Annotated in this window: 30 protein-coding genes and 1 pseudogene; 14 read left to right on the forward strand and 17 right to left on the reverse strand. The window is 68.9% G+C overall.

The genetic code is table 11. The features are described 5' to 3' along the window. The 6 genes and pseudogenes from AOK17_RS07520 to AOK17_RS07545 all read right to left on the reverse strand — a co-directional run. Positions 1–2,556: type I polyketide synthase (locus AOK17_RS07520; protein ID WP_157881281.1), on the reverse strand; the 2,556-nt coding region annotated here is incomplete at its 3' end. Positions 2,557–2,565: 9 nt separating this feature from the next. Continuing rightward, positions 2,566–8,118: pseudogene (locus AOK17_RS07525) on the reverse strand (type I polyketide synthase); the annotation flags it as partial. A gap of 34 nt (positions 8,119–8,152) precedes the next feature. Then, positions 8,153–11,311, reverse strand: a complete 3,159-nt coding sequence (locus tag AOK17_RS07530; protein ID WP_079052851.1) for a type I polyketide synthase — start codon at positions 11,309–11,311, stop codon at positions 8,153–8,155. Further along, entirely contained in the window at positions 11,203–11,940 is a 738-nt protein-coding gene (locus tag AOK17_RS07535) for a thioesterase II family protein (RefSeq protein WP_055611545.1), read from the reverse strand. Before AOK17_RS07535 ends, AOK17_RS07530 begins: the two co-directional genes overlap by 109 nt. Beyond that, on the reverse strand, positions 11,937–13,187 hold the full coding sequence (locus AOK17_RS07540) for a cytochrome P450 (protein WP_055611546.1): 1,251 nt from the start codon (positions 13,185–13,187) through the stop codon (positions 11,937–11,939). The genes AOK17_RS07535 and AOK17_RS07540 overlap by 4 nt, the downstream gene beginning before the upstream one ends. Then, positions 13,184–13,405 carry a phosphopantetheine-binding protein gene (locus tag AOK17_RS07545; RefSeq protein WP_245697040.1) on the reverse strand — a complete coding sequence of 74 codons (222 nt, stop codon included), beginning with the start codon at positions 13,403–13,405 and terminating at the stop codon, positions 13,184–13,186. The genes AOK17_RS07540 and AOK17_RS07545 overlap by 4 nt, the downstream gene beginning before the upstream one ends. Positions 13,406–14,022: 617 nt before the next feature. On the opposite strand from AOK17_RS07545, the gene AOK17_RS07550 reads away from it, so the two are divergent. The 6 genes from AOK17_RS07550 to AOK17_RS07580 all read left to right on the forward strand — a co-directional run bounded on the left by AOK17_RS07550 (position 14,023) and on the right by AOK17_RS07580 (position 20,966). Beyond that, entirely contained in the window at positions 14,023–14,859 is an 837-nt protein-coding gene (locus AOK17_RS07550; RefSeq protein ID WP_157881282.1) for a putative nonproteinogenic amino acid hydroxylase, read from the forward strand. 1,139 nt (positions 14,860–15,998) lie between these two features. Beyond that, a complete protein-coding gene (locus AOK17_RS07560; protein ID WP_055611550.1) occupies positions 15,999–16,523 on the forward strand; it encodes a toxin-antitoxin system HicB family antitoxin in 525 nt (174 codons plus the stop codon). Between the two features lie 96 nt (positions 16,524–16,619). Next, positions 16,620–17,462 carry a DUF4097 family beta strand repeat-containing protein gene (locus AOK17_RS07565; RefSeq protein ID WP_055611551.1) on the forward strand — a complete coding sequence of 281 codons (843 nt, stop codon included), beginning with the start codon at positions 16,620–16,622 and terminating at the stop codon, positions 17,460–17,462. 75 nt (positions 17,463–17,537) lie between these two features. Further along, a complete protein-coding gene (locus AOK17_RS07570; RefSeq protein WP_206190702.1) occupies positions 17,538–18,539 on the forward strand; it encodes an ATP-binding cassette domain-containing protein in 1,002 nt (333 codons plus the stop codon). After that, positions 18,536–19,327: an ABC transporter permease gene (locus AOK17_RS07575; RefSeq protein ID WP_055611553.1), complete on the forward strand. Its 792-nt coding sequence runs from the start codon at positions 18,536–18,538 to the stop codon at positions 19,325–19,327. The genes AOK17_RS07570 and AOK17_RS07575 overlap by 4 nt, the downstream gene beginning before the upstream one ends. A 712-nt stretch (positions 19,328–20,039) precedes the next feature. Beyond that, complete coding sequence (locus AOK17_RS07580) at positions 20,040–20,966, forward strand: phytanoyl-CoA dioxygenase family protein (protein ID WP_055611554.1); 927 nt, start codon at positions 20,040–20,042, stop codon at positions 20,964–20,966. Between the two features lie 209 nt (positions 20,967–21,175). Here AOK17_RS07580 and AOK17_RS07585 read toward each other — a convergent pair whose 3' ends face one another. From AOK17_RS07585 to AOK17_RS07630, 11 genes are all read right to left on the reverse strand, one after another. Further along, complete coding sequence (locus tag AOK17_RS07585) at positions 21,176–22,408, reverse strand: cytochrome P450 family protein (RefSeq protein WP_055611555.1); 1,233 nt, start codon at positions 22,406–22,408, stop codon at positions 21,176–21,178. Positions 22,409–22,499: 91 nt separating this feature from the next. After that, positions 22,500–23,219 (reverse strand): thioesterase II family protein, encoded by a 720-nt coding sequence (locus tag AOK17_RS07590; protein ID WP_055611556.1) that lies wholly within the window; start codon positions 23,217–23,219, stop codon positions 22,500–22,502. A gap of 141 nt (positions 23,220–23,360) precedes the next feature. Next, the gene (locus AOK17_RS07595; RefSeq protein ID WP_055611557.1) at positions 23,361–28,325 is read right to left on the reverse strand and encodes a non-ribosomal peptide synthetase; all 4,965 of its coding nucleotides are present in this window, start codon (positions 28,323–28,325) and stop codon (positions 23,361–23,363) included. Further along, positions 28,322–36,154 carry a non-ribosomal peptide synthetase gene (locus AOK17_RS07600; RefSeq protein WP_055611558.1) on the reverse strand — a complete coding sequence of 2,611 codons (7,833 nt, stop codon included), beginning with the start codon at positions 36,152–36,154 and terminating at the stop codon, positions 28,322–28,324. Before AOK17_RS07600 ends, AOK17_RS07595 begins: the two co-directional genes overlap by 4 nt. A gap of 5 nt (positions 36,155–36,159) precedes the next feature. Continuing rightward, the gene (locus AOK17_RS07605) at positions 36,160–44,805 is read right to left on the reverse strand and encodes a non-ribosomal peptide synthetase (protein ID WP_055611559.1); all 8,646 of its coding nucleotides are present in this window, start codon (positions 44,803–44,805) and stop codon (positions 36,160–36,162) included. Between the two features lie 45 nt (positions 44,806–44,850). Then, positions 44,851–46,038 (reverse strand): NAD(P)/FAD-dependent oxidoreductase, encoded by a 1,188-nt coding sequence (locus AOK17_RS07610; RefSeq protein WP_055611560.1) that lies wholly within the window; start codon positions 46,036–46,038, stop codon positions 44,851–44,853. 12 nt (positions 46,039–46,050) lie between these two features. Next, positions 46,051–46,281 carry an acyl carrier protein gene (locus AOK17_RS07615; protein ID WP_079052854.1) on the reverse strand — a complete coding sequence of 77 codons (231 nt, stop codon included), beginning with the start codon at positions 46,279–46,281 and terminating at the stop codon, positions 46,051–46,053. Between the two features lie 34 nt (positions 46,282–46,315). Next, positions 46,316–47,902 carry an amino acid adenylation domain-containing protein gene (locus AOK17_RS07620; protein ID WP_055611562.1) on the reverse strand — a complete coding sequence of 529 codons (1,587 nt, stop codon included), beginning with the start codon at positions 47,900–47,902 and terminating at the stop codon, positions 46,316–46,318. Between the two features lie 90 nt (positions 47,903–47,992). Next, positions 47,993–48,124 (reverse strand): hypothetical protein, encoded by a 132-nt coding sequence (locus AOK17_RS53520; protein WP_281198585.1) that lies wholly within the window; start codon positions 48,122–48,124, stop codon positions 47,993–47,995. Further along, positions 48,121–48,588 carry an LmbU family transcriptional regulator gene (locus AOK17_RS07625; RefSeq protein ID WP_206190703.1) on the reverse strand — a complete coding sequence of 156 codons (468 nt, stop codon included), beginning with the start codon at positions 48,586–48,588 and terminating at the stop codon, positions 48,121–48,123. Before AOK17_RS07625 ends, AOK17_RS53520 begins: the two co-directional genes overlap by 4 nt. Positions 48,589–48,758: 170 nt before the next feature. Next, positions 48,759–48,974, reverse strand: a complete 216-nt coding sequence (locus tag AOK17_RS07630) for an MbtH family protein (RefSeq protein WP_055611563.1) — start codon at positions 48,972–48,974, stop codon at positions 48,759–48,761. 394 nt (positions 48,975–49,368) lie between these two features. Here AOK17_RS07630 and AOK17_RS07635 point away from each other — a divergent pair, with 394 nt between their 5' ends. From AOK17_RS07635 to ddaH, 8 genes are all read left to right on the forward strand, one after another. After that, positions 49,369–50,280, forward strand: coding sequence for a thiamine pyrophosphate-dependent dehydrogenase E1 component subunit alpha (locus tag AOK17_RS07635; protein ID WP_245697042.1), 912 nt, complete (start codon positions 49,369–49,371; stop codon positions 50,278–50,280). Then, entirely contained in the window at positions 50,280–51,260 is a 981-nt protein-coding gene (locus tag AOK17_RS07640) for an alpha-ketoacid dehydrogenase subunit beta (protein WP_055611564.1), read from the forward strand. The genes AOK17_RS07635 and AOK17_RS07640 overlap by 1 nt, the downstream gene beginning before the upstream one ends. After that, a complete protein-coding gene (locus AOK17_RS07645) occupies positions 51,257–51,505 on the forward strand; it encodes a lipoyl domain-containing protein (RefSeq protein WP_245697043.1) in 249 nt (82 codons plus the stop codon). Before AOK17_RS07640 ends, AOK17_RS07645 begins: the two co-directional genes overlap by 4 nt. A gap of 61 nt (positions 51,506–51,566) precedes the next feature. Next, positions 51,567–51,815: a phosphopantetheine-binding protein gene (locus tag AOK17_RS07650; protein ID WP_055611565.1), complete on the forward strand. Its 249-nt coding sequence runs from the start codon at positions 51,567–51,569 to the stop codon at positions 51,813–51,815. After that, on the forward strand, positions 51,812–52,750 hold the full coding sequence (locus AOK17_RS07655) for a ketoacyl-ACP synthase III (protein ID WP_055611566.1): 939 nt from the start codon (positions 51,812–51,814) through the stop codon (positions 52,748–52,750). The genes AOK17_RS07650 and AOK17_RS07655 overlap by 4 nt, the downstream gene beginning before the upstream one ends. Positions 52,751–52,832: 82 nt before the next feature. Next, positions 52,833–53,966 (forward strand): zinc-binding dehydrogenase, encoded by a 1,134-nt coding sequence (locus tag AOK17_RS07660; protein WP_055611567.1) that lies wholly within the window; start codon positions 52,833–52,835, stop codon positions 53,964–53,966. A 135-nt stretch (positions 53,967–54,101) separates the two neighbouring features. Then, complete coding sequence (locus AOK17_RS07665; protein ID WP_483855176.1) at positions 54,102–55,604, forward strand: FAD-dependent monooxygenase; 1,503 nt, start codon at positions 54,102–54,104, stop codon at positions 55,602–55,604. Positions 55,605–56,222: 618 nt separating this feature from the next. Then, on the forward strand, positions 56,223–57,068 hold the full coding sequence (gene ddaH, locus AOK17_RS07670; RefSeq protein ID WP_342671481.1) for a dimethylargininase: 846 nt from the start codon (positions 56,223–56,225) through the stop codon (positions 57,066–57,068). Positions 57,069–57,671: the final 603 nt, after the last annotated feature.

Below are 57,671 nucleotides of genomic sequence, written 5' to 3' on the forward strand. Positions count from 1 at the left end.
GCCTTCGCCGGCGAAGGCCTCCTTGGTGATGCTCGCAAGTGTCGAACCCGGGCCCACTTCGAGGAAGACGTCCACACCCGCCGTACGGGCGTGCTCCACGGCGTCGTGGAAGCGAACGGGCTCGCGGATGTGCCTCACCCAGTGCGCGACGGACGTCAACTCCTGGAGCGTGGCCTCGCGGCCGGTCCTGGCCGAGACCACCGGGATCTCCATACGGCCGGCGGGGAACTTGCCGATGGATACCACGAACTCGTCCAGGACCGGGTCCATGAGCGGGGAGTGGAACGCGTGGTCGACGTCGAGGAGTTTCGCCGACCTGCCGGCGGCGACGAGCCGTTCCCGGAGGTCGAGGACCTCGTCGCGGATGCCCGAGACGACGACCGACTCCGGGCCGTTGACGGCGGCGATACCGAGGCGTTCGTACGGGGCGAGCAGGGCGCTCACCGCCGCCTCCGAAGCTCGTACCGCCAGCATTCCGCCCCGCTCGGCGGTCTGCATGACCCTTCCGCGCGCAGCCACGAGCCGTGTCGCGCTGTCCAGGTCCAGAGCCCCGGACACATGAGCGGCGGCGATCTCGCCGATGGAGTGGCCGATCAGCCGGCCCGGCCGGCCGCAGAACGTCACCAGGAGCCGGTAGCGGCTGACCTCCAGCGCGAACAACGCCGGCTGTGCGATGTCGGTCCGGCCCGCCCCGGCCTCCGCGGGCGCGTCGGCGAGGAGCAAGGGCTTGAGCGCGTACGGGAGATGCGCGTCGAAATGTTCGCAGATCTCGTCCAGGGTGTGCGCGAAGACGGGGAAGGTGTCGTACAACTGCCCCGCGGTGCCGGCCCACTGTGTGCCCTGCCCGGGGAACATGAAGGCGGCACCGGCGACTTCCCCGGCGATCCCCCGTACGACCCCGACGGCTTCCGTGTCGTCGCTCAACGACGTGAGGCCGCGCAGCAATTCGTCCCGGTCATGTCCCAGCACCACCGCGCGGTGCTCGAACCGCGACCGGCTCGACACCAGCGACCAACCGACGTCGGCGACATCCGCCCGAGGATTCGCCACGGCGAAGTCGCGCAGCTTTTCCGCCTGCGCCCGCAGCGCACTCTCCGACCGCGCCGACACCACCCATGGCACCAGCCCGGTCGGTTGACCGGCGGGGTCGGGCGCCGGCTCTTCCTCGGGCGCCTCCTCCAGGATCAGGTGCGCGTTGGTGCCGCTGGCCCCGAAGGCGGACACGCCCGCCCGCCGGGGCCGCCCCGGAGTGCTCGGCCACTTCATGGACCCGGCCAGCAGCTCCACCGCCCCGGCCGACCAGTCCACATGCTTGGTCGGGCGGTCCACGTGCAGTGTCTTGGGCATCGTCCGGTGACGCATCGCCATGATCATCTTGATGATCCCGCCGACGCCCGCGGCCGCCTGCGCGTGGCCGATGTTCGACTTCAACGCCCCGAGCCACACCGGCCGATCGGGATCCCGGTCCTGCCCGTACGTGGCCAGCACCGCCTGCGCCTCGATCGGATCGCCAAGTGTCGTACCGGTCCCGTGGGCCTCCACCACGTCCACATCGCTCGCACGCACCCGGGCGTCGGCCAACGCCGCCCGGATCACCCGCTGCTGTGCCGGCCCGCTCGGCGTGGTCAAACCGTTGGACGCCCCGTCCTGGTTGATCGCCGATCCCCGGATCACCGCCCAGACACGACGCCCATGGCGCCGCGCGTCCGACAGTCGCTCCAGGACCAGGACCCCGACGCCTTCGGAGAACCCGGTGCCGTCCGCCGCGTCGGCGAACGCCTTGCATCTGCCGTCCGCCGAGAGGCCCCGCTGCCGCGACATCTCCCGGAACACCTGCGTCGTCCCCATGACGGTGACGCCCCCGGCCAGGGCGAGCGGGCATTCGCCCTGCCGCAGCGAGCGCACCGCCTGGTGTACCGCCACCAGCGACGACGAGCACGCGGTGTCCGTCGACACAGCTGGGCCCTCCAGACCCAGCGCGTACGCCACACGCCCGGACGCCATGCTCAGCAGGGAGCCGGTCTGCCCGTAGCCCGCGATGCTCTCCGGGGTGTGGAGGTGGTTCCCGTACCCGAAGTACGCCACACCGGCGAAGACGCCGGTGTCGCTGCCGCGCAGGGTCTGCGGGTCGATGCCGGCCCGCTCCAGGGACTCCCACGAGGTCTCGAGGAGCAACCGCTGCTGGGGGTCGGCGGCCAGCGCCTCGCGCGGGCTGATGCCGAAGAATTCGGCGTCGAAGTCGCCCGCGTCGTGCAGGAATCCGCCGGAGCGTGTGCAGCAGGTACCCGGCCGGTCCGGATCCGGGTCGTACAGGGTCTCCAGGTCCCAGTTGCGGTCGTCCGGGAAGTCCGACATCGCGTCCCCGCCCGCCGCCACCAGGTCCCACAACGCCTCGGGGGACTTCGCCCCGCCCGGGAAGCGACAGGCGACACCCACGATCGCGATGGGCTCGGCAGCGGCCTCCGTCAGCTCGTTCAGACGCCGGCGTGTTTCGATCAGCTCGATCGATGTCCGCTTGAGATAGTCGAGAACATCGGCGTTGCTGTCGTTTGTCATCGCTCTCCCCTAGCCGAGCTCTTTGTCCAGCAGCGAGAGAAGCTCGCCGGCTGATGCCGAACTGATCCGGTCGACGATGCCGACCGGTGATCCGTCGCCCGCCATCGAGCGGACTCGGCCCTGCAACTCGCCGAGCAGCGTGGCGATGGTGGTCCTGTCCTCCTCGGCGAGATCGGCGAAGGCATCCTCCAGCCGGGCGCCCAGTCCTTCGATCTCCTTGGTCAGACGGTCGGCCGGAGATTCCCGGTCGGCTGCGGGGCGGATGCCCGCGTTCAGGAACTGCGCGAGGGCACTCGGGTTCGGATGGTCGAACGCGAGCGTGGCGGGCAGTTTCAGGCCGGTGACCGCCGCCAGATTGTTCCGCAGCTCCAGTGCCATGAGCGAGTCGATCCCGAGATCCTTGAACGCCACCATGGGACCGACCCGCCCGTTGTCGGCGTGGCCGAGGACGATCGCGGTCTGCGTCCGAACGGCATTGAGCAGCACCGCTTCCGCGTCGGCCCGCGGCAGCGACCTGACCCGCTGTGCGATCCCTGCGTCGGTGACTTCCCGGCTCCCCGGTCCGGCAGGGGGCCCGACCAGACCGCGCAGGAGCGGCGAACCCACCTGGTCTGCCCCGGGCTCCCCCGGTGCCGGGAGGTTCAGACGCGCCGGCACCAGCACCGGCTCGTCCCGGGAGAGCGCCGCGTCGAAGAGCGCGAGCCCTTCGCTCGACGCCATCGGCTGCACGCCCTGCCGTTGCAGGCGCTCGATGTCCACCTCGCCGAGGCCGGCGCCCGTCTCCGTGCGTTCCGCCCAGTAGCCCCAGCACAACGAGCCGGCGGCCAGCCCCTCGGCCCGGCGGGCCTCGGCCAGCCCGTTGAGGAACGCGTTGGCCGCCGCGTAGTTGGCCTGCCCCGCCGTCCCGAGCACACTCGCGATCGAGGAGAACAGCACGAACACGGACAGGTCCAGGTGCTTGGTCAGCTCGTGCAGATGCCAGGCGCCGTGCGCCTTGGGCGCCAGCACCGTGTCCACTCGGTCCTCGGTCAGCGCCTCGACGACCCCGTCGTCGAGCGCGGCCGCACAGTGGATCACCGCCGTCAGCGGGTGCTCGTCGGGCACCCGGGCGATCAGTTCGGCGACGGACTCGCGGTTCGTGACATCTGAGGCGACGATCTCGACGTGTGCCCCCGCCACGGTCAGCTCCTCCCGCAGTCCTGCCGCCGCCGGAGCCGCCGGCCCTCGCCTGCTGGTCAGCACCAGCCGACGTACGCCGTGCCGCTCCACGAGGTGCCGGGCCAGCATCGCCCCCAGGCCGCTGGTACCTCCCGTGATCAGTACCGTCCCGGGGCCGAGAGCGGGAACGCGCTCCGCCCGGCCGGGAGACCCGTGGGCGGGCGCCAGTTGTGGGGTGGTCATGACGCCGGCGCGGATCTTGAGCTGGGGTTCCCCGGTTCCGGCCGCCGCCGGAACGCAGGCCCACGAACCGACCTGGTCGTCCGTGTCCACGAGCACGAACCGGTCCGGGTTCTCGGTCTGCGCGGTGCGCACGAATCCCCAGACCGCGGCTGCCGCCGGGTCGGTGCGGGGAGCCTGGTCGTCGTGGACCGCCTCCCGCGTCACGATGACCAGGCGTGAGTCGGAGAACCGGTCCTCGCGGAGCCAGTCCTGCGTCCACCGCAGCACCCGGTGGAGGTTCCGCTCGACGACGGCGGGTGTGTCGTCGTCGCCCGAGCGTGCCCGGTCGACACAGGCGATGACGACAGGGGGTATCGCCCGCCCGGAAGCTGCGAGTTCCTGGAGGTCGGCGAAGACCGCTCCGCCCCGCCCGAGGGATGCGGTGACCTCCGTGGGCGCTCCCACCACCGCGTACCGGCCCGCGTCTGCCCCGGACCGGACCGGGAGCGGGGCCCACTCCACCCGGAACAGCGAGCCCTGTCGGTCAGAACTGAGTTCAGTCAACTGCCCGACATCGGCGGGCCGCAGGACCAGCGAATCGACACCGCCGATCGGTGCTCCGTCCTGATCCGCGACGGCCACGGACAGCGCGTTCTCCCCCGCGGGCGCGAGCCGGACGCGCAAGGCGGTCGCCCCCGCGGAGTTCAGGCGGATCCCCCAGCAGCGGAACGGCAGCCATCCTTCGGGCCGGGAGTTGTCGACGAACTGCCCGAGGCCGATCGGGCGCAACGCGGCGTGGAGCAGCGCCGGGTGAATCCGGAACCGGCCCGGATCCGTGCCGTCGAGCGGGGGAAGCTCCGCCTCCGCGAAGAGGATGTCGTCGCGGCGCCACACGCCCTTCAGACCGCGGAGCAGGGGCCCGTCGCTGAACCCGAGGGCGGACAATCTGGCGTACTCGTCCTCGAAGGGCACGCCGACCGCGCCCGCCGGAGGCCACGAGACCAGGTCTTCCTCCCGACGGGTTCCTGTGGTGTCGGACCCGATGACTCCGACGGCGTTCCGCGTCCATTCGGGTTCGCCCTCACTCCGTGAGTGCACGCTGAGCACCCGCTTGTCGTCGATCACGACACGGATCTCGCGCTCGGCCGTTCGGGACAGCACCAGCGGTGTCTCCAGGATGAGTTCGTCGACGACGTCGCACCCCGCCCTGCGCGCCGCCCACACCGCCATCTCCACCAGCACCGCTCCCGGCACCAGCACGGCGCCGTGGACCACGTGCTCGGCGAGCCACGGGTGGCGCGCCGACGACAGGCGCCCGCTGCCCACCAGTCCACCGCGCCCCCCGTCGTCGGGCAGATCGATGACGGCATCGAGCAGCGGGTGGTCCGACGTGCTCCGGGTGGTGGTCTCGTCGGGTGTGTTCAGCCAGTAGCGCTGCCGCTGGAAGGCGTACGTCGGCAACTCGACCCATCTGCCGTCCCAGCCCGGGAACGCCGCGTCCCACGACACCTCGACCCCCGCCACGAAGGCCTCGGCCACCGACCGGTACAGCCGTGCCGGCCCGCCGTCGCCGCGGCGCAGCGAACCCACCACCACTCCGTCGACACCAGGGGTGTTGTCGAGCATGTCCTGGATGTTGATCGTGAGCAGCGGGTGCGGGCTGACCTCGACGAACGCGCCGTACCCCTGGCCGAGGAGGCAATTCATGGCGGCTTCGAACCGGACTGGTTCCCGCATGTTGCGGAACCAGTAGGCCGCGTCCAGTTCCGCGGTGTCGATCAGACCACCGGTCACCGTCGAGCAGAACGCCACCGGCGAGGGTGCCGGTGTGATCCGGCCCAGCTCGTCCCGGAGCCGGTCCTCGAACTGGTCCATCAGCGGCGAGTGTCCGGGAACGCTCGCGGGGATCCACCGCGCGCGAATGCCCTCGGCCTCACAGATCGCGACCAGTTCCCTGACCGCCGAGGCCTCGCCCGAGACCGTCGTCGAGTACGGTCCGTTGACCGCGGCGATCGCCGCCCGGGATCCCACCCGCTCCAGCAGCTCCCGTACCCGCTGTTCGGGCTGCACGATCCCGGCTATGCCGCCGTCCTGGGCGGTCGTGGCCAGCAGTCGGGACCGCAGGGCCACGATCCTGGCCGCGTCCGGCAGGGTCAGGGCACCCGCGACGCAGGCCGCGGCGATCTCACCCTGGGAGTGACCGATCACCGCGTCCGGTGTCACCCCCAGCGAACTCCACACCCGCGCCAGCGACACCATCACCGCGAACAGCACCGGCTGTACGACCTCGATCCGATCCAGGTCCCCCGCTTCCGGCCCGCCGCACACGGTGTCGGTCAACGACCAGTCCACCCAGGGCGCCAGCGCTTCCGCACACGCGCGCATCCGGTCTGCGAACAAGGGGCTCGACTCCCACAGCTCCCGCCCCATCCCGACCCACTGCGACCCCTGGCCCGGGAACACGAACACGGTCCTGCCCACCGGCTTCGCGACACCGGAGACCACGCCGGCGGGGTTCCTGTCTCCCTCGGCGACAGCGGTCAGGCGGGCGATCAGTTCGTTCCGGTCCGCACCGATCACCACCTGGCGGTGCTCGAACAGCGAGCGTGTCGCCACAAGCGAATGTCCCACGCCCGCGACCGGCAGGCCGGGATCCGCTGCCACGCCGTCCCGCAGCCGCAGCGCCTGCTCCCGCAACGCCTCCGCCGACCGCGCGGACAGCACCCACGGCACCGCCTCGTGGACACCGGTGAGCTCTTGACCGGGCACCCGCTCAAGAGTCTCGGACGCCTGTTCATCAATCTCGGGTGCCTGTTCGAGGATGAGGTGCGCGTTCGTGCCACTGACGCCGAAGGACGACACGCCCGCGCGCCGGGGACGTCCCGGCGTACTGGGCCACTCCCTGGCCTCGGTCAGCAGCTCCACCCCTCCCACCGACCAGTCGACGTGCGGGGTCGGGCGGTCCACATGCAGGGTCCTGGGCAGCACTCCGTGGTGCATCGCCATGATCATCTTGATCATCCCGCCGACGCCCGCGGCCGCCTGCGTGTGGCCGATGTTCGACTTGAGCGAGCCCAGCCACAGCGGGCCACGGGGGTCCCGGTCCGGTCCGTAGGTGGCCAGCAGCGCCTCCGCCTCGATGGGGTCACCCAGCTTCGTGCCGGTCCCGTGGGCCTCCACCGCGTCCACCTCGCCGGGCACCAGCCCGGCATCGGCCAGGGCCGCTCGGATGACCCGCCGCTGCGCCAGTTCGTTCGGCGCGGTCAACCCGTTGGACGCTCCGTCCTGGTTGATCGCCGAGCCCCGGATCACCGCCCGGATCCGACGCCCGTTGCGCAGCGCGTCCGACAACCGCTCCAGTACCAGCACACCCGCGCCCTCGCCCCAGCCGGTTCCGTCGGCCGCCTCCGCGAACGACTTGCACCGCCCGTCGGCCGACAGACCCCGCTGCCGGGCGACCTCGACGAACAGCCCCGGAGTCGGCAGCGCCGACACCCCACCGGCCAACGCCAACGCGCACTCCCCGGACCGCAGGGACCGCACCGCCTGGTGGACGGCGACCAACGACGACGAGCACGCGGTGTCCACCGACACCGCGGGACCTTCCAGACCCAGCACGTACGCCACCCGGCCCGAAGCCACGCTGGTGTACGTCCCCGCGATCGCGAAACCCTCCATCTCGGCGGCAGCCCCGCCGCCCATCCGCGGGCCGTAGTCGACCCCGTAGATCCCGGTGAACACCCCGGTCGCCGAGCCCCGCAACGCGGACGGGTCGATGCCCGCCCGCTCCAGCGCCTCCCAGGACGTCTCCAGCATCAACCGCTGCTGCGGATCCATCGCGAGCGCCTCGCGCGGGCTGATTCCGAAGAACGGCGCGTCGAACTCCGCCAGACCGGACAGGAACCCGCCCGACCGGGTGTACGTCTTCCCGCGCGCCTCGGGATCCGGGTCGTACAGCGCCTCCACGTCCCACCCACGGTCCTGCGGGAAGCCACCCATCGCGTCCACACCGTCGGACACCAGCCCCCACAGATCTTCGGGGGATGTCACCCCACCGGGGAAGCGGCACCCCACGCCCACGACCGCGACGGGCTCGCGAGCTGACTCCTCCAGCTCGCGCACCCGCTCGCGCAGCGTCTGCGCATCGCCGACGGCGCGTCGCAGGTAGGACCGGAGCTTGTCGACGTCCTCCACCAGGGCCTCTCCCAACAGTTGCTCAGACGTATCCGCGGTCGATCAGTTCGTACAGTTCGTCATCACTACGACTTTCCGGACGCTCCGGGTCGGGGGCATCGGGCACCGCCGGCTCGACGAGGGAGAAGATGTGGCGTCCGAGCGTCTGCGGAGTCGGGTAGGTGAACGCGACGGTGGCCGCGAGTCGCACACCGGCCGCAGTGGTGAGCCGGTTGCGGAGCCGCACGGCCATCGAGGAGTCGAAGCCCAGGTCCTTGAAGGTTTCGGTCGACCTGGCCGCGAGATCGGCGCCCGTCAGACCCGCGTGCTTCGCGCTCAGCACCGCTGCCGTCTCGGCGCACACGAGCTTGAGGGCCGACGACTCCGACCCGATCGCATGCGCGGTGGAGCCCGTGTTCGTTGTGCCGGTGTCGTCGGGTGCCGTCAGCCAGTACCGCTGCCGTTGGAACGCGTAGGTCGGCAGGTCGATCCGGCGTGGCCGGTGGACGGCGAACACCGCCTCCCAGTTCACCGGCACACCTCGCACGTGCAGTTCGGCCAACGATGCCAGGACCTTGCCCGCGCTCCCGTCGTCCTTGTGCAGGGTGCCCACCACCGGCGGCGAGGCGGCCAGCGCGTCGGCGGTCTCCTCCATCGCCACTTCGAGCACCGGATGCGGACCGACTTCCACGAACACGCCACCGTGTTCACGCATCAGGCGCTCGACGACCTCGCCGAAACGCACCATCGAGCGCAGGTTTTCGTACCAGTACGAGCCGTCGAGCCTCTGTGTGTCGAGCACCTCGCCGGTGACCGTGGAGTGGAACTCCACCGCCGTCGCCCTGGGCGAGACACCCGCGAGGTCCACCCGCAGACGTTCACGGATGCGTTCGACGTGCTGAGAGTGCGACGCGTAGTCCACCTTGACCCGCCGCACCCGGACCCCGTCGCCGGCGGCCATCTCGGCGAACTGGTCCAGCGCCTCGTCGTCGCCGGAGATCACCACCGACTCCGGACCGTTGACCGCGGCCGCCGAGAGCCGCCCGGACCACCGCCCCAACCGGTCCTGAACCCATGCAGAGGACGCGGACACCGCGCTCATCCCGCCGCCCAGACCGGCCAGTTCGGTCAAGGCCCGGCTGCGCAGGGCGACAATCCTCGCCGCGTCCTCGAGCGAGAGCGCGCCCGACACGCACGCCGCTGCGATCTCTCCCTGCGAATGCCCCACCACGGCCTCGGGGACCACGCCCAGTGAACTCCACACCCGCGCCAGCGACACCATGACCGCGAACAACACCGGCTGTACCACATCCACCCGGTCCAGTGACACGGCCGACTCCGCGCCGGTCAGCACGTCCACCAGTGACCAGTCCACCCACGGCGCCAGAGCCAGCGCGCACTCGTCGATCCCGCGCGCGAAGACCTCCGACTCCGCGTACAACTGCCTCCCCATACCGGCCCACTGCGAGCCCTGACCGGGGAACACGAAGACCACCGGACCCACCGGTCCTTCGGCCACTCCGCGGAACACCCGCGCCGCGTCCTCACCCGCCGCCAGCGCGCCCAGGCCGGCCAGCCGTTCCGCACGGTCACCACTCAGCAGTACCGCTCGGTGCTCGAAAGACGATCGCGTCGACACCAGGGAGTACCCCACGTCGGCCGCCGACAGCGACGCGTCCGCGGCCAGGCGATCCCGCAACCGCGCCGCCTGCTCCCGCAGTGCGGGCTCCGACCGCGCCGAGAGCACCCACGGCAGTACCGCGGGGGCCGAACCCTCGCCCGCAGCAGGGAGTTCCATCCGCTCCTCGGGCACCTCTTCAAGGATCACGTGCGCGTTCGTACCGCCCATCCCGAACGCCGACACCCCTGCCCGCCGTGGTCGGCCCGGCGCGCTCGGCCAGGGCCGCGCGGTGCCGATGACTTCGAAGTCCTCCCGGAAATCCGGGATGGCGGGGTTGGGAGACCGGAAGTTCAGACTCGGAACCAGATGAGCGCGGTCCAGGCAGAGCGCCGCCTTCACGAAGCCGACGATGCCGGCGGCCGGCTCGAGGTGCCCGACATTCGTCTTCACCGAGCCGATCACCAGGGGGCGGCTCCGGTCTGTCTCCCGGAACACCTCGCGCAGGCCGGATATCTCGGCCGGATCGCCGAGTCGTGTTCCGGTGCCGTGGGCCTCGACGTAGTCGACACCGTCGAACGGGACGGTCGCGCGTCGCAGAGCGGACAGCACGGTCGCCGCCTGAGCACCGGGGCTGGGATCCGGCATCCGGGAGGACGCGCCACCGCTGCCGACACCCCAGCCACGGACCACCGCGTAGATGTGGTCACCGTCGGCGACGGCGAGGTCGAACCGCTTCAGCAGGGCGAATCCGCCGCCTTCTCCCCGTACGAAACCACTGGCCCGTTCGTCGAAGGCGAAGCAACGGCCGTCGGGCGACAGGGCGCCCAGATTCGCCAGGCCGAGTCCCGCCTCCGGATCGACGATCAGGTTCACGCCGCCCACGAGCGCCATGTCGACCGCGCCGCCGCGTATCCGTTCGCACGCCAGCGCCAACGACACGAGGGAGGAGGACTGGCCCGAGTCCGCGCAGAAACTCATGCCTCGGACGTCGAACAGGCTGGAGATCCGGTTCGCGATCAACGCGCCACTCGAACCGAGCGCGGCGTAGTGGTCGTCCCGGTCACTGCCGGACAGCCTGCGCAGCACGTCGTACCCGGAGGACGCGGCGCCGACCAGGACGTCGATCTCGCGGCCCGCGAGCGCGGTCGCGGGGACACGGGCGTCCTCCACGGCTTCCCAGGCGAGTTCCAGACCCAGCCGCTGCACGGGGTCCATTGCGGCCGCCTCCGCCGAACCCGTACCAAAGAACCGCGCGTCGAATCCGTCGATGGAATCGAAGAACGAACCCGAGTTCACGGTGGTCGTGTCCGGGTGGGAAGTGGGGTCCGAGTCGACTGCCCGATGCTCGGGGAACCTTCCTACGGTCGACTTCCCGTCGAGCAGCAAGCGCCAGAATTCCCTCAGGTTGTGCACGCCAGGGAAACGGCACGACATACCGATGACTGCTACGTGTACTTGCGGCTGCACTGCGTTCACCGCCAACAGGTCAACAACTTCCGCAATTTGTCGGGTGCGTTCGCGAACTCGTGGTGCCCGCCGTCGACCACCCGGAAGTCGACCGAGTCCGAGTACTGACGCCATCCCTGGAGCTGCTCGAGGCTCACCTCCGGGTCGTCCCGCCAGTGCACGACAACGATGGGGCACCGCATCGCGACCGGCTCGGCCCGCCGGTAGGCACGCGCGGCGGCCTGATCGCTGAGCAGCACGGACAGGCCCACGTCGACCATGTCCGGCCGCGGCTCGATCCCCCGGTTGCGGACGAACGACTCCACCTCGGCGCGCAGTTCGGGTTCGGTCATGGTGAGCATCCGGTCGCGCAAAGCGTCGTGCGGTGCCGGCTGGCCCGACACGAAGAAGCAGTCCGGCCCGGGCAGCCCGAGTTCGGCGAGCCGGACCACGGTCTCGACCGCGGGCAGCGCGCCCGCACAGTGCCCGAAGAACGCGAACGGCCGGTCGAGCAGCGGCACAAGTGAGTCGGCCAAGCCGGCGGCGAGGTTCTCGTAGGTGCCGTAGTGGGGATGGGCCAGCCGGTTCTCGCGGCCGGGGAACTGCACCGGGCAGACCTCGATGTCGTCGATCGCGGCCGGCCAGGCGCTGAAGGCCGAAGCCCCGGACCCGGAGAAGGGGAAGCCAAAGATGCGGGCGGGGTGCTCGGTGGACGGCGGCCGGACGAACCACGGCGACGCGGCGGTGGCGGAGCCAGGTGTCATGACGTCTTTCGATTCTGCGCGACGATGGGGAGGTGGGTCATCCCGGCGATGAAGTACGACCGCAGGTGCTGCGGTTCGCCGGCGAGGTCGATCGATCCGAACCGCTTGAGCAGTTCCTCGAAGAAGATGCGCAGGGTCAGCCGGGCCAGCGGTGCCCCGATGCAGAAGTGGGGCCCGAACCCGAAGGCGACCTGGCGCTTCGCGCCGCTCCGCGTGATGTCGAACTCGTGCGGATCGGGGAACTGGGACTCGTCCCGGTTGGCCGACCCGATCCACGCGACGACCGCCCCGCGGGCCGGGATCGTGCCCCCGCCGATCCGAACGTCGTCCACCGCGTACCGCATGAAGTTGCACGCGGCGGATGACCAGCGCAGCCCTTCCTCGACCAGGTTCGGGACCAGCGACGGATCGGCCTGTGCCTTGGCGAACTGCTCGGGCTGCTCGATGAGGGCGTGCACCGTGCCGACGACGGTGTGCGGCGTCGTCACGTTGGCGCCCAGGAGAATGCTGTAGCCGTCGAGAGCGATCTCCTCGTCGGTCAGCGGCGCGTCTCCCACGCGGACGCTCATGAGGTGGTCGAGCAGGCTCCCGTCCTCACCTCCGGCCGCCCGCCGCCCTTTGACCCACTCGGTGACGTAGGTGACGAGCTCGTGGTGGGAGATGGCCAGCGTGGCGGCCTCGCTCCCGTGCTGGAAGTGCGGGTCGGAGGGGGCCGTCACCATCGCGGTCAGCTGCACGAGTTCGTCCCAGTCCCGCTCCGGGATCCCCAGGATCGGGCCCGTGACGATCGCCGGGAGAAGCAGCGCCTGCTCGGCCAGGTCGAAGATATCGCCATCGCTCGCCGGTTCGAGGAAGCGCACGATCGCCTGCCGGATCCGGTCCTCCCAGGACGCCACCGCCCGCGCGGTGAGCCTGGAGCCGATCGCCCTGCGGACCTGGGTGTGCCGCGGCGGATCGGTGGACGTCAGCAGCTTGCCCGCCGCGACGTCGTCCACACCGAGGTGGGTGACCACCGTGCCACGCTCCGAGGTGAACCCGCGATGGTCGCCGAGCACACGGCAGACGTCGTCGTAGCGAGTCACCGACCAGAACTCCCTGCCGTCCGGCAGGACTTGATGGTGCAGGGGCGCTTTCCTCCTCATCACGTCCCAGATCGCGTGCGGATCGCCCGAGGTGTAGAGATTCAGGTCGAACAGGTCAACTCGGCCGAGATCGATGTCGCTCCCGGTACCCGGTGTCAACCTCACGTCCGTGCCCTCCCCTGGGCGATCAACTCGGCGACCCGGGCTGGGGTCTGCGCCAAGTAGAAGTCGCGTACGGACAGCGCTACGCCGTAGTCCCGGGACACTCGGTCGATGATCTTGATCCCGATAAGGGAATTTCCGCCGAGCGCGAAGAAGTCGTCATCTGCTTCGACCTCGCAACCGTCGAGGTATTCGCTCCACAGCGCCGAGATCTCATGCACGAGTGACGCCCGCGCACTCGAAGGTGCGGCTTGTGGTTCTGACGCCTCATCCTGCCCATCTCGCCGGTGGACCCGTGGCCCCAATTCCATTGCCAGCCTTTCCTTCTCCGCCGAACGGGACGAGTGTCTCGTGATTCTCTTCTGCCCACATCGTGCCGGTGGTGGCCGGTGCTCGGAAGTGAAGTGTTCGTCGACAAGCCGTGGCCGGCTACTGATGTCCACGATGCCGTCCCAGAATTGATCACCTGTCTCGGCACGTGCACCCGGGACCACCGCGACGCCAAGGTAAATAGCCGTGGAAACCCCGCGCAAGGGATAGCCGTGCGAACCACTTGCCGGGCACCGGTTGTCCCGCCGACAGGACAGTAGACGGCGATGACCGAGGAGGACATGCACGGCCCGCTGAGCCTTCGCCGAAGATCGTAGATCGAAAATACGCAATGCGGATGGTGGATGACTGTTCTCTCTGGCTGCTACCCACAATGTGCGGCTAGCCTGCGACACTCCTGAACAATCTGAGGTCTCTCTCGGCCTCAGGAAAAGTCACTTGACGACCAGGAGGGAAGCTCAGCAGTTCCCGTCCGCGTCAAACCAATCACGTACTGAAGGGGATTTCGTTGCTTAAGTCGCAACGGCTTGCGGTGCTGCCCATCGACTCATACGATCTGGATTCCGAGTTGTCCGTCGTGGACCGCCACGAGTACGGGGGCGAGTATGACGCCCTCACCTTCGGGTCGTGGACGTGCCATGTGCTGGCCAACGGCAGCGGCGCCGAATCCGACATCGCCTTCCGCCCCCACAGTGGCCGTCTGACCCTCACCGAACTGGGCAGACAGTTGCCGGGCATCATGTCCCTGGTGACCGAGCACTTCTCCCTGGGCCGGTTGCAGTGGGTGCGCATCTTCAGCCTCCGTGACGGAATCATGGCCCCGCACGTGGACTTCCTCGAATTCTCCGAGCCAGGCACCAGGTTGCAGATTCCGTTGCGCACCTCTGAGGAATCCCTCCATTCCGAGAATGACATCGTCTATCACCTCCGTCGAGGTGAGGTGTGGAAGATACACACCACTGACCCTCATTCCGCATGCAGTTCCGCCAGCACTGCCCGGCTCTCCCTCTGCCTCGACTTCTCGGACGCCGAGGAGCCCGTTGCCATCCGCAACGACGTTCCCGCGACCGAGCCGATCCGCATCATCGAACGGCCTGAAGCGACACCGGCGGAGCTCGAAGAACTCATTGGCTCCGGCCGGAAGTTGACCCCAGCGACCATGCGGTCGGACTTCCGTCAATTCGCCACGCTCCATTTCGAGCGCAACGCGCATGCCGCCATGGTGTTCGACTGGTACGAAGAGGCCGCGCGGCGCACCGGGGACGTCGGCATGGTCGCGAAGGCCCAGGCCTTCCGCCGGTACTGCATCGAGAAGCGGACCGACGGCGAGGCGTTCGACTGGTGAGGAACCGATGTCGGCGCCGGCGAGCAGTCCGATCGCGATCTGCTGCTCGACCCGCTGCCGCTTGGTGAAGCCCGGTTCGCGGAACCCGTCTGCGGTGTCTGTCTCGAGGGAGAGCGTCGAGACGCCGTGGCGCACCAGTAAAGCGAGACCGGGCCGGCCCTGACGTGCGCATGCGGCAGGCCGGCGCTCGCTTCGAGGCCCGGCTCACCGCAGGTGGGCGCGTGGCGGGGTGTTGGTGACAGGGTCGGCCTGGCATTCTTCCGCAGATTCACCCCATCTTTGCGTAGCCTGACCAACCACCAGCAGGGATCGTCCCTGGCTGTAAATGCGAAGCGACCCCGTCGTCCGCGGCAAGTGGGTGCCGCATCGGGGTCGGCCAGACCGCCGCCCCGGCTCGGGGGGGCATGTCCGCCGTCCGCAGCCATCGATGGCGAGATCTGCGATGCATTGGGGTGCCGTGGGGCACCTCGACAACCAACACCTGGAATGGACTCCGGGCCTTCCGCTGGATGCCGGTCGAGACCTTCGCCCCTGCGGAGGAGATTCCCGGCGCACACATCGAAGACCTGGTCCTCGCCACGCGCCACTGCGCGGGGAAGGTGATGGGTACACGGCCCAAGGTCCGCCGTGACGGCGCCGCGCGGGTGGACTTCGCGCTGGAGACGATCCGCTGGGACGCCGGTGCCACCCCGGCCTGCCGAGGCTGCTCAAAGGCCGTACCCGGAGGCCGGTGTTCACCGCTCCCCGTCGTCCAGGTGCCGGCAAACACTCGCGCCCCGGGACGTGTGCCCGAACTCCCACCTGAACCGGCTGTGGCACGGTCAGGCCCGGCGCACTCGATGGGCACGCAGCCCTCGCCCGACTGAAGACTGCCGTCACTGAGGCCGTGGCGCGGCGTGATGTCGACGATCGAGCGGGCACCCATGACATCGCAGGCGCCGAGTGGCATCGCTTGGTGCCACTCAGCGCTATTTTGCGCAAATACACGCTCCCATAGAGCACATGGACAGGCATGGCACCACAATGACTCAGGCTCAACTCTTCACGTTTCCGCAGATCAGCGAAGCTTCTCTGACCCTCACCGACACACGGCGCCACTCAGGCTTGCAGGTGCGCCAATACGGTGCCATCATGGCATCATGGACCTCACCCCGTATGTCGACAGCCTCCGCCGCGAACTCGCGGTGGCCGCCGAAGCCGGCGGCGACGAAGCCCGCGAGCTGGCGGAGAGGCTGACGGCTCCGCTGGAGTCGGCGACCCGGCTGATCATGCTCAACGTGCTCTCCGCCGCGGCGGACGAGATCACCCGTGAACTCGCCCCCGGTTCGGTCGACGTACGGCTGCGCGGGCTCGACCCCGACTTCCTGGTGGCGCTGCCGCCCACCGACGGCGGAGGCTCCGCGGAGCCGGCCGAGCCCGCCGAACCGCTCAGGGCCCTGGCCCCGGCCCCGGCCGACGGTGATGACAGCGGCACCGCCCGCGTCAACCTGCGTATGCCGGCCCACCTCAAGGCCCGTGCCGAGGAGGCCGCGACCCGCGAGGGCCTGTCGGTCAACGCGTGGCTGGTGCGCGCCGTGTCGGCCGCGGTCGACGGCGGCACCCGGCCGCGTACGACCGAGAGGACCCAGACCATCGGACAGAGCATCACGGGCTGGGTGCGCTAGCCCAACCCTCGCCTGCACCACTTCACCCGCACCACTTCACTCACACCACGTCCCACCAGCGGGGACGGCCCAAGGACTCATGAGGACGGGACAGCCATGCCTTCTTTCGACACTCCCGAACCGATTTCGGTCACGGCTTACGTGTACGCCGGTTCCATCCGGTTCACCGCGGGCGACCGCCTCGACACCGTCGTCGAGGTACAGCCCCGCGACCCGAAGAAGGACCTGGACGTACGGACGGCCGAGCAGACCGAGGTCTCCTACGCGAGCGGCACCCTAACCGTCACCACACCCAAGGCCAACCTCATCGGGCGCGGCGGCACCGTCGACGTGACGGTCGAACTGCCCACGAGCTCGAACGTCGACATGACCGGCGCCGGAACAAGCGTGATCGGCGAGGGCCGGCTCGGTGACGTCCGCGTGAAGACCTCGGCGGGTGACGTCCGCCTCGACACCACCGGCCCGCTGCAACTCAAGGCGCCGCACGGCTCGACCACCGTCGACCGGGTCGAAGGCCTGGCCGAGATCACCAGCAGCACCGGCAACGTGCGCGTCGGCCTCGTCGACGGCCCCGCAGTCCTCAAGCACTCGCACGGCACCATGACCGTCGGCGCCGTGACCGGCGAGCTGCGGGTGAACGGCGCCAACGGCGCCATCGACATCGCGCGCGTCGAGGCGTCGGTCGTCGGCACCACGACCAACGGCCTCCTCCGTGTCGCCGAAGTCGCCCGCGGCAACATCCAGTTGGAGACCTCCAACGGTTCCATCGAGATCGGCATCCGCGAGGGCACCGCCGCCTGGCTCGACGTCAGCACCAACCACGGACAGGTACGCAACACGCTCGCCACGTCCGAGGCCCCGGAGCAGACCGAGGAGACCGTCAAGGTCCGCGCACGGACCAACTGGGGAAACATCGACATCTTCCGCGCCAAAGCCTGAACGCCCGCCGTCCCCCGCACCAGCCTCATCTCTTCCCGTCCCCCAGCCGCTTCAGCCTTCGAGAGGGAGGGCCCCATGCCTTCGTCTGTCATGCCCACACCCAGGCAGGATGACGGTCACCCGTCGCCCGCCGCCATCTCCACCGTCGGCCTGCGCAAGTCGTTCGGCGACAAGACCGTCCTCGACGGCATCGATCTGCACATCCCGGTCGGCTCCGTCTTCGCCCTGCTCGGCCCGAACGGCGCCGGCAAGACCACCGCCGTGAACATCCTCTCCACGCTCATCACCGCCAACGGCGGACAGGCCCAGGTCGCGGGCCACGACGTCACCACGTCACCGGACGGAGTGCGGGCCGCGATCGGTGTCACCGGCCAGTTCTCCGCGGTGGATGGCCTGATCACCGGCGAGGAGAACATGCTCCTCATGGCGGACCTGCACCACCTGTCCAAGCAGGAGGGCCGACAGGTCACCGCCGAACTCCTGGAACGCTTCGACCTGGTGGAGGCGGCGAAGAAGCCCGCCTCCACCTACTCCGGGGGTATGAAACGCCGCCTGGACATCGCCATGACCCTGGTCGGCAACCCGCGGATCATCTTCCTCGACGAACCCACCACCGGCCTCGACCCACGCTCCCGCCACAACATGTGGGGCATCATCCGGGAGTTGGTCACGGGCGGGGTGACGGTCTTCCTCACCACCCAGTACCTGGAAGAGGCCGACGAACTCGCCGACCGCATCGCGGTGTTGAACGACGGCAGGATCGCCGCCGAGGGCACCGCCGAGGAACTCAAGCGCCTGATCCCCGGCGGGCATGTGCGGCTGCGTTTCGACGACCCGGCCGCGTACCGGACGGCCGCCGACGCGCTACGTGAAGCCACCCGCGACGACGAGGCGCTGTCCCTGCAGCTCCCGAGCGACGGCAGCCAGCGCGAACTGCGCTCCATCCTCGACTGGCTCGACTCCGCCGGCATCGAGGCCGACGAACTCACCGTCCACACCCCCGACCTCGACGACGTCTTCTTCGCCCTCACCGACAGCACCGACGTCCCCAACCAGCCCAAGGAGACCGCCCGATGAGCTCCCTCTCCCTCGCCGTGCGCGATTCGAGCACCATGCTGCGCCGCAACCTCCTGCACGCGCGCCGCTACCCCTCCCTCACCCTGAACCTGCTGCTCACCCCGATCATGCTGCTCCTGCTCTTCGTCTACATCTTCGGCGACGTGATGAGCGCGGGCATCGGCGGCGGCGGCGCCGACCGCTCCGACTACATCGCCTACATCGTCCCGGGCATCCTGATGATGACCATCGGCAGCACCGTGATCGGGGCCGCCGTGTCCGTCGCCACCGACATGTCCGAGGGCATCATCGCCCGCTTCCGCACCATGGCCATCTACCGCGGGTCCGTGTTCATCGGGCACGTCGTCGGCAGCGTGCTCCAGGTTCTCGCCAGCCTGGTCCTCGTCGGGGCGGTCGCGGTGGCGATCGGCTTCCGGTCCACGGACGCGACAGTCCTGGAGTGGCTGGCGGCGTTCGGGGTGCTCGCGCTGTTCTCCCTGGCGCTCACCTGGATCGCGGTCGGTATGGGCATGGCCAGTCCCAACGCCGAAGCCGCGAGCAACATGGCGATGCCGCTGATCCTTCTGCCGCTCATCTCCAGCGCCTTCATCCCCGCCGACACCATGCCGGGCTGGTTCCAGCCGATCGCCGAGTACCAGCCCTTCACCCCCGCCATCGAAACCGTACGCGGCCTGTTGCTCGGCACTGAGATCGGCAACAACTGGTGGATCACCATCGCCTGGTGCCTGGGCATCACCGTCCTCGGCTACCGCTGGTCGAAGGCACAGTTCAACCGCGATCCGAAGTAGGCGACATAGGCGGGGGCACCTCCCGCACCCCGTCCCGCCCCGGGGCGTCGTACTCCGACACCGCGTCGGCGTACGGCGCCCCGTCCGCGTTCTCGTCACGGACGCCAACGGGGCGGCGTACCCAACGCGCCAATCGTTTGATGTGCACCGGTGGCTGTCCCGTCAGCGGGACAGCCACCTTTCATCGGCAACGTCTACGCACCGCGAGCGCCAAGTGGGTTACGAGATCGGTAGCCTCACAAAACAGATGGATGACAGGTTTCACCTTACCGATGCTCTGGTCTACATCTGTCATCACATTTGCCGTCTACTTCGCCGACAAGTGACATTGCCCTGTGGAGATCGACAGGGATATGGACCCAACAGGGGTCGATTCCGAGCTCGGTCTCTTGACTGAAGGCCTTTATCCTTCTCCCGAGGCGGACTTGGATATGCCAGGGGCGGGCTCACGATTGACACTCCCCTGCCCCGCGGGCAGAGTATTGAACTGCTGAGGAACCGCGGGAAGGCCCGGGCGTGCTGCTGCGGTTGGCCACTGGAACCGCGCTATAGGGAGCAGAGCCGTGTCGCGGGCGCCGCGTCGACACCCTGGTTCGGCTACCCCTGCGTGTCCGGGGCCGAACTCCAGGAGCTGGCAGACGGTAAGCCGTGGCGGCTCCATTAACTCATTCCACACGGCAATCACCTGGCAGACCTGAGAAGGAGCCGACGCATGAACAAATTTGGCGACGGGATTCTGGAGAAGGCTGCGGCGGAATACGCCGAGCAAGGCTTCTCCATCATCCGCAACGTCGTGCCAGCAGATCTCTTGGACGAGGCGCGCGCCCACGTCGACTGGCTCACCCGCAAGTATCCGGATCTGCGTCCCGAGCACTTCCACCACCCTCTGATCCGCAATGACGCCTTCTGGGCACGTCTGGTCTCGGATTCCCGCCTGGTGGACATCGCGGAATTCTTCCTCGGCCCGGATGTTGCATGCTTCACCGCCCACTACATCTGCAAGCCCCCGTACGACGGACAGCCCGTTCTGTGGCACCAGGACGGCGCGTACTGGACGCTGAGTCCGATGGAGGCGCTGACGGTGTGGCTGGCCGTCGACGAGAGCACCACGGAGAACGGCTGTCTGCGGATGATCCCCGGTAGTCACGAACTGCCGCTGCACAAACCATCGGTCCGCACGGACGAGCCCAACATGCTGTTCTCCGCCTCCGACGAGACCCTGGTACGGGAGTGGGCGGAGAAGCGCGGAATCGTGGAGATCGAACTACAGCCGGGCGACGTCTCGATCCACCATCCACATCTGCTGCACTGCTCGGAGGCGAACACCTCCGCCAAGCGACGGTGTGGTCTCGACATCGGCTACATCTCCACCACCACGCGAATCCACAGTGAAGGGATCTACCTCGACCCGCTGCTCGTACGCGGAACCGACACCAACAGCCTCAACAGCTACCGCCCGTTCCCCACTTACCAGGACGGCGAGACGGTTCCCTTCGCCGGGCAGGACAAGTGGAGCGAAAAAGTGGCCAAGCTCAACGAGGCGCTGCCGTCGAGTTCACGTGAGCTTCCCGACGAGAGCCCGATCGAGACGACTCGGCACATGATCAACCGTCTGCGCGAGGGCACCGCAAAGCGCTGATCGCACCCTCACCGGCCGACAGCGCGCCGTTCATGTGCGGCGCACTGTCGGCCGGCCGTCGGCGTGCCGGCGCGGTGGTCGGCCGGAGGACGAACGCCGGTCCCGCCGCACTCCATCCTCGACCGCCTGCCGGCGAACCTTGGCGCAGAGACGGGCGCCCCCGAACACGATGCGTTCGGGGGCGCCCGTCTGTGTCGCCGATCAGGTCCTCACAAGCGCACTGGAAATGCAGAGAACAGCCGGGCGCCGCCTGGGATGAGCTCACGATACTTCAACTCACTGCTGCTCACAGCGAGTTCCAGGCTGTCACGCTGGAGGAACAGGTGATCGATGGCTATCGCGCCTTCGAGTTCGGCGAGTGCCGCACCGATGCAGCGGTGCGGGCCCGAACCGAAAGCGAGGTGGCCTTCCCCACGCTTCAGCACACGCTCCACATTGCACCGTTCGGGCTCGGAGAACACACGGGGGTCGTAGTTGACGGACTGAAGAGAGCCCGTCACCGCATCACCCTTGCAGATCGAGACTCCGGCGAGCTCCATGTCCTCGGCTGCGTACCGCGGTCCGGCGCTCGGGATGGGATTCGCGATCCGCATCAACTCGTTGATGGCGTGCGGCAATGCCTCCGGCTTGGCACGCAGCAGGGCCAGCTGATCCGGATTGTCCAGGAGTGTGAGAACCGCGTTCGGGATGAAGTGGGCGGTGGAGTGGTACCCGCCGTTCACCAGTACGCCCACCATCGAGACGATCTCGTCTTCGCTGAGCCGGTCACCGTCCTCGTCCTTCGTCTCGATCAGGGCGGAGATCATGTCGTCGGCGGGCTCGGCCCGGCGTCGCTGGATCAGCTTCTTGGTGTACTCGAACAGGCCCAGGGCGCTCGTAGTGAAGTCGCGGTCGACGTTGGCGTACTCGTCCATCCACTTCCGTATCTGCGGCTGATCGGCCTCGTCGATGCCGACGAGGTCGCAGATGACGGCACCCGTCAGCGGGGTGGCGTAGTCCAGGAGGAGGTCGCAGGATCCCTTCTGGGCCAAGGAGTCGATGAGCCGGGCAGAAACCTCCTCGATACGCGGCCGCAGTGCCTTGATGCGCCGAACGCTGAACGCAGGCGCCACAAGGCGGCGCAACCGAGTGTGATTCTTGCCGTCCTGGAGCATCAGGTTGGACGTGAAGTAGCGCAGGAGCTCGGCCGGCACATCGAGAGACGTGAGCGCCTGGTCCGCGATGCTGGGCCCTCGATGGCCCGGCACATTGCTGATATTCGTCACGAGCCGCGGATCACTCCACGCTGCCTTGAACTCTTCGCTTCGCGTGATCAGCCAGACCGGCGGCCCACCGGGAAACCCGATGCGGACGAGCGGAGACTTCTCCCGCAGGCGCGCGAAGGCGCCGATCGGGTCATCCTCGAATTCGGGGTTCAACAGGCTCACAATCGGCTCAGCCATATTCATCGTCTCCTTGACGTCTTCGCCTCACGGTTGAGGGTGCAGCTCTCCAAGAGAGTCTTCTGAATCCGCGCGTTTCCGGCACAGGGCGCTAGCGACCGCGGGCAGATTCCGCCTCGATCAGGTCCAGCACCTCCCGGGCGTGATCGACCAGATACATGTGATCGCCCGGGAGCTCCGCATAGCTGAATCGACCCGTGGTCGCTCTCCGCCACTCCTGCGCCTGTTCCGCTCCGACCAGGCCGTCGGAGCTGCCCCGAATCGAGCAGATCGGCACCGACACCGGTTCGTCGGTGCTCGGAACGTAGTTCTCGTGCATTTCGCAGTCCGCCTGCAACACGGGAAGAATCAGTTCACGCATCTCCGGATGATCGAGTGCCGCGTGCCTGAACCCCGCGAACTCTTCGACCCGGGCGAGGAACTCCTCGTCCGGAAGCCCCGTCGCCCGCCTCTCCCGCTGTGTCCACGGTCCCGGCGAACCACTCACGACCAGCAGTTCGACGCGTACATCCCGCGTGCTCAGCAGATGTACCAACTCGTACGCGAGCACGGCGCCCAGGCTGTGCCCGAACAGGACGGTCCGTGCCCCTTCACCGAGATCCGCGACGCTGTCGTCGACCGAGTTCTTGGCCGCTTCGACGACATTCCGGTACGGCGTCTCCAGGATCCGCCGCTCTCTGCCGGGCAACTCGAACGGGACCATGCGCCACCGGCCGGCGGACAACTCCCGCCACGGGTGGAAGAACGAAGCCCCCGCTCCCGCGAACGGCACGCAGAGCAGCGTGGCCCGGTCCCGGTCATCCGTGGACATGCCGGGTTCTGCCACCCCGACCAACCCCAATCATCCGTTCGGTGGTTCGTTGATCCGATTCCGGAAGGTCCTCGGCCGTAACCAGGCTGAATGACGGCAGCGACGGTCGCGTCCCTGAGTCCGAGGGCCGAAGCCTCCCCGTCACTGAGCCAACTTGCGGGCGATGACCTTCATGATCTGGCCCGCGGGTTTGGGCATGTGCAAGTCGTGGTGCGTGGCGTCCACGTCGTACTCCTCGATCGAGCCGAGGACGTGGGGACGCCAATGGGGTGCCCACGACCCTTCCTCGTCCTTGTCCAGCTTCGCGTTGAAGAAGAGCATGTCGCCGCGGTAGACCGGCGAATCGAACTCCTCCATCTTGGAAAGGTTGTTCGCCCCCACCTTCGACATGGTGTCCAGGAACTGGTCCATGTTGTCGGTGTTCATGAACTGCCCGAAGACCTCCTCGACTTCCTTCCGGTAGACCGCCGGCACCGTGCCGGACAGGTTCCTGAACCCGCTCGCCGACTTGGAGTCCAGGATCGCCAAGAGGCCGACCCGATGCCCTCGCCGGTCCAGCGCCTCCGCGACAGCGTGCGCGAGCGGGCCGCCGTAGGACCAGCCGACCAGGTTGTAGGGCCCTTCCGGCTGGGTCTCGAGTATCTGGGTGAGGTAGTCGTCGATCATCTCCTCCACCGACCCCGCCATCGAGTCCGTGCCGCCGGAGCCGCGGGACTGCAGGGCGTAGGCGGGCCGGTCCGGCACGTACGGCGCGAAGGTGAAGAAGGCCCAGCCCAACCCACCGCCTCCGTGGAAGAACCACACCGGCGGCTTCCCCGTGCCGGGATCGCGGTTCAACGGCAGCACGACCGCGAACGAGTCGGCGTGCTCGTCGGGGATGCCGCCGATGAGCACCAGCGAGGCCAACTCGGCCACCGTGGGGTACCGGACGATCGTCCTGACGGGCATGTCGACATCGAACTGCTTGCGGATACGGGCGCTGAGCCGGGTAGCCAGGAGCGAGTGTCCGCCGAGCACGAAGAAGTCGTCGTCGATGCCGACCTCCTCCACGCCGAGCAACTCACTGAAGAGGGAACACAGCTTTTCTTCATGGGAGTTGCGCGGCGCTCCGCTGCTCGTGGTGGTGATGGACTCCAAGGGCAGCGCTCGCCGGTCGAGCTTGCCGGCCGGAGTCAACGGAAGCTCCGGCAGCGGCACCACGGCGGCCGGGACCATGTAGTCCGGCAGACGCCCACGCAGGTACTCAGGCAGCTCAACCGTCAGAGGGCCGATCACCTTGGCGAGGGCGGGGGCGTTCGCCCGGATCCGCCCGACCGCGCCGCTGGGAACGAACCCGCCGGATACGACCGTCCGCTGCCCTGGCAGCAGCACCGCATCGTAGCCGTGGACGGCCTCGCCCGACCAGGTGAGGACCGCGCCCAGACCCTCCTGCCGCGCCCACGCGGCGAGGTCCTCCGGATCGAGCGACCCGCCGGAGGGAGCTGTCACACTCACCACACCGGCCGACGTCGCCGCAGCGGCCTCCTCCACCAGCCGCGCGTTGAGTATCCCGGTCACCCGCACCGGGCCGCCCGCCCGTTCGACACAGCCTGCCAGGTCGGACAAGTCCGATTCCCGGCCCCAGGGCACCTCCGGCACACCGGCCAGGTCGAGCACGTCGGCCGGCTCCTTGTGCAGCACGACCTCATAGCGATGCCGGGTCAGCTCGTTGTGCACCCGCCCCACCTTCAGCCGGATGTCGACCGCAAGGGAACGGTCCGCTGCCCACTCGGCGAACCACTCCGGAGCCACCACCAACTGCCGCTCGCCCAGCACTGCCTGGTCCACCATCGCCCGCACCTCCTCGTGCGAGGCGTGCGGCCGCGCCGCGCGCTGGACCGCGGTCAGCAGCAGCCGAAGGGTCGTGGCACTACGCACGTCACCGACGATCAGCCGGCCACCCGGCGCGACGAGTTCCATGGCCTCGCTCAGCACCCGGTCCAAGTACTCGACGCTCGGGAAGTACTGCGCCACCGAGTTGATGACGACGGTGTCGAACCCGGCACGAGGCAGCCCGGAGACGTCGTCGGCCGCCTGAGCACTCAGTCGGACGCGGTCGCCGTGGCCGGCCTGCTCGGCCTGCGCCCGGACCCGGTCCACGACCGTGGCGGAGATGTCCGTGCCCCAGTACTCCTCGACCTCACCGACGATCTTGGCGAGGAGCAGACCGGAACCCACACCGATCTCCAGCACCCGCCGCGGCCCGAACCGCAGCACCTGCGCCACCGCCGCGTCCCGCCACTCCCGCATCTGCCCCAGCGGAATCGGCTCACCGTCATACGCCGACTTCCACAGGTGGAAGTCCTCGCCCCATGCCTCATCCGCGGATTCGGCATAGGTGTCGTCGTGGACCTGGCGCCACTCGTCCACCTGCGCGTCGGCATCGGCCACCGCGGCATCCGGATCAGGCACGACGTAGGCCACAAGGCGCTGGTCGCCGTTCTGGTTCTCACGCACCACGACCGCCGCCTGTGCCACACCAGGATGTGCGGCCAGCACGTGCTCGATCTCGCCCAGCTCGATGCGGAGCCCGCGGACCTTGACCTGGAAGTCGGTTCGGCCGATGTACTCGACCTGACCGTCCTTGTTCCACCGCACCACGTCCCCGGTGCGGTACATCCGTGCGCCGGGCTTACCGTAGGGGGAGGCCACGAACCGCTCCGCGGTCAGCGCCGTCTGTCCGAGGTAGCCCCGCGCCAGACAGGCACCGGCCAGGTAGAGCTCACCGGTGACCCCGGGCGGGACCGGGCGCAGCGCCTCGTCCAGCACGTACACCTGGTTGTTCCAGATCGGCGCACCGATCGGCACCCGGTCCGCACCCGGCACGTGCTGCCACCCGGTGACCTCGACGGTCGCCTCGGTGGGGCCGTAGAGGTTGTGCGCGCTGCATCCCGGCAGCAGGTCGACGAACCGGTTGGCCAGCGGGGCCAGGAACGGCTCGGCCGCGACCTCGATCCAGCGCAGACTGGTGCACTGCGCGGCCGACGGCTCGGCGACGAACGCCTCCAGCAGGGAGGGCACGAAGTCCGCGCCGGTCACCCGCTCCCGCTGGATCAGCTCCGCCAGGTACGCCGGGTCCTTACGCCCGTCCGGACGCGCGATCACCACAGCAGCCCCCATCTGCAGGGGGGCGAACAGCTCCGGCACCGACGCGTCGAAACTCGCCGACGTGCTCAGCAGCATCCGGTCCTCGACCGTGACGTCGAAGTGCTCCAGACCCCACTTGATCCGGTTCATGATCGACCGGTGCGACACCTGCACACCCTTCGGACCACCGGTGGAGCCAGAGGTGTACATGAGATACGCGGCGTTGTCCGGCACCAGCACCCGTTCCGGGTTCGACTCCGGATACCCCGACACGTCCGGAAGCGCCTCGTCGAGCACCAGCACCGGTTTCGCACTCTCCAGGAACTGCCGCACCCGGTCCTTCGGCAGGTCGGTGTCCACCGGAAGATAGGCCGCACCCGCCTTGACCACCGCGTAGATCGCCAGCATCAGATCCACCGAACGTGGGATCTTCACCGCGACGATCCGCTCAGCACCCGCACCGTGTTCGACCAGCCAGTGCGCGAGCTGATTGGCACGCCGGTTGAACTCCCGATAACTCAGCGTCTCCTGCTCACCGATCACCGCGACGCGGTCCGGGTCACGCTCCACCTGGGCCTCGAACGCAGCCGGCAGGGTCTCCGCGGCCACCGGGCGCGCAGTGTCATTGACCCCCCGCACCAGCCACTCCCGCTCCTCCGCCGACAGCGCCTCGATCGCGCCGACCGACGACCGCGGGTTCGCGACCAACTGCTCCAGCACCCGCGCGAACCGGGCGGCGATGGTCTCGACCGTGTCCCGGTCGAAGAGCTGGGTCGCGTACATGAGGTCGCCCTGCAGCGCCCCCGACTCGTCCATGGCCATGCTGAAGAACAGGTCGAACATGGCAGCCGACACGAGGTGCTGCTCGAACTCCACCTTGAGTCCGGGGAGTTCGAAGTCCTGCTTCGCGAAGTTCTGCCAGGCGAACGTCACCTGGAACAGCGGCTGGTAGGCCGCGGAGCGTTCGGGGTTGATCAACTCGACCAGCATCTCGAACGGAACGTCCTGGTGCTCGTAGGCCGCCAGCGCCTTGTCGCGCACCTGCGCGAGCAGGTCGGTGAACGACGGGTCGTCGGAGAGGTCCACCCGCAGCACCTGGGTGTTGACGAAGACCCCGACCAGATCGGCCAGCGCTTCGTCGGTGCGCCCGGCGATCGGATTGCCGATCGTCACATCGTCCTCTGCGCCGAGCTTGCGCAGCAGCACGGCCAGCGCGGTCTGCAGGACCATCGACATGGTCATTCCGCGCTCTTCGGCCAACTGCTGCAGCCCGGCCGCCACTTCCTGTTCCACGACGAAGCCGACCGTGTCGCCGTGCAGGCTTCTCTCCGCGGGCCGCGGGCGGTCCAGCGGCAGGCTCAGCGGCTGCGGCACCCCGGCCAGCTCCGCGCGCCAGTACTCGGTCTGCGTCGCGGCCAGACTGCCCGGGTCCTCCGGGTCGCCGAGCAGCTCCCGCTGCCAGAGCGCGTAGTCCTTGTACTGCACGGACAACGGCTCCCACTCCGGCGCCCGACCGTCCAGGCGCGCGGTGTAGGCGGCGGTGAGGTCTCGTGCCAGCGGCCCGCCCGAGACACCGTCCGAGGCGATGTGGTGGATGACCAGGACCAGGAGGTGCTCCTGGGAGGAGCAGCGAAACAGGCTCGCCCGCAACGGGATTTCGGCCGCCAGGTCGAAATGGTGCGCGATGGCCTCGTCGACCGCGCCGGACAGGTCTTCGGGCGCCACGTCGACGACAGGCACCTGCACCAACGCCTCCGCCGCCGGCAAGATCACCTGGTGCGGCTCATCGTCGTCGTCCGTCACGTATGTGGTGCGCAGGATCTCGTGCCGGCCGACGACGTCACGGATCGCCGCCGCGAGGGCGGCCTGGTCCAGTGGCCCGGTCAGCCGGAAGGTCGGGGAGATGTTGTAGGTCTCGGCCCCTCTTTCCAGTTTGTTCGTAAGCCACATACGGCGTTGTGCGTACGACAGCGGAATCACTGGATTCGCTCCTCTACGATCATCTTGCGCAAACTGGGGCGGAGGGGCACAGCCGATTCCTCCGACCACGCGGCCAGCGCGGACACAGTCGGCAGGTCGAAGATCTTGCGGATGGGTATCTCTATCGCCATCTCGGCGCGGGCGCGGGTGATCAGCCGGGTGGCGAGCAGGGAGTGTCCTCCGAGCGCGAAGAACCCGTCGTCGACGCCGACCCGGTCCACGCCGAGCACCTCGGCGAACAACTTGGCCAGGGCCTCCTCGCGGGCGGTCCCGGGCGCCCGGAAGGGCGTGGTGGGGGTGAGGTCGGGGGGCGGCAGGGCCTTGTGGTCGAGCTTGCCGTTGGGAGACAAGGGCAGCCGGTCGAGCTGCACGTAGGCGGCGGGGACCATGTAGTCGGGCAGCCGCTCGGCCAAGTGGTCGCCCAGATCGGCCGGGTTCGGAGCGGTCTCTCCATGGGCGGGGACGAGATAGGCGGCCAGGTAACGGGTATCGCCGGCCTGCCGGGTAACGACGACGGCCTGCGCGATGTGGGGATGGGTCGTCAGGGCGGCTTCGACCTCGCCGGGTTCGACGCGGTAGCCACGAATCTTGACCTGGGTGTCGATACGCCCCAGGTGGTGCAGCTCGCCGTCGGGGGTGAGGCTGGCGAGGTCGCCGGTGCGGTACATGCGTGAGCCGGGAGGCCCGTAGGGGTCGGCGACGAAGCGCTCGGCGGTCAGGGCGGGCTGGCCCTGGTAGCCGCGTCCGGCCCCGGCCAGATAGAGCTCGCCCGGTGTTCCCGGCGGCAGCGGCGTCAGGCCGGGGCCGAGGATGTAGGCGCGTACGCCGGGAAAGGGACGGCCGATGGGCACATCGGAGGCGTACGGCCGGTCGGGATGCAGGAGGTGGGCGGTGGCGTAGAAGGTCTCGCTGGGGCCGTAGCTGTTGATGACGCGGGCGTCCGGCCAGAGCGTGCGCACCCGGTCCGCCAGAGCCGGGGTCAGTACTTCCCCCGAGATGTTCAGTGCCGTGGGCCTGATGCGGTCGCGCAGCTGGTCGACGAGTTCGGCGAAGGCCGACGGCACCGAGCAGATGACGTCGACGTCCCAGGTGTCGCGTTCGGCCAGTTCCAGCACGTCGCGCACGATCTCGACGCTGCCGCCCGTGGTGAGCGCGGAGAACAGCTCGAAGGTGGCGACGTCGAAGCCGAACGAGGCGGCAAGCAGCACCCGTCGGCCGGACCCCATGCCGGCGTGCGCGACCAGGGCGTCCACGGCGTTGACGACGGTGGCATGGGTAACGCTCACGCCCTTGGGCACGCCGGTGGAACCGGACGTGTAGACGACGTAGGCGAGGTTGTCGGGACGGGCCGTCGGCCGTGCCCCGGTTTCCGCGGTTTCCGTGGCGCCCTGAGTCACGGCCTGGATATCGAGGTCGTCGAGGACAAGAACGGGGATGTCCGTGTCAGGGACAAGTCTGCGGGTGTCGGCGTCGGCCAGGACCAGGTGAGGCCGGGCGACGGGGAGGATGTGCGGGAGGCGGGCGGTGGCGTAGGCGGGGTCGACAGGCAGGTAGGCCCCGCCCGCCTTGAGTACGCCCAGGAGGGCCACGGCCGTGGTCGCGTTGCGTGGCAGGACCACGCTCACCACGGTCTCGGGGCCCACCCCGCGCCCGGCCAGCTCGGCTGCGAGCCGCTCGGCGCGGGCGTCCAACTCGGCGTACGTGAACGACTCGCCGTCGGCGACCACGGCGACCGCGTCCGGGGTCCGGGCCACCTGTGCCGCGACGCGGCCGGTGATCGTGGCGTCCGGGGTCGGGACGGCCGGGTTGTCGAACGCGGCCAGCATCAGGTCGCGTTCGGCCGGCTCCAGGGTGTCGACCTGTGCGACCTTGAGCCCGGGGTCGGCCGCCAACTGCCGCAGCACGCGCACGAGGCGGGCCGCATACGTCTCCACCGTGGCATGGTCAAAGACACCGGGCGCGTACTGGATGACGAGCTGGAGGTGCGGTTCGGCCGCCGCCGTCAGGCACAGTGGGTAGTGGTTGCCCGCGGACGGGCGGAAGCCGGTGAAGTCGATCCCGTCCGCGGCGGCGGTCGCGGCGTTGAGACCCTCCCGGTCGATGGGGTACGACTCGAAGACGACCAGCGTGTCGAAGAGGGATTGCAGGCCGACGGCCCTCTGAATCTCCGCGAGCCCGTGGAAGTGGTGCGCCACGAGCGTGGCCTGCCGGCTCTGAAGCCGGGTGAGGACCTCGGCGAGGGTGTCGCCGGGCGCGTACGTGACGCGTACGGGAACGGTGTTGATGAACATCCCGACCATCGACTCCACGTCCGGCACCGCGGGCGGGCGCCCGGAGACGGTGGCGCCGAACACCACGTCCTGGCGGCCGGTGAGTTGGCCGAGCAGCAGCGCCCAGGCGCCCTGGACCAGGGTGTTGACGGTGATGCCCAGGTCTGCGGCCCGCAGGGTCAGTTCGCGCGCCTCGTCGAGCGGGAGCGTGATCTCGACCTGGCCGCGGCCGTCGTCGTCCGCGGCCGTGGAGTCGGGAGCGAGCAGGGTCGGGGCCTCGATCCCTTCGAGTTCGGCCGCCCACACCCGTGCCGCCTCGTCCTGGTCCTGCCGGGCGAGCCAGGAAAGAAACTCGCCGTAGTCGCGGATCGCAGGCAGATCGGCCGGGTCGCCGTTCGAGGCGTAGAGCAGCAGCAGGTCCCGCAGCAGCGCGGGCGTGGACCAGCCGTCGAAAAGCGTGTGGTGGGCGGTCAATACGAGTTCGGGCCGGTCGGGTTCGAGGACAACCAGCGCCAGCCGGAAGAGCGGCGGGGTGTCCACCTCGAAGTGGGTGGTCCGGTCCTGCTCAAGGAATCGTTCGAAGGACTCGGTGCGCTCAGTCTCGTCGGCCGCGGTCAGGTCGAGGTGCTGCCACGGCAGGGTCGCCGCCTCCGGTATCACCTGCACCACATCGCCGTCCGACCGGTTGACGAACGCCGCACGGAGGGTGTCGTAACGCCCCAGCAGCGCCTGCCCGGCCCGGCGCATCCGCTCCGGGTCGACCTCCCTGGAGAGCTGGAACACCAACTGAACGTGGTAGGGGTCGTACGACGCGCCGGCCAGCATCCCGTGGAAGATGATCCCGGACTGTGCGGGGGTCGTCGGCCACACCCTGGCGAGCTTGCCGAAACGGACCTCCCAGGTGTCGATCTCCTCCTGGCCCACCTTGACCAGGGGTGCGTCGCTCGGGGTGAGCCCGCCGGCATCGGGTGTGGTGGCGTGCCGGGCCAGAGCGGTCAGCGCCTCGATCCACAGCTCGGCCAGTTCGGTGACTTCCTCGCGGGTGAGCACACCGGTTGGGAAGCCGAAGTGGGCGGTCAGTTCCTCGCCGTCGGGGGTGGCGGTGGCGACCGCGTTGATCTCCAGCGCCGACGGCGTCGGCATGTCCGCGTCCGGCGCGGGGATCAGGTCGGCGTGCGTGGTGTCCGGGGTCCAGCCCAGGCCGCGCAGTTCCTCGGGGATGTCCGCGCCGGAGGACTTGCCCAGGTAGTTGAACCCGATCTGTGGCTCCCGCCCACCGGCCAATGTGCTGGCGGTCTCGGGGTTGAGGTGGCGCAGCAGGCCATAGCCGATGCCGTTGTCCGGGACCGCCCGCAGTTGCTCCTTGACAGCCTTGATCGCCCGCCCGGCGGCCGGACCACCCGCGAACGCCTCCGCCACGTCGATCCCGGCCAGATCCAGGCGCACCGGGTACATCGCGGTGAACCAGCCGATCGTGCTCGACAGGTCCGCACCGGGCACCAGGTGCTCTTCCCGGCCGTGCCCTTCCAGCCGGACCAGCGTCGAATACCCGGACGCCCCCCGCGTCTCACGCCAACGTGCGAGTGCCAGCGCGAGGCCGGTCAGCAGGCCGCCGTCGGCACCGCCCCGGAATACAGCGGGCAACGTGTTCAGCAGGGTCTCCGTGACATCCACCGGCACCCGGACGCGGACAGTGTCCACGGTGGCCGCGACATCCAGCACCGGGTCCAGCTCGCGTGCGCCCAGCACGGGCTCCTCGCCGGCCAGGATCTGCTGCCACACCGGCAGTTCCGCCACCCGACCGGGAGCGCTCGCCTCGTCGGCCAGGGCGTGTACCCACCGCCGCAACGAGGTACCGACCGCTGCCGGTTGCCGGGTGCCGCCGTCACGGACCCGCTGCCAGGCCGCGGCCAGATCCGGTACGACAATTCGCCACGACACCCCGTCGACGACCAGGTGGTGCAGCACGACCAGCAACCGGCCCGCCACCGCATCGGTGTCGGTGTCGGTGTCGGTCGTTGATCTGAACCACACGAACTGCGCCATCACCCCCGCGTCCGGGTCCAGCCGGCCCACGGCCGCATCCAGCTCGGCCTGCACATCGGCGTCACCGTAGGGGACTTCCCGCACCAGTACGTCGGCGTTGACGCTGCCGACCGGCTCCATCCGCAGCCCCGGCTCGGTCCGAACGAGGCGGGACCGCAGCACGTCGTGCCGGTCCATGACAGCCTGCACCGTCGCGACCAGCCCCGCACGATCGATGTCCCCCGGCAACGTGAGCATCGCGGACATGCAGAACCGGCCGATGCCACCACCAAGCGCGAGGACATGCGCAGCCGTCGGCGGCAGCGGAGCCCAGCCCACCCCGCCACCCGGCAGCTCGGCCAGCACCACGCGTTCCTCGTCGGCCCGTTCCTCCACCAGCTCCGCGAGCCGGGCGACCGTACGCTGCTCGAAGACCTCCCGCGTGCTGACCACGACACCGCGCGCCTTGGCTCGCGCGACCACCTGAATGGACCGGATACTGTCGCCGCCACTGGCGAAGAAGTCATCGTCGACACCCACCCGTTGGGCATCGAGAACATCGGCATACACCTCGGCCAGCACCCGCTCCGCCTCACTGCGCGGCGCCCGGTACTCACCGCCCGTGAACTCCGGCTCAGGCAACGCCGCCCGGTCCAACTTCCCCGTCACCGTCCGCGGCAGCCGGTCAAGGACCACGAACAAGGCGGGCACCATGTAGTCCGGCAGCCGCTCGGCCACGAACCGCCGCAGATCCGCCACCGAGACACTGGCCTGCCGGTCGACGTCTCCGGCTCCGGCTCCGGCTCCGGCCACCGGTGCCACATAGCCGACGAGTCGCGCGTTGCCGGTGTGGTTCTCCCATGCCGTGACCACTGCCTGCCCGACCGCGGGATGCTGGGCGAGGACCATCTCGATCTCGGTCGGCTCGACACGGATACCGTTCACCTTGACCTGGGTGTCGGCTCTTCCCTCATACTTCAGCTGACCGTTCCTGTCCCACTGGGCCAGGTCACCGGTGCGGTACATCCGCGCGCCGGCAGGCCCGAACGGACACGCCACAAACCGCTCCGCAGTCGACCCACCGCTTCCGTAATAGCCTCGGGCGAGCCCACCGGCCACATACAGTTCCCCGATCACGCCGGGCGGGACCGGTGTCAGTTCTGGTCCCAGGATGTAGGTGCGCATATTGGCGAGCGGTCGCCCGATCGGTATGACTCCGGTTTCGGTCGACTGCTGCGGGACCGGAAAGCTGGAGACGTAGAAGCTTTCGGTCTGTCCGTAGGCATGGACGACACGGACATCCGGGAAGGCCTGGTGAACCTTGTGGACCACGTCGGCCGTGAGTGGGTCGCCGCCGAGGATCGCGGTCCGCAGATCCAGCTTGAGAGCGCCTGGCTCCTCGGCGAGGATGGGGCCGAGCAGCGCGGTGAACACCGACGGCACGGCACAGATGGTGGTACCCGACCAGCTGTCGCGTTCAGCGAGTTCGAGTACGTCACGGACGATCTCGACACTCGCCCCGGCCGCGAGCGCGGTGAATATCTCGAACACGGACACGTCGAAGTTCACCGAGGTCGCGGCGAGCATGCGGGATCCCGGCTCGACCTGTGCCATCTGCCGCGAGTACCACACACCGTTGACCACGGTGGCGTGGGTCATGGCGACCCCCTTCGGCTTGCCCGTGGAGCCGGAGGTGTACATGACGTACGCGAGATTGTCCGGCCGGATACGGGTGTCCGAGGCTTCGACCGCGGGGCCGTCGAGGTCGCCGAGGTCATCGAGACTCAGGTCGTCGAGGTGGAGTACCGGCGGTTGGCACTCCGGCAGTGCCGCCGCCGTATCACGATGGGTCAGCACCAGCGCCGGATCGGCCGTGTTGAGCAGGAGGTCCACACGCGCGGCCGGATGATCGGGATCGATCGGCAGGTAAGCACCGCCCGCCTTGAGCACGCCCAACTGCGCGACCACCAGGTCCGCCGACCGCGGCAACGCCACGGCCACCAGCACGTCCGGCCCGACGCCCCGTTCGCGCAACACCGCGGCCAGCCGGTCGGCGCGAGCGTCCAACTCCCGATACGACAACTCGGTTCGCCCGGCCACCACCGCTGTCGCGTCCGGCGTCCGCATCGCGTGAGCCGTGACGAGTTCGGGGAGCGTCGACCCCCGCACCGGTGCCGCGGTCTCGTTCAACCATTCCAACCGGTCCCGCTCGGCGTCGGTGAGCACGTCCACCGCGCCGAGCCGCCCCTCGGAATGGGCGACCATCTGCCGCAGCACGCGCACATAGCGGTCGGCGATACTCTCGGCCGTGGAGTGGTCGAACAACTCGGTCGCGTACTCCAGTTGCCCGTAGGCACGCCCGGACGCGTCCGGGATGATGTTGAAGAACAGGTCGAAGCGCGCGGTATCGGTGCCCGCCGGGACGGGGGTGACCCGCAGACCCGGTATCTCGATCCCCTGCCACACGAACTGCCAGGCCAGCATCACCTGGAACAGCGGTGAGTACGCGCTGGAGCGGTCCGGGTTGAGCATCCCCACCAGGCGCTCGAACGGAACGTCCTGGTTGTCGTACGCGGCCAGAGCCTTGTCCCGCACCTGATCCAGCAGGTCGCCGAACGTCGGGTTCTTCGACAGGTCGACGCGCAGCACCCAGGTGTTGGCGAAGAACCCGATCAGGTCGTCGAGCTGCTCATCGGCGCGCCCCTCGATCGGGCTGCCGATCGTCAGGTCGTAGCCGGCGCCGAGATGGTGCAACAGCACCGCGAGCGCTGCCTGAGCGACCATCGGGGCCGTGGCACCGCGGTCCGCGGCGAGCTTGCCGAGCCCGGCGAGCAGTTCGGGTTCCAGCTCGAAGGAGACATAGCCGCCGCGGTGGCCGGCCGCCGTCGGCCGCGGCCGGTCCAGCGGCAACTGCACCGGCTGCGGTACTCCGGCCAATTCGTCCCGCCAGTAGTCCAGTTGCGCGGCAGCGATGCTGTCCGGATCCGCTTCGTCGCCCAGCAGCTGCCGCTGCCACAGGGTGTAGTCCTTGTACTGCACCGGAAGCGGCGTCCAGTCCGGCGCGCTCCCCTGCCGACGAGCCGAGTACGCCGACACCAGGTCGCGGAGGAACGGCGCCATCGACGCCCCGTCCGCGGCGATGTGATGGAACACGAACACCACCAGGTGCTCCTGCGGAGCGACCCGGAAAACGGTTGCCCGAAAGGGAAGCTCCGTGTCGAGTTCGAACCCCTCGCACCCGACCTCGTGCATCGCGGCGTCCACCGCGTCGGCGGCCACGTCGACCACCGGGATCCGGAAGGCCGCCTCCTCCGGTGGCAGGACCCGCTGCTCCGGCGTACCGTCCGCGTTCTCCACGATCAAGGTGCGCAGACTCTCGTGCCGGGCCGTGACATCCCCCACCGCCTCGACCAGGGCCGCGGCGTCCAGTGGCCCCTCCAGGCGCAGCACGAACGGGATGTTGTAAGTGGGAGACGGGCCTTCCAGGCGGTAGAGGAACCACAGCCGGCGCTGAGCAAAGGACAACGGAACCATCGACGCTACTCCTCCACGTTCATCTGTCGCAGCTGAGGGCGTTTCGACGCGGTCAGCTTCTCGATCCGCCCCGCCAACTCGGCGACGGTCCGATTGCGGAACACCGTCGTCACCTTCACGTCGACGTTGAGTTCGCCGCGTATGCGGCCGATCAGCCGGGTGGCCAGCAGCGAATGCCCACCGTGGTCGAAGAAGTCGACATCGATGCCGACCTCCTCCACATCGAGGAGGTCCGCGAAGAGCCGGCAGAGGACTTCCTCGGTGCGGTTGCGCGGCGCTCGTCCGGTCGCGGCCTGGGCCTGGTCGGGTGCGGGGAGCGCATGACTGTCGACTTTGCCGCTCGACGTCAGCGGAAGCCGGTCGAGTATCACCAGGTGAGTGGGGATCATGTAGTCGGGCAGCTGCCGCTCCAGGTGCGCGCGCACCGCGTGGATGAGCCTGGCCGGGCTGTGCCACCCCGCGAGCACTGGCGTGGCCGGGGTCGGCGCCGGGGCTTCGTGGCCGGCGCGGGTGGCGTACAGCTGGCACATTCCGGTGCCCTCGAGCCCCTGGGGGGTTTCCACCACGACGTGAAAACCCTTGGCCGCCAGCATCTTCGTCACGACCGCGACCCGATCGTCGATGTCGTGCACCTCGGCCACGACCTGGCGGATGATCGGCCAGTGCTCCGGCTCGATCCCCCGCAAGGCGGCCAGCTCACTCTTCTCCGCGTCGACCTTCAGCAGATCCACCACGGTGAGCCCGTTGTCCCGGATCACCTGCGACACAGTGCGCAGTTCCACGTCGACCACGGTGCTCGACAGCTGCTGGGCCAGCAGTTCGGTCAGCTGGTCGTCCTCGGCGGCCTTTGGGCCACGCGCGTTGGCGATCACCCGGCGCAGCGTTTCCCGGTCCGTCGCCTCGTCCGCGAAACGCCCCGACATCAACGACATCTCGGGGTAGTACGTGAACTCCGCGCGCCCCGCGGCATCCGAGATCCCGTAGTCGGACACCACCACATCGAGGCCGTGCAGATATGCGTTGATCCGGTAGAACTCGGCGGACTCCGGCATCGGTTCGCACGCGTACACCCGCACACCGCGTGCCACCGACCCGGCCCACAGCCCGAACATCCCCACGTGGCCGCCCACATCGACGACACACGCGCCGTCGCCGACGGTCACACCACCGCGCGCGTACTCACCGCGCTGGAAGATCTCGTCGTACAGGAACGACATGTTCAGCTTGTTGCGCCCCGCCACCGCCATTCCGTTCGGCAGCTCATGAAATTCCACCCCGGCCAATCGACCGGTGCTCTGCATTTCGTGGAACCGCGCCACCGCCGGCGCCACCTCGGAATCCACGACGAGATATCCAGCCAGTTGCCGACCGCCGTTGACATCCTCACGGGCGATCACCGCGGCCTGGCGCACGGCCGGATGCCGGGACAGCACGGTTTCGATCTCGCCCAGCTCGATACGGAAACCTCGGATCTTCACCTGGAAATCGGTGCGACCGATGTATTCGACCTGGCCGTCCTGGTTCCACCGCACGGCGTCGCCGGTGCGGTACATCCGGGTTCCCGGCTCGCCGAAGGGACAGGCAACGAACCGGTTCGCGGTCAGGGCGGACTGCCCGAGATAGCCCCTGGCCAGCCCCATGCCGGCGAGGTACAGCTCACCGGTGACCCCGGGCGGGACGGGGCGCAGCGCCGAGTCCAGTACGTACACCTGGGTGTTCCAGATCGGTGCGCCGATCGGCACCCGGTCGGCGCCGGGCACGTGCTGCCATCCGGTGACCTCCACGGAGGCCTCGGTGGGGCCATAGAGGTTGTGCGCGCCGCAGCCGGGCAACAGCTCGACGAACCTGTTGGCCAGCTCCGCCGGGAACGCCTCGCCCGCGACCTCGATCCAGCGCAGGCTGGTGCACTTCCTCGCCGTGGGCTCGGCGACGAACGCCTCCAGCAGGGAGGGCACGAAGTCCGCGCCGGTCACCCCTTCCCGCTGGATCAACTCCGCCAGATACGCCGGGTCCTTACGCCCGTCCGGGCGTGCGACGACGACCGCGGCCCCGACCTGCAAAGGCGCGAACAGCTCGGGCACCGACACGTCGAAGCTCGCCGTCGTACTCAGCAGCACCCGGTCCTCGGCACCGACATCGAAGTGCGCCAGACCCCACTTCAGCCGGTTCATGATCGACCGGTGTGCCACCTGGACACCCTTGGGACCACCGGTGGAACCAGAGGTGTGGATGACGTACGCGGCGTTGTCCGGCGACAGTGCGCGCTCCGGGTTCACCTCCGGATACCCGGACACGTCGGGAAGCGCACCGTCGAGCACCAGCAACGGCTTCGCGCTCTCCATCAGCTGCCGTACCCGGTCCTCGGGCAGCTCGGTGTCCACCGGCAGATAGGCCGCACCGGTCTTCACCACCGCGTAGACCGCAACCATCAGTTCCACAGATCGTGGGATCCGCACCGCGACCAGCCGCTCGGGGCCGGCACCCTGCTCGACCAACCAGTGCGCCAACTGATTCGCCCGCCGGTTGAACTCCCCGTAGGTCAGCGTCTCCTGCTCACCGATCAACGCCACTCGGTCGGAGCCACGCTCCACCTGAGCCTCGAACGCACCCGGCAGAGTGTCCTCCGCCACCGGATGCGCGGTGTCGTTGACCTCCCTCACCAACCGGTCCCGCTCCTGCGCCGACAGCACGTCCACGGCGCCGACGGGCGCCGACGGGTCATCGAGCACCTGGTCCAGCACCCGGACCAGCCGGGCGGCGATCACCTCGGCCGCGTCGCGGTCGTAGAGGTTGTTCTGGTAGTCGAGGGAGAGCCTCAGGTAGGGGTCGGAGGCGTTGAGCGTGAGCGGGTAGTGCGAACCCGCGAACGGCCGGATGCCGTCGATCGTGAACCCCGCCGAGGTGTTCGCGTCGACGATGCCCTCGCGGTCGATCGGGTAGGACTGGAACACGACGATCGTGTCGAACAGGGCAGGCAGCCCGACGCCCCGCTGGATGTCGGCCAGCCCGTAGTGGTTGTGGTCGAGCAACGCTGTCTGCCGCTGCTGCAGCTCGGTGATGACGTCGGCCACGTTGTGGTCGGGTCGGCAGAACACCCTGATCGGCAGGGTGTTGATGAACAGACCGACCATCTCGTCCGAACCGAGCAGGTCCGCCGGGCGACCGTTGGCGGCGGCCCCGAACACCACGTCCTGCTGCCCGGTCAGCTTCGACAGCAGGATCGCCCACGCGCCTTGGAGGAGCGTGTTGAGCGTGACCCCCAGTTCGGCAGCACGCCGGGCGAGTTCACGTCCCTTGTCGATCGACAGCGGTACCTCGACCCGCCCGAGGGCGGACGCCGCCGCGTCGACGGAAGTTTTCGGGGCCACGAGGGTCGGCTGCTCGAATCCGGCGAGCTCGGCGGCCCACCGGTTGGCCGACGCCTCCCGGTCCTGCGCGGACAGCCAGGCCAGATAGTCACCGTAGTTCCGGACCGGGGGAAGCTCGCGGGTCCCGGAGTACAGCCGGATCAGATCCGTGATCACCGACGGCGAGGACCAGCCGTCGAACAGGGCGTGATGCGCGGTGATGACGAGTTTCGCCCGCTGCGGCCCGACGGTGATCAGAGCCAGGCGGATCAGCGGCGGCCGGGTGGGATCGAGTTGGTCGGCCCGGTCCTCTGCAAGGAAGGTGTCGAGTGCCGCGTCCTGCTCGGCTTCGCTGCGATCCGTCAGAGTGATGTGCCGCCAGGGCATGGCCACGTGTTCGGGCACGATCTGCACCGGATCGCCGCCGACTCCGGCGACGAACGCGGAGCGCAGGTTCGGATACCGGTCGAGCAGCGCCTGCCCGGCGGCCCGCATGCGCGCCGGGTCCACGTGCCCGGACAGGTGCAGCACGAACTGCATGTGGTAGACGTCGAAGGAGCCCTCGGCGAGCGCTGCCTGGAACAGGATTCCGGACTGCCCCGGAGCCTGCGGCCACACCTCGGTCAGTCGGCCGTAGCGTGCCTCCCAGACCTCGATCTCCTCCTGCCGGACCGAGACCAGAGGGGCGTCCGAGGGTGTCAGACCGCCGGTCTCCGGCTGTGCCGCGTGCGCGGCCATGCCGTGCAGTACCTCGACCCACAGCTCGGCCAGTTCGGAGGTCCGCTCACGGGACAGCACTCCGCTGGGGAACATGAAGGCAGCCTGCAATCGGGGGCCCTCGGCGGTGTCCGTGGCGACCGCGTTGACCTCCAGTGCGGACAGCGCGGGCAGGTCCGGGTCTGGCGCCGGGATCAGCTCGGCGGACCAGGACGCCGGTCCCCATCCGTCCGCGCGCAGGTGCTCGGGCACGTCGGCGTCGGAGATCCTGCCGAGGTAGTTGAACCCGAGCTGTGGGACCGGCAGGTCGGCGAGCTGCTCCGCGGTCTCCGGGTTCAGGTGCCGCAGCAGTCCGTACCCGATGCCCTTGTCCGGTATCCCGCGCAGCTGCTCCTTGACCAGCTTGATCGCCCTCCCGGCCGCTGGGCCGCCTGCCAGCACGTCGGCCAGGTCCACTCCGCGCACGTCGACCCGGGCCGGGTACATGCTGGTGAACCATCCGACGGTCCGGGAGAGGTCGGCTCCGGGGACGACCTCCTCCTCGCGGCCGTGCCCCTCCAACCGGACCAGAGTGGAGCGGTCCGCACCGCGCCACCGGTTCATCGCCAGGGCGAGCGCGGCGAGCAGCACGTCGGTCCCGGTGCCCTTGAACGCCGCGGGAAGCTTGGTCAGCACCGCCTCGGTGACCTCGGCGGACAGCTGCACCCGCACGGTGTCGACCGTGGACATCACATCCACCGCCGGGTCGAGCGCCCGTGTGCCCAGCGGGGGGTTCGGTGCCTGGAGCATGTCTTGCCAGAACGCCAACTCCGCCTCCCGCTGCGGGGAGAGCGCCTCGGTCTCCAGCGCCGATGCCCAGCGGCGGGCCGACGTGCCGACCACGGGCAGATCGGGGGTACGGCCGGACCGGACCTGCTGCCATGACTCGGCGAAGTCCGACATGAGGATGCGCCAGGTGACACCGTCCGCCACCAAGTGGTGCAGCACCACCAGCAGCCTGCCCGCACCCGACTGCGTGGCGAACCACACGAAGTCCGCCATGGTCCCGGCTTCCGGGTCGAGTCGCCCGACCGCGTCGTCCAGCTCCGCCTTCGCCGTCTCCAGCAAGGACGGCTCGTCCCACCGGCCGTCGCAGGGAACCCGGCGGATCAGGTCCGACGCCCGCACGGTGCCCGCCGGACGCACGACGAGGGAGAGCTCGTCGCCACGCACCAGCCGCGCGCGCAGAAGGTCGTGCCGGTCGAGCACGGCGTCCAGCGTCCCGGCCAATCCCCTCGCGTCGATCCCCGCGGGCAGCTCCAGCGCCAACGCCATCGCGAACCGGTCCAGCCCGCCGCCGTGCTCGAACACCTGCCGCGCCACCGGCTGCAACGGCATCGGGCCGACGCCACCGCCCTCGCCCTCCGCGAGCACGGGCACCTGGTCCCGGCGGGCGGAGGCCACCTCGGCCAGCCGGGCCGCTGTGCGGCACTCGAAGATCTCCCGCGTGGTGAGATCCAGGCCGCGTGCCCGGGCACGTGCCACCACCTGGATCGACCGCAGGCTGTCTCCGCCCACCACGAAGAAGTCGTCGTCGACGCCGATCCGATCCACACCGAGCACGTCCGCGTACGACGCGGCGATGATCTCTTCGGCCTCGGTGCGCGGCTCCTGGTAGGCCTCGCCCCCGAACTCCGGTTCAGGCAGCGCCGAGCGGTCCAGCTTCCCGGTCGGTCCGAGGGGCAGCCGGCCGAGAACGACGAACGCGGACGGCACCATGTAGTCGGGCAGCCGTGCCGCGACGAACCTGCGCAGCTCGGCTGCCGAAGCACCCGACTGCACATCCACGTCCCCGATACCACCGGCACCGTCGTCACCGACGGCTCCCTCGCCGGTGTGCACCACGTACGCAACGAGCCGCCGCCCGCCCGAGGGCGTCTCCCGGCTGACCACCACCGTCTCGCTGATCCCGGGGTGCAGCGCGCACGCCGCTTCAACCTCGGCCGTCTCGATGCGGAAGCCGCGCACCTTCACCTGGCCGTCGCTCCTGCCGACGCACTCCAGTTGACCGCGCGCGTTCCAGCGGGCCAGGTCGCCCGTGCGGTACATCCGCTCACCCGCGGGGCCGAAGGGGTTCGCCACATAGCGCTCGGCGGTCAGGCCGAAGCGGCCGTGGTAGCCACGGCCGAGGCAGGTCCCCGCCACGTACAGCTCACCGACCACGCCCTGCGGCACCGGAGCGAGTCCCGGACCCAGCACGTAGGCGCGCATGTTCCCCAGTGGGGTGCCGATCGGCGCGATCTCGCTCTCCACCCATTCCTCGGACGCCGCGAGGGAGAACGAGGTGGCGTAGAAACTCTCGCTCTGGCCATAGCCGTTGACGACTTGCACGCCGGGCAGGGCCTCGCGCACCTGCCGCACCAGTCGGGCCGGGAGCACGTCGCCCGCGAAGACGACCGTGCGTACATTGGGCGCCTTGTCCAGGTGGCCGACCAGTTCCCCGAGCACCGAGGGAACGGCGCTGATCACGTGGCCGTCCCAGGTGTCCCGTTCCGCGAGCGCCAGCGCGTTCGGCACCACCTCGACCGTGCCGCCGGTGGACAGGGTGGTCAGCAGCTCGAAGACCGAGACGTCGAAGTTCACCGAGGTGCCGGCCAGCATCCGCCAGCCGGGCGGCGCGTCCAGGACGCGCACCAGCTCCCGCACCCCGTTGACGACGTTGCGGTGGGTGATCACCGCGCCTTTCGGCTTGCCCGTGGAGCCGGAGGTGTACATGACGTACGCCAGGTTGTCCGGATCCAACGGCGAGAGCCGGCCCGTGTCGTCCAGCGCCCCCTTGGGCGAGTCCCATGCCGCGATGTGGTCGAGGTTGACGAGCGAGATGTCGTTCCGCGGCAGGTCCTGCCACGTCTCGGTGTCGGTGACCGCGAAACGCGGAGCCGCTTCGGACAGCACGCTGTCCGCTCGCCCGCTGAGGTACTGCGGGTCCATCGGCAGGTATCCGGCACCGGACTTGAGGATCCCGAGCAGGCCGACCACCAGGTGCTCCGTGCGCGGCAGGGCCAGCACCACAAGGTCGTCCGGCCCGGCACCATTCCGGACCAGCTCCCACCCGACGCCGTTCGCCCGGTCGTCGAGCTCCCGGTAGGTCAGCGTCCGGTCGTCGCACACGATCGCCGGGGCGTCCGGAGTCCTGGCCACCTGGGCTTCGAACAGCTCCGGAATCGTCCGCTCGGCCACCGCTGTGGCGGTGTCGTTGAACCGGTTGAGCAGGCGGTCCCGCTCAGCCGCGTCGAGCACGTCGAGGGCGGCGATCCTGCTCCCCGAGTCGGCCACGAGCCGGCTCAGCACCCGCACGAATCGGTTCGCGAGTCCCTCTACCGTTTCCCTGTCGAACAGGTCGGTGGCGTACTCCAGGTAACCCCCCGCCCCGCCCGAGCCGTTCGGAAGCATGTTGAAGAACAGGTCGAACTTGGCCGTACCGGTCTCGAGTTCCTCGGCCTCGACCTCGAGGCCCGGGAGTTCCAGATCCCCGAGCGGCTCCTGCCAGGCGAGCATCACCTGGAAGAGCGGGTGATAGGCGGTGGACCGGTCCGGGTTCAGCAGCTCGACCAACCGCTCGAAGGGCACGTCCTGGTTGTCGTACGCGGCGAGGGACCGGTCACGCACCCGCTGGAGCAGTTGGAGGAAGGTCGGGTTCCCGGAGAGGTCGACGCGCAGTACCCAGGTGTTGGCGAAGAACCCGACGAGGTCGCGCAGGTCCTCGTCGGTGCGACCCGCGATCGGCGCGCCGAGGGGCACGTCGTCACCGCATCCGAGGTGGTGCAGGAGCACCGCGAGCGCCGAGTGCATGACCATCGACACCGTGATGTCCTGTTCCTGGGCCAGCTTCTCCACCGCCCCGAGCAGGTCGGAGTCGATCGACAACTCGACCAGATCGCCGCGGTGGCTCATCGCCCTCGGACGCGGACGGTCCGTCGGCATGGCCAGGGGCTGCGTGAGATCGGCCAAGGTCTCGCGCCAGTACGCCAGTTGTCCGGCTGCCAGGCTGTCCGGATCGGACTCGTCACCGAGCACGTCCCGCTGCCACAGCGTGTAGTCCGCGTACTGCACCGGGAGCGGCTCCCATTCCGGAGCCCTGCCCTGCATGCGGGCGGAAAAGGCCGCGGTCAGATCGCGGAGCAGCAGCCCGAGGGATTCCCCGTCCAAGGCGATGTGGTGCACCACCAGTACCAGGGTGTGCTCACGCGGTCCGCACCGCATGAGACTGGCGCGGATCGGCACGTCGGCGGCCAGGTCGAAGGGGGCGGTGGCCACCTCGTCGACCGCCGCCACCCGCTCCTCCTCGCGAAGCTCGACGACCTGCAGATCGAACGGCTCCTGACCGGATGGCAGCACCTGCTGGTGCGGGACGCCGTCCTCGTCCTCGACGATCACCGTTCGGAGAATCTCGTGACGGTCGATGACATCGCGGAGCGCCGACTCCAGAGCGCTCACGCTCAGCTCACCGGTCATCCGCAGGGCGAAAGCAGCGTTGTAGGTCGGTGACGGGCCTTCGAACCGGTCCACGAACCACAGTCGGCGCTGCGCGAACGACAACGGGATCATTCTCTGTCTCCAAATCGGCAGAACCACCAGGGAGCCAACCGCCACTCAGCTCTGATCGAGTACCGCCAAGAGCTGGTCGTTGTAGAAGTCGTCGAAGGAGCACGCACCCGACAGCGTCGAGAAATAGCGGTCGATCAACTCCTGGTGACCGACCAGGCTCCGCAACATCTCCGCCCGTCCCTCGGGCTTGAGTTCGGCCACATTGAGCGCGCCCTGGTAGAAGTTGAGGAAGACGTCGGTCAGGTCGTTCTCGTAGCGCTTCAGCGCCGCCTTGAGCGCGGCCTCGTCGTGCAGTCCGTCCCCGATGTGCTCGGTGAGCGACTGGGCCTGCATGAAGGCATCGGTGATACCGCGAGCGGTAATGGAGTCCTTGTGGTGCACCGCGTCACCGAGCAACACCCACCCGGGCCCGTAGGCTTTGCGGAAGTAGTTCTCCTGGTGCCCCGTGCCGTACAGCTGCTCCACGCGCCGGCCCGCCGACATCCGCTCGTACAACTCGGGTGTCGTCGTGCGGACGGCTTCGAGGAAGGCGGGTTCCACCGCGGTGCGGACATCGGAGAACTCGCTCTGCGGGAAGTACGCCATGATCAGCTTGAGGTCGTCGTTGGTGGGGATGACACCGACCCAGCGCCCCGGCCGCTCGTACAACTCGAAGTGCGCCGGAACCCCGGCCCAGTAGGTGTAGTAGGTGCAGGTCATCCGCGGGTGCTCGACGACGTTCGGCGCACCGACCTTGCGGGCCACCAGCGATCGCATGCCGTCCGCGCCGACGACCAGCCGCGCCCGTTCCGTCGCCTCGGTTCCGCCTGGCGTCGTGTACCGCACCCCGACGACCCGGCCGTCCTCGAACAGCAGGTCGTTGACCGCGCAGGATTCCCGGAACTCGACACCGGACGCCACGGCACCGCTCGCGAGGATCGGGTCGAGCACGAACCGCCTCGGCGCGTACGTGGTCCGGTGGCCGTCGGCCGGCAGAGAGAAGCCGTCCAGCCGGACACCGGGCGCCTCATAGCTCTGATGGTTGATCGGCAGGCAGCCCGCGGCGCGGAGCTCGTCGAGCAACCCCCATCGGTCGAGCAGCGCCACACCCGGCTGGTGGATGTAGTGCGAGGACAGCGTGTCCTGCGGGAACCGCGCCTTCTCCAGGAGCAGGACGCGATACCCCTGCTGAGCGAACAACATGGCCGCCGGCGAACCCGCGCAACGGGCACCAATGACAACTACGTCGTACATGGCCCTCTCTTACTATTGGGTTACCGTGCCCAGGGATTCGATATACGCAGAAATCGATGCCACCGTCGGATTGAGAAACATCTGATCGACCGGAACTTCAACGCCCAACTCCTCGATGAAAGCCCCTTGGATATTCGCCAGAATCACAGACTGGCCGCCCAGGGAGAAGAAGTCGTCGTCGATCGATATGTCATCACGCTGGAGTTCTCGGCGCCAGATGGCGAGCACCCCGTCGACAATCATCACAGTCCTCTCGTTTGTCATCAAGGTCCGTCGACTATGCCGTCGTTGCACTGCCGGCGCATTGGTTCCTGAACTCGTCGGCCAGCGCCGCACGGTCCGCTTTCCCATGCGGGCTCAACGGAATCCGCGGGATATTGACGAACCTGGCCGGGACCATGTTCCGCGGCAGCGACTCGAGGAGACGGGTGCGCACGTCCTTCTCGGCGAGATCGTCGCCCGCCGGGACCATGAACGCGATCAGCTCGGTCTCGCCGGAGTCGGTGTGGCCGACCACCACGACGGCCTGCCGCACCCCGCCCAGCCTGCCGAGCGCGCGCTCGATGTCGGTGGGGTCGATACGCATGCCCCGCACCTTCACCTGCGCGTCCATCCGGCCGGCGACGACAAGGTCACCGGCCTCATTCACATGGCCGCGGTCGCCCGTGCGGTACAGCCGGCGCGGCACACCGTCGACCACGACCGTCGTGAACCGCTCGGACTCGGGACCCGTGCCGCCCGGATAGCCCGCGCCGACGCTGGTCCCGGAGATGCAGATCTCCCCGTACTCCCCCGCCCCGACACCGCGCATCCGCTCGTCGAGGATGTGGATGTCGGTGTTGTGGGCCGGCCTGCCGACCGGTGCGATGTCGTGTTCCCCGGGCCGGTAGTCGGCGAGATCGTACGACGTCGCGACGTCCGTGCACTCTGCGACGCCGTACTGGTGCAGAAGCGTGCAGGTGTTTCCCTCACGCCGGGCCCAGCCCGTAAGCCGTTCGACCTGCAGGGGTTCGCCGCCGAACAGCATGTAGTCGAGCCGGGTGAGCGCGTCGCCGCCCCGCGCGGTCTCCCAGTCCACCAGCAGGTACAGCGTGCTGGAGGCGCAGTTCACCACACGTATCTCGTGCTGGGTCAGCATGCGATAGGCCATCGCCGCGTCGAAGTTCCGGCTCGCCATCAGGTACTGGGTGGCACCGCAGAACAACGGCATCATCAGGCTGCGTTGGGAAAGGTCGAACCCGAACGCGCTGACGACCAGATTGTGCGATCCGGCATGCAGGCCGTACTCGAGCGTCAGCCAGTTCAAAAGGTTGAACCAGCCCTCGTGCCGCACCTCGGTCACCTTCGGCATACCGGTCGACCCGGACGTGAAGACCGCGTAGCACACGTCGTCCCCGGTGACCGGGACGTCAGGTCCGGTCACCGGGAGACCTGCCAGGTGACCGGACAACTGCCCCAGATCGATGACCTCGACGACCGCCGACTCGACCAGCCCGGCCGTCGCCGGGGAGGCCACGATCAAGACGAGATCGGGGACCTGCCCCAACAGCAGCTGGAGCCGGGCCGCAGGATAGGACGGGTCGAACGGTACGTAGGCGGCACCCGCTTTCAGCGTCCCGAGGATGGCGACGACCATGTCGATCGAGTAGTCGAGGCAGACGCCGACCTTCGTACCTCGGCCGTGTCCGCGCGCGGTGAGGAAGTGCGCAAACCGGTTGGCCTGCGCGTTCAGTTGTGAGTAGGTCATCTGCTGCCCGGCGCAGAAGACGGCGACGGCGTCGGGGGTGGCGCCCGCATGCCCCTCGAACTGCTTGTGGACGACGGGCGGCGAGGGCAGGGCGACCCGTTTTCCCTGGAGGATCATCAACTGACTCCGATGTGACGGGTGTCCGATCGGGCAAGTAGCCGGCGCACCACGGGAACGGGGCTGTTCGGCGCCTCTGGGTGCGCGCCTCTAGGCGGTGCACCGATCGGCGGCGTCCAGCACCTGGGTCACCCACTTGTCGACGGGCAGACCGTGCGCGGGGGCCGCTTTCGAGTAGTAGTCCCGTTGGCCGACCGACGGCTCGATGGTGAGGGTGGTCACCCTCCGCCGAGGCTTGTCGGCGACCACCAACCCGGCCGGTGTGGCACCTCTCGCTCGTCGTTACCGCTGCTCGTGGGGATGTCGATCTGCCGGGGCTGCTCGGCCGGGCCGGCGCGAACCGCCCTGCGCACTTCGTTACGCGACCACATCTGCTGTTCGGCTTTGCGCAGCCAGTAGTCCTGCTCCGGAGGCGACAAGCGGGCCTCCTCGGCGTGGTGGGCGAAGCTGAGGCTGTCCCGCCTGCGGTGGCGCTCGAACCGCCGGGCGACCCAGGCGTGGTTGCGCAGAGTCTGGTGGCCGAGCCCTGTTCTCTCGATCGCCTCCCGGTGGCGCCGCAACCCGTAGGTGGTCACTCCGAAGATCAACCAGTCGACGAGCCACCACGCCGAGGAGTTCGTGAACTCGCCCAGACCGGCCCCGATCCGCTCCCAGGACCGCTCCGACAGGTCCTGTGGGACGACCATCCCTCTCTTCTGCACCTGCGCTTGATTCCCCACGAGGGGCAGAACCGGATCGCGCTGCGCGGCCTCAGCACGGGTGCTCATCAGCCCCGTCTCGCGACTGCTCACGGTCCTCACAGAACGCCCCCACAACCTTCGTTCGCATCAACATCTCCGCGGAATCAGACCGGCGTTCAGTCCGCGGCCATGGCCTCCCGCAGGCTCTTCGGGCGCAGGTCGGTCCAGTTCTGCTCGACGTACTCCAGGCACTCGGCCCTGTCCGCCTCGCCGAAGACCACTCGCCAGCCCTCGGGCACCTCGGCGAATGCGGGCCATAGGGAGTGCTGGTCCTCGTCGTTGACCACGACGTAGAAGCGGCCGTTCTCGTCATCGAAGGGGTTCGGGCTCACTGCCACCGTCCTTATCCGTCACGGAGTGACTCGGGATGGGAAAACGGGATGACTCAAGATAGGGAATCGTCAGGGCCGGGCGAGTTCACCGACGTTGTCCTGTCGACGGGACACCCGGCATCCGCAGTCAGCTTGGGAGACTGAAGCCACCGTACGGGAACGTAAGACTCGACCGTCAATGCCACAAGGGCGGCAGAATGGCTGAACTCCCGGTCGCCCGCCCGAGCCTGTAGCCCACTGCGGTTCTGTGCCACCATGGCCGAGCGGTAACCCGTGAATGGGCCTGCTCGAATTCGGGTTCAGCCAATCTCCTCACGCCGAGGCGATCGAGAGCGCGCGCAGTCAATTTGCACGACGACAGAATGCTCATCGACGAACCTGCGACTGGTGATCAATGGCATTGAAGTCAGAATCCGAGTACGCGACAGACCCGGACAGCGACACACGACGGTCGCTGCTGCGCCACATGCTGGTGGCAAGAGGAATCGACGAGGAGGCCCGTCAGCTCCACAAGCAGGGCGCGCTCGATCTCTGGCCGTCCTGCCAGGGGCAGGAGGCCGCGCAGGTGGGCTCCGCGCTCGCCGTGGGCCCGGCCCCGACCGTCTTTCCCAGTTACCGCGAGCACGCGGTCGCCCTGCTGCGTGGTGTGACACCGGACGAACTGTTCGCGCAGTGGGCCGGCCGCACGTTCTGCGGATGGGACCCGCGCCGAGTGCGGTTCTTCCCCTACACGATGGTCCTGGCCGCACAGACGCTGCACGCTGTCGGCTACTCGATCGGACAGCGACTGCAGGGGCTGGAGGACTTCGTCGTCGTGTACATAGGCGACGGCGCCACCAGCGAGGGCGACATGTCGGAGGCGATGAACCTCGCCGCCGTGGAGTCGGCGGCCGTGCTGTTCGTCTGCCAGAACAACGGCTGGGCCATCTCGAAACCGGCCGAGGAGCAGATGCGCACCTCGGTGGCCGAGCGGGCCCGGGGTTTCGGGATCGAGTCCGTCCGGGTCCCGGGCCAGGACCCGGAAACGGTCTACTCGTCCTGCTCCCGGGCCGCCGCCCATGTCCGCGGGGAGCGGGCGCCCTACCTCGTCGAGATCCAAGTGGGCCGCATCCACGGTCATTCCACCTCCGACGCCCAGGAGGTGTACCGCACCCCCGACGACATCGCGCAGACCCGGGCTGCGGACCCCGTGCCCGCCTACGCGGCCCGGCTGAGCGGCCTGGGCCTGGTGGACACCGCGTGGTTCGACGCCGTCGACGAGGAAGTGCGGGAGTTGCGCGAGCGGTTGACCAAGGAGTACGTGTGATGAGCACCGTACGGTCCGCCAGTCTGGCGGAGTCGATCAACACAGCCTTGGCCGACCTGCTCGAACAGGAACCGAGGCTGCTGCTGCTCGGCGAGGACATCGGACGCCTGGGCGGAGTGTTCCGGGTGACCCGAGGACTGCAGGAGCGCTTCGGCAAGGACCGGGTGCGCGACGCGCTGCTCGCCGAGTCCACCATCGTCGGCCAGGCCGTCGGCATGGCGATGAGCGGACTGGTGCCGGTCTGTGAGATCCAGTTCGACGGGTTCACCTATCCCGCGGTGAACCAGCTGGTGACCCAGGCGGCCCGGATCGGCGGCCGGTGGAACGGACAGGTCAGCCCGAGCCTGGTGGTGCGGATCCCGACCGGCGGCGGGTTCCGGGGCGTCGAGCACCACAGCGAGTCCAACGAGGCGCTCTTCGCCCGCCTCCCGGGAATCTCGGTGGCGTGCCCCTCCACCGGAGAGGACGCCGACCAGATCCTGCGGTACGCGGTGACACTCGGCTCGCCCGTGGTGATGTACGAGCCGATCCGCCTGTACTGGCAGCGGAACACCCCCGCCCGGGCCCCCGAGCCGGCGCGGTCGCCGACCGCGGCACGGGTGGTGCGGCGGGGCACCGACCTGACGATCGCCACGTACGGCGCGATCACCCACGAAGTGCTGGAAGCGGCACACGCTCTCGACCCCGATGTCGACGTCGAGGTGGTGGACCTGCGCTGGGTGGCCCCGCTCGACATGGACACGGTCCTCCGGTCCGTCGCCCGCACCGGCCGACTGCTGATCGTGCACGAGGGGTCGAAGGACGTCGGCATCGGTGCCGAGATCGCCGCGGCAGTGGCCGAGCGGGGCTTCGACGCGCTCCGGGGACCGGTCCGCCGACTGGCGCCCGACCGCCGTCCCTATCCCCCGGCGGATTTCGAGAAGGGCTACCTGATCGGTGTGCAGGCGATCAAGGACGAGGTGCTGGTGATGACGAAGTGAGCGACTCCCCCGTGGACATGCACGTTCCCGGCTTCGGCCACGGCCTCGGCGAGGCCCTGCTCATCGAGTGGGTCGCCGGCGTCGGCGACCGGGTCGAGCGGGGAGACGCCATCGCGGTCGTCGAGACCGACAAGGCCAGCACGGAGATCGTGGCGGAGCGCGAAGGACGGGTCACGGCCCACTGCGCGACGGCCGGCGAGATCCTCAAGTCCGGTGAGCTCCTGTACCGGTTGACCGCCGACTAGCCTCCGCGCGCACCCGGGCCCCGACGAGCCAGTCACTTGAACGGAGAAACGGAGAGGGAACATGAGCGACATCGAAAGCCGTATCGCGGACACCATGCTGGCCAAACTGCGCGAGTACGACCCCTCGTTGGGCCCGGACGACCTCACCCGGCCGATCGCCGACCTCGACCTCGACTCCCTCGACCTGGTCGAACTGCACCAGCGACTGGAGCGCGAGCTCCAGGTCAAGGGCGACCTGAAGGAGACCGCGGGCTTCGCGTTCCTGGACGACTTCAGCGCCTACTTCATGAAGCTGGCGAGCCGGGGATGAGCGCGGGCATCGTCGACATCGCCGCCGCGAAGCCGGGCCGGACGATCGACAACGACCACTTCGCGTCGATCGGTCTCACCGACGAGTGGATCCGGCGCCGCAGCGGCATCGGCGCCCGCTCCTGGCTGCCGGACGAGACCCCGCTGGCGGAGGTGGCGGCGGAGGCGTGCGCGCCGGTCGTCACCAGGATGGACGCCTCGTCCTCGATCGACGCACTGATCCTCGTCAGCACTTCGGTGCGGCAGCGCATCCCGGGTATCGCGCAGAAGGTGGCCCAACTCGCCGGGCTGCGACCCTCTGTGCTGACCTTCGACATGAACGCGGCCTGCTGCGGCTTCGTCTACGGGCTGGTGACGGGGCTCTCGCTCTGCGAGGCCGGACAGGCCCGGTCGGTCCTGGTCTGCTCGGTGGAGGCCATGTCCCGGCTGGTGGACCGCACGGACCGGCAGACGGCGTGCCTCTTCGGCGACGGCTCCGCGGCCGTCCTGCTGGAGGACCGCGAAGAGTTCGCGGGCTTCTGCCAGGTCGCCGGCTGCGACGGCTCCCAAGAGGGGCTCATGCGGGAGACCGACGCGGGCGGCATCCATCTCGACGGGATACAGGTGTACGACCGTGCCGTGCGCCGGATGTCGGAGTCGGCGCAGTACCTCTTCGACCACGGCCCCGCGCCGACCGTCGTGATCGGCCACCAGGCGAACAGCCGCATCCTGGAACAGGTCCGCAGGTTCACCGGCCATCTCGGCGTGCCCTTCGTGAACCGTATCGAGAGCTCCGGGAACACGTCGTCCGCCTCGATCCCGCTGGCCTTCGCCGCGGAACTGGACGCCGGTTCCCTCCCCGCCGCGGGACGGCTCGGGGCTGTGGCCTACGGCGCCGGTGAGGCGTGGGGCGGTGTCTCGGTGGACTACCGGGTGCCGAGGGTCACGGCCCCCTGACCGCATCGGACGCCGGGAACGTACTCGATCACAGGAGGTTGTCATCCACTCACCAGAAGCCTGGGTCCTGCGCTCCGGTGCGATGACCGGCCGGCACTACGGCGGGGTCGGAGGCGCGCTGCGACGTGAGCGGTTCACCTTCGGCCCGCTGGAGGAGGGTGAGGCGCTGGTGGAGCCGATCCTCGGCTCCTGGGAGGCCAACATGGACCACGCGCTGGCCCGTTCACCGATCGACGTGTGCAGCAGCCGCGGTGAGGACATGGTGGTCCTCGGCAATCTGGGCGTGGTCCGCGTACTCGACGTGAACGCTGGCAGCCGAGATGTCCGGGTCCGGGAAGGGGACCTGTGTCTGCTCCTGCCGTTCGGCAGGCTCGACCGCTTCGACTACGCCGAACTCGCCTACGCCTACGACTGCCCCGGCACCATCGGCCTGCTGACCAAGCGCTCGAAGATGGACGTACGTCTGCTCCTTCCGGTCCCGGACGGCACGGCGTACTCGCTGCCTCAGTGGGCCACGTACGGGCGGTACTTCACCGCATGGGACAACTGGCAGAAGGCGTACGGGTGTTGGCGGACGCAGGTGGCCGATGACGATCCGGCGGACCACCTGGTGTTCGGGTGGGGCGGCGGCGTGGCCTTCGCCGAGCTGACGCTGGCCAAGCGGGCCGGCTTCCGGGTGGCGATGGCGGCGGGCTCGGACGAACGTGTCGCCTTCCTGCAGGAGAACGGCATCACTCCGGTGGACCGCCGCCGGTTCCCCGGCCTCTCGCTGCCCAACCGGCAGGAACGAGCGGACAGGGACTGGCACCAGCGACGCCGGGCGTCGGTCGAGGACTTCCACGGGCTCGTCAACGAACTCAGCGACGGCCATGGAGTCGCCATCTTCGTGGACAACATCGGCGAGCCCCTGTACGACGTCACCTTGGCCGCCCTGGCCCGCGAGGGGGTCGTCACCACGTGCGGCTGGAAGGCGGGGATGCGCCTGTCGCAGTTGCGAGGGGCCGAGTGCATCAGCCGGCACATCCACGTGAACACGCACGTGTGGCGGCTACCTGACTCACCTGGCATCCGGGACTTCCAGGAAGCCGAGGGCTGGATCGCGCCGAAAGGGTCGGACATGATCTACGACTTCGACCGGGTACCCGACCTGGCCGACGACTACGCGAACGGCAGGATCGGGTCGTACTTCCCGATGTACCGCGTGAACCCGCTCTGACCGGCCCCAACGGGGTGAAGTCAGGGCCCCGGTGGTCCTAGCACCTCGCACTGGGCGCTCTGCATGAGCCCCTCTCGCGACCCAGAGGACTCGAGAACCAGAGGAATGGAGGGAAACGTCGTGGGACACACCGACATGGACACGGACGTCGTGATCGCGGGCGCCGGGCCGACAGGCCTGATGCTCGCCTGCGAGCTGCGGCTGGCGGGCGTCGACGTGATGGTGGTCGAGCAACTCGCGCAGCGGACGGGCGAGTCACGAGCCGGCGGGATACACTCCCGCACCCTGGAGGTGCTGGACCAGCGCGGAATCCTGGATCGCTTCCTGGCGGCCGGCGAACTGACGCCGGTGGGCCACTTCTCCGGACTCTGGCTGGACTTCGACGGGTTCGAGTCCAGGCACGCCCTCCCCCTCATGATCCTTCAGTCCACCATCGAGCGGCTGCTTGAGGAGTGGGCTGCCGAGCTCGGTGTGCGGATGCGCTGGTCGTCCGAGGTGAGGGGGATCCGCCAGGACGAGGACGGCGTGACGGTCGAACTGGGGACGGCGGAGGCCGCGCCTGCGACACTGCGCGCCCGCTACGCCGTGGGCTGCGACGGCGGGCGCAGCACGGTCAGGAAGCTCTCGGGCATCGACTTCCCCGGCACCCCGGCGACGATGACCGCGCTGCTCGGAGACGTCGAACTCCCCGAGCTGCCCGAGGAGTTCATCTTCATGCGGCGCTGCCAGGGCGGCCACTACTCGGCCCTCGCCCTGGAGCCGGGCTGGTACCGGGTGATCACGTCCGAGTACGACCACGTCGCGGACCGCGATGACTCCGCGACGTTCGAGCAGCTCCGCGAGTCGCTGATCAGGCTCGCCGGCACCGACTTCGGCATGCACAGCCCCAGATGGATCTCCAGGTTCGGCGACGCCGCACGGCAGGCCGCTCGGTACCGGGAGGGCCGGGTGCTCCTCGCGGGCGACGCGGCGCACATCCACTACCCGGCCGGCGGGCAAGGGCTGAACATAGGGGTGCAGGATGCGGTGAACCTCGGCTGGAAGCTCGCTTCGGTGGTGCGCGGCAAGGCGCCGGAGAGCCTGCTGGACAGCTACCACACCGAACGCCACCCCGTCGGGGAACGCCTTCTGCACAACACCCGGGCGCAGTCGGCCCTGGCCCGTCCCGGCGCGCAGATGGACGCGCTGCGCGAGGTGTTCGGCTCGCTCATCGCGTTCGACGACGTCAACCGCTATCTGCGCGGCATGATCACCGCACTGGACGTCCGGTACCCGGCCGACAGCGACCATCCGCTTGCGGGCCGCCGGGTCCCCGACGCCGATCTCAAGACGCCTGACGCCGCCACCCGCATCTACGAACTGCTGCACCCCGCCCGCCCCGTGCTGCTCGACCTGCGCGGCAACGACGAGGTGGCGGCCGCCGCCGAGGGCTGGGCCGATCGTGTCGACCTCGTCGAGGCCCGAAGCGAGGACGACCACTGGCCCGTCCCTACCATCGGCGAGATCCCCGCTCCCGCCGCGCTCCTCATCCGCCCCGACGGCCATGTCGCCTGGGCGTCCGCCGCCGGCGGTGCGCCCGACACCTCCGCGCTCCGCACCGCCCTCGCCACCTGGTTCGGCCCAGCCCTAAAGCGATGAGACACCGACCGAAACGACCGGTGCACCAGACGCTGTTGGTCAGCTTCAGGCGCTCGTGCGACAGCGGCCGTCAGGACTCGGCTGTGGTCTTCAAGGCCACCGTTGTCCTGTGGGGCGCGCGGACGTCAGTGCAGCCGAGCGGGCCTGGCGAGATCCCGGTGGAGACGATCCGGGGGCGCGGGCCGCGTTCCCGAAGGGAGTTCGGTGGTCAGAGTCCGGGACGAGCCGGGGTCGCTGCTCGATGAACGGAAGTTTTTCCGGAGCCAAGGGACCGCCTGGTGGCGGATGCGGGGCGACAGGTGCCGGACGGCATCCTGGCCGCGGCCAGGGCGAAGGCCTGCTCAAAACGCGAGCTCCGGCCAGGGCCGACTCCATCCACGCGGTGTCGCCGGCCCAACAGCGACATGAAGTCTCCGCCCCAATCAACAGACGCCGGTGATGATATCCGCACGCACCTCACAGGCAGCGATCGATGCAATCGACCTACTGTCCCGTCCACAGGACAGGGCCGTCCGGGCTGAATGACCGTCCCGGAAATCTCGCATTCAAGGTCATGGCATACGACGCATCCACAGAATCGAACCACAGTCCGCAGTTGAGCGAGGAAAGGGGACCCGAGTGCAGCAGAGCAGCAACGGCGGCGGAACCAATCAGAAGCGACGCGCCCGGACACGGCACTACCTCATGTGCGAACCAACGTTCTTCAACGTCTCCTATTCCATAAACCCGTGGATGAACCCTTCACGCCCCACATCCACGGAGCGTGGACTCGCCCAGTGGAAAACGCTGCACGACCTGCTGGCCGAGCTGGGTCACACCGTTGACTTGGTAGAGCCCGTCGCCGGACTGCCGGACATGGTGTATTCCGCCAACGGTGCGACGGTCATAGGCGGCCGTGCGCTGGTCGCCCGTTTCCGTTACGAGCAGCGCGTGGACGAGTCGACGGCATATCTGGACTGGTTCCGGGTGCGCGGCTGGGAAGCGCGACAGGCCGAGTACATCAACGAAGGCGAGGGGGACTTCCTGTACACGGGCGACGTCGTTCTGGCCGGCAGCGGATTCCGCAGTGAGACGAAGACGCACGACGAAATGCGCGAGTTCTTCGGAAAGCCCGTGCTCGGCTTGAAACTGGTCGATGAAAGGTACTACCACCTCGACACAGCAATTGCTGTGCTCGACGCCAACGAGATCATGTACAACCCCGAAGCGTTCTCGCCGCAGAGCAGGGAGCTCCTTGCGGAGCGGTTCCCGGACGCCATCCTCGCGGACGCTTCCGACGCAGCGGTCTTCGGTCTCAACGCCGTGTCCGACGGCCTCCATGTCATCATCCCCCAGCAGGCCGAGCGGCTGCCGGACCAGCTCCGGGAACGTGGTTTCGTACCCATCGGCATCGACATGACCGAACTGCTCAAAGGCGGCGGCGGGGCCAAGTGCTGCACCCTGGAACTCCGTGCGGGCCGGTGAGAAAGGTCCGCACCGGCAGCTGTGAAGGCTCTCGCAGTGATGTTCCAGCGGGTGCCTTCTGTCTGGGCAGGTGTGCAGACCAGTACGCCGGGACCGCTACTGGCGCGAGTCGCACCTTGTGCCATGGGTCTGCGCGGCGTCAAAGAGGGTCTACAGCATCTGCAAGCCCGCCCGATCGTGCGCACCAGGACGCGCATGCCACGTCTGCGGCTTCTCGTCGTACCGTGATCGGACGGGGCCAGCTCACCTGTTCCGCACCACCCGGGATATCGGCCGGCCCGGCGTGCGTCTGTACGTCGATCACCGGCAGGTCCTCCCCCGCAACTCCCCCGCCAGGAGCAGGCGCCGATCATCGCGCACGCAATCAGACTTGGTCCGCCACCACGGGGGGAGTGGCGGACCAAGCCTGAATTCCAAGATGCCACACCCGTCCTCAACGCGCGCGGTCTGAGGGTGAAGTCGCTGCGGGATTGCGCGACTTCGTCGGGCCGAGTGCGCTTTGCTCGGGCCCGGAGCAGCGTGCGCCGGCCTAACCGCGCTCGACTACCGCTGGTCGACGGCACAGTTCAACCACGATGTCGGAGACATTGCCCCAGCGCCGCA

It is taken from the genome of Streptomyces phaeochromogenes, assembly GCF_001418655.1.
GTDB classification, from domain to species: Bacteria; Actinomycetota; Actinomycetes; order Streptomycetales; family Streptomycetaceae; genus Streptomyces; species Streptomyces phaeochromogenes.

Coding starts and splice junctions, on each gene's coding strand:
- AOK17_RS07530 (WP_079052851.1), bottom strand. CDS start 11,311: ATGGCGTCAGTACTCGGACTCGGTCGACTTCCGGGTGGTCGACGGCGG.
- AOK17_RS07535 (WP_055611545.1), bottom strand. CDS start 11,940: ATGACACCTGGCTCCGCCACCGCCGCGTCGCCGTGGTTCGTCCGGCCG.
- AOK17_RS07560 (WP_055611550.1), top strand. CDS start 15,999: ATGGACCTCACCCCGTATGTCGACAGCCTCCGCCGCGAACTCGCGGTG.
- AOK17_RS07565 (WP_055611551.1), top strand. CDS start 16,620: ATGCCTTCTTTCGACACTCCCGAACCGATTTCGGTCACGGCTTACGTG.
- AOK17_RS07570 (WP_206190702.1), top strand. CDS start 17,538: ATGCCTTCGTCTGTCATGCCCACACCCAGGCAGGATGACGGTCACCCG.
- AOK17_RS07575 (WP_055611553.1), top strand. CDS start 18,536: ATGAGCTCCCTCTCCCTCGCCGTGCGCGATTCGAGCACCATGCTGCGC.
- AOK17_RS07580 (WP_055611554.1), top strand. CDS start 20,040: ATGAACAAATTTGGCGACGGGATTCTGGAGAAGGCTGCGGCGGAATAC.
- AOK17_RS07585 (WP_055611555.1), bottom strand. CDS start 22,408: ATGGCTGAGCCGATTGTGAGCCTGTTGAACCCCGAATTCGAGGATGAC.
- AOK17_RS07590 (WP_055611556.1), bottom strand. CDS start 23,219: ATGTCCACGGATGACCGGGACCGGGCCACGCTGCTCTGCGTGCCGTTC.
- AOK17_RS07600 (WP_055611558.1), bottom strand. CDS start 36,154: ATGGTTCCGTTGTCCTTTGCTCAGCGCCGGCTGTGGTTCCTCTACCGC.
- AOK17_RS07605 (WP_055611559.1), bottom strand. CDS start 44,805: ATGATCCCGTTGTCGTTCGCGCAGCGCCGACTGTGGTTCGTGGACCGG.
- AOK17_RS07610 (WP_055611560.1), bottom strand. CDS start 46,038: ATGTACGACGTAGTTGTCATTGGTGCCCGTTGCGCGGGTTCGCCGGCG.
- AOK17_RS07615 (WP_079052854.1), bottom strand. CDS start 46,281: ATGATTGTCGACGGGGTGCTCGCCATCTGGCGCCGAGAACTCCAGCGT.
- AOK17_RS07620 (WP_055611562.1), bottom strand. CDS start 47,902: ATGATCCTCCAGGGAAAACGGGTCGCCCTGCCCTCGCCGCCCGTCGTC.
- AOK17_RS07625 (WP_206190703.1), bottom strand. CDS start 48,588: ATGGTCGTCCCACAGGACCTGTCGGAGCGGTCCTGGGAGCGGATCGGG.
- AOK17_RS07635 (WP_245697042.1), top strand. CDS start 49,369: ATGGCATTGAAGTCAGAATCCGAGTACGCGACAGACCCGGACAGCGAC.
- AOK17_RS07640 (WP_055611564.1), top strand. CDS start 50,280: ATGAGCACCGTACGGTCCGCCAGTCTGGCGGAGTCGATCAACACAGCC.
- AOK17_RS07650 (WP_055611565.1), top strand. CDS start 51,567: ATGAGCGACATCGAAAGCCGTATCGCGGACACCATGCTGGCCAAACTG.
- AOK17_RS07655 (WP_055611566.1), top strand. CDS start 51,812: ATGAGCGCGGGCATCGTCGACATCGCCGCCGCGAAGCCGGGCCGGACG.
- AOK17_RS07660 (WP_055611567.1), top strand. CDS start 52,833: ATGACCGGCCGGCACTACGGCGGGGTCGGAGGCGCGCTGCGACGTGAG.
- AOK17_RS07665 (WP_483855176.1), top strand. CDS start 54,102: ATGGACACGGACGTCGTGATCGCGGGCGCCGGGCCGACAGGCCTGATG.